Annotated in this window: 57 protein-coding genes (1 of these 57 cut by a window edge); 36 read left to right on the forward strand and 21 right to left on the reverse strand. The window is 42.0% G+C overall.

From position 1 onward, the window contains the following. Nucleotides 1-133 precede the first annotated feature (133 nt). Genes EZV76_RS03890 through EZV76_RS03905 form a run of 4 tightly spaced genes read left to right on the forward strand, consistent with a single transcriptional unit; the run spans nt 134 to nt 3,318 of the window. On the forward strand, nt 134-1,795 hold the full coding sequence (locus EZV76_RS03890; RefSeq protein WP_136565257.1) for a hypothetical protein: 1,662 nt from the start codon (nt 134-136) through the stop codon (nt 1,793-1,795). A 10-nt stretch (nt 1,796-1,805) separates the two neighbouring features. Further along, nucleotides 1,806-2,243 carry a hypothetical protein gene (locus tag EZV76_RS03895; protein WP_136565258.1) on the forward strand — a complete coding sequence of 146 codons (438 nt, stop codon included), beginning with the start codon at nt 1,806-1,808 and terminating at the stop codon, nt 2,241-2,243. Between the two features lie 53 nt (nt 2,244-2,296). Further along, the gene (locus EZV76_RS03900) at nt 2,297-2,809 is read left to right on the forward strand and encodes a hypothetical protein (RefSeq protein ID WP_136565259.1); all 513 of its coding nucleotides are present in this window, start codon (nt 2,297-2,299) and stop codon (nt 2,807-2,809) included. A gap of 20 nt (nt 2,810-2,829) precedes the next feature. Continuing rightward, complete coding sequence (locus tag EZV76_RS03905; protein ID WP_136565260.1) at nt 2,830-3,318, forward strand: hypothetical protein; 489 nt, start codon at nt 2,830-2,832, stop codon at nt 3,316-3,318. Between the two features lie 62 nt (nt 3,319-3,380). Here the strand turns inward: EZV76_RS03905 and EZV76_RS03910 are convergent, their stop codons facing one another. Both EZV76_RS03910 and EZV76_RS03915 read right to left on the reverse strand, forming a co-directional pair. Further along, complete coding sequence (locus tag EZV76_RS03910; protein ID WP_136565261.1) at nt 3,381-3,911, reverse strand: lipid-binding SYLF domain-containing protein; 531 nt, start codon at nt 3,909-3,911, stop codon at nt 3,381-3,383. A 100-nt stretch (nt 3,912-4,011) separates the two neighbouring features. Beyond that, nucleotides 4,012-4,617, reverse strand: coding sequence for a DinB family protein (locus EZV76_RS03915; RefSeq protein ID WP_136565262.1), 606 nt, complete (start codon nt 4,615-4,617; stop codon nt 4,012-4,014). 282 nt (nt 4,618-4,899) lie between these two features. Here EZV76_RS03915 and katG point away from each other — a divergent pair, with 282 nt between their 5' ends. From katG to EZV76_RS03935, 4 genes are all read left to right on the forward strand, one after another. Further along, the gene (katG, locus tag EZV76_RS03920; protein ID WP_439107445.1) at nt 4,900-7,119 is read left to right on the forward strand and encodes a catalase/peroxidase HPI; all 2,220 of its coding nucleotides are present in this window, start codon (nt 4,900-4,902) and stop codon (nt 7,117-7,119) included. Nucleotides 7,120-7,208: 89 nt separating this feature from the next. After that, nucleotides 7,209-7,691: an ankyrin repeat domain-containing protein gene (locus tag EZV76_RS03925; protein WP_136565263.1), complete on the forward strand. Its 483-nt coding sequence runs from the start codon at nt 7,209-7,211 to the stop codon at nt 7,689-7,691. A gap of 1 nt (nt 7,692) precedes the next feature. Then, complete coding sequence (locus EZV76_RS03930; protein WP_136565264.1) at nt 7,693-8,316, forward strand: NUDIX hydrolase; 624 nt, start codon at nt 7,693-7,695, stop codon at nt 8,314-8,316. 11 nt (nt 8,317-8,327) lie between these two features. Continuing rightward, entirely contained in the window at nt 8,328-9,101 is a 774-nt protein-coding gene (locus tag EZV76_RS03935; RefSeq protein WP_136565265.1) for a nitrilase family protein, read from the forward strand. Here EZV76_RS03935 and EZV76_RS03940 read toward each other — a convergent pair. After that, nucleotides 9,088-10,719 carry an Ig-like domain-containing protein gene (locus EZV76_RS03940; RefSeq protein WP_313790945.1) on the reverse strand — a complete coding sequence of 544 codons (1,632 nt, stop codon included), beginning with the start codon at nt 10,717-10,719 and terminating at the stop codon, nt 9,088-9,090. The genes EZV76_RS03935 and EZV76_RS03940 overlap by 14 nt on opposite strands. Before the next feature lie 58 nt (nt 10,720-10,777). Next, on the reverse strand, nt 10,778-11,353 hold the full coding sequence (locus tag EZV76_RS03945; protein WP_236640851.1) for a ComF family protein: 576 nt from the start codon (nt 11,351-11,353) through the stop codon (nt 10,778-10,780). Nucleotides 11,354-11,515: 162 nt separating this feature from the next. Here EZV76_RS03945 and EZV76_RS03950 point away from each other — a divergent pair, with 162 nt between their 5' ends. Both EZV76_RS03950 and EZV76_RS03955 read left to right on the forward strand, forming a co-directional pair. Continuing rightward, nucleotides 11,516-12,412, forward strand: a complete 897-nt coding sequence (locus EZV76_RS03950; RefSeq protein ID WP_136565268.1) for a DUF8428 domain-containing protein — start codon at nt 11,516-11,518, stop codon at nt 12,410-12,412. Between the two features lie 36 nt (nt 12,413-12,448). Further along, a complete protein-coding gene (locus EZV76_RS03955) occupies nt 12,449-13,993 on the forward strand; it encodes a glycine--tRNA ligase (RefSeq protein ID WP_136565269.1) in 1,545 nt (514 codons plus the stop codon). Between the two features lie 3 nt (nt 13,994-13,996). Here the strand turns inward: EZV76_RS03955 and EZV76_RS03960 are convergent, their stop codons facing one another. From EZV76_RS03960 to EZV76_RS03975, 4 genes are all read right to left on the reverse strand, one after another. After that, nucleotides 13,997-14,509 (reverse strand): DUF3124 domain-containing protein, encoded by a 513-nt coding sequence (locus tag EZV76_RS03960; protein ID WP_136565270.1) that lies wholly within the window; start codon nt 14,507-14,509, stop codon nt 13,997-13,999. A 76-nt stretch (nt 14,510-14,585) separates the two neighbouring features. After that, nucleotides 14,586-15,239 (reverse strand): hypothetical protein, encoded by a 654-nt coding sequence (locus EZV76_RS03965; RefSeq protein WP_136565271.1) that lies wholly within the window; start codon nt 15,237-15,239, stop codon nt 14,586-14,588. 34 nt (nt 15,240-15,273) lie between these two features. Continuing rightward, nucleotides 15,274-15,741: a DinB family protein gene (locus tag EZV76_RS03970; RefSeq protein WP_136565272.1), complete on the reverse strand. Its 468-nt coding sequence runs from the start codon at nt 15,739-15,741 to the stop codon at nt 15,274-15,276. Between the two features lie 23 nt (nt 15,742-15,764). Then, nucleotides 15,765-15,989 carry a helix-turn-helix domain-containing protein gene (locus tag EZV76_RS03975; RefSeq protein ID WP_116216429.1) on the reverse strand — a complete coding sequence of 75 codons (225 nt, stop codon included), beginning with the start codon at nt 15,987-15,989 and terminating at the stop codon, nt 15,765-15,767. Nucleotides 15,990-16,087: 98 nt separating this feature from the next. On the opposite strand from EZV76_RS03975, the gene EZV76_RS03980 reads away from it, so the two are divergent. Continuing rightward, nucleotides 16,088-16,288, forward strand: coding sequence for a hypothetical protein (locus EZV76_RS03980; RefSeq protein ID WP_236640852.1), 201 nt, complete (start codon nt 16,088-16,090; stop codon nt 16,286-16,288). Nucleotides 16,289-16,319: 31 nt separating this feature from the next. On the opposite strand, the gene EZV76_RS03985 is transcribed toward EZV76_RS03980, so the two are convergent. The 3 genes from EZV76_RS03985 to EZV76_RS03995 form a co-directional block, all read right to left on the reverse strand. After that, entirely contained in the window at nt 16,320-17,105 is a 786-nt protein-coding gene (locus tag EZV76_RS03985) for an FkbM family methyltransferase (RefSeq protein ID WP_161594382.1), read from the reverse strand. 116 nt (nt 17,106-17,221) lie between these two features. Next, nucleotides 17,222-18,151 (reverse strand): polysaccharide deacetylase family protein, encoded by a 930-nt coding sequence (locus EZV76_RS03990; protein WP_136565274.1) that lies wholly within the window; start codon nt 18,149-18,151, stop codon nt 17,222-17,224. 10 nt (nt 18,152-18,161) lie between these two features. Next, a complete protein-coding gene (locus tag EZV76_RS03995) occupies nt 18,162-19,211 on the reverse strand; it encodes a Gfo/Idh/MocA family protein (protein ID WP_236640853.1) in 1,050 nt (349 codons plus the stop codon). Between the two features lie 291 nt (nt 19,212-19,502). On the opposite strand from EZV76_RS03995, the gene EZV76_RS04000 reads away from it, so the two are divergent. The 3 genes from EZV76_RS04000 to EZV76_RS04010 all read left to right on the forward strand — a co-directional run bounded on the left by EZV76_RS04000 (nt 19,503) and on the right by EZV76_RS04010 (nt 22,348). Beyond that, nucleotides 19,503-20,813 (forward strand): hypothetical protein, encoded by a 1,311-nt coding sequence (locus tag EZV76_RS04000; RefSeq protein ID WP_136565276.1) that lies wholly within the window; start codon nt 19,503-19,505, stop codon nt 20,811-20,813. Nucleotides 20,814-20,821: 8 nt separating this feature from the next. Then, on the forward strand, nt 20,822-21,427 hold the full coding sequence (locus EZV76_RS04005; protein WP_136565277.1) for a hypothetical protein: 606 nt from the start codon (nt 20,822-20,824) through the stop codon (nt 21,425-21,427). A gap of 438 nt (nt 21,428-21,865) precedes the next feature. After that, complete coding sequence (locus EZV76_RS04010) at nt 21,866-22,348, forward strand: hypothetical protein (protein ID WP_136565278.1); 483 nt, start codon at nt 21,866-21,868, stop codon at nt 22,346-22,348. 120 nt (nt 22,349-22,468) lie between these two features. Here the strand turns inward: EZV76_RS04010 and EZV76_RS04015 are convergent, their stop codons facing one another. Then, nucleotides 22,469-23,023 carry a cysteine hydrolase family protein gene (locus tag EZV76_RS04015; protein WP_136565279.1) on the reverse strand — a complete coding sequence of 185 codons (555 nt, stop codon included), beginning with the start codon at nt 23,021-23,023 and terminating at the stop codon, nt 22,469-22,471. A 128-nt stretch (nt 23,024-23,151) separates the two neighbouring features. Between EZV76_RS04015 and EZV76_RS04020 the strand changes: the two genes are divergently transcribed. Beyond that, nucleotides 23,152-23,916 carry an exodeoxyribonuclease III gene (locus EZV76_RS04020; protein ID WP_136565280.1) on the forward strand — a complete coding sequence of 255 codons (765 nt, stop codon included), beginning with the start codon at nt 23,152-23,154 and terminating at the stop codon, nt 23,914-23,916. 60 nt (nt 23,917-23,976) lie between these two features. Beyond that, nucleotides 23,977-25,017, forward strand: coding sequence for an NADP(H)-dependent aldo-keto reductase (locus EZV76_RS04025; protein WP_136565281.1), 1,041 nt, complete (start codon nt 23,977-23,979; stop codon nt 25,015-25,017). A 3-nt stretch (nt 25,018-25,020) separates the two neighbouring features. On the opposite strand, the gene EZV76_RS04030 is transcribed toward EZV76_RS04025, so the two are convergent. The 6 genes from EZV76_RS04030 to panC all read right to left on the reverse strand — a co-directional run bounded on the left by EZV76_RS04030 (nt 25,021) and on the right by panC (nt 32,061). After that, nucleotides 25,021-27,108 (reverse strand): outer membrane protein assembly factor BamB family protein, encoded by a 2,088-nt coding sequence (locus EZV76_RS04030; RefSeq protein WP_236640854.1) that lies wholly within the window; start codon nt 27,106-27,108, stop codon nt 25,021-25,023. 121 nt (nt 27,109-27,229) lie between these two features. Further along, entirely contained in the window at nt 27,230-28,591 is a 1,362-nt protein-coding gene (gene radA / locus EZV76_RS04035; protein ID WP_136565283.1) for a DNA repair protein RadA, read from the reverse strand. A 118-nt stretch (nt 28,592-28,709) separates the two neighbouring features. Continuing rightward, nucleotides 28,710-29,855 carry an alpha/beta hydrolase gene (locus EZV76_RS04040; RefSeq protein ID WP_136565284.1) on the reverse strand — a complete coding sequence of 382 codons (1,146 nt, stop codon included), beginning with the start codon at nt 29,853-29,855 and terminating at the stop codon, nt 28,710-28,712. Nucleotides 29,856-29,881: 26 nt separating this feature from the next. Then, nucleotides 29,882-30,847, reverse strand: a complete 966-nt coding sequence (locus EZV76_RS04045; RefSeq protein WP_136565285.1) for a lysylphosphatidylglycerol synthase transmembrane domain-containing protein — start codon at nt 30,845-30,847, stop codon at nt 29,882-29,884. Between the two features lie 2 nt (nt 30,848-30,849). Continuing rightward, entirely contained in the window at nt 30,850-31,200 is a 351-nt protein-coding gene (panD, locus tag EZV76_RS04050; protein WP_136565286.1) for an aspartate 1-decarboxylase, read from the reverse strand. A 12-nt stretch (nt 31,201-31,212) separates the two neighbouring features. Beyond that, complete coding sequence (gene panC / locus EZV76_RS04055) at nt 31,213-32,061, reverse strand: pantoate--beta-alanine ligase (protein ID WP_136565287.1); 849 nt, start codon at nt 32,059-32,061, stop codon at nt 31,213-31,215. Between the two features lie 102 nt (nt 32,062-32,163). Between panC and EZV76_RS04060 the strand changes: the two genes are divergently transcribed. The 14 genes from EZV76_RS04060 to EZV76_RS04125 all read left to right on the forward strand — a co-directional run bounded on the left by EZV76_RS04060 (nt 32,164) and on the right by EZV76_RS04125 (nt 47,817). After that, complete coding sequence (locus tag EZV76_RS04060; protein ID WP_136565288.1) at nt 32,164-32,973, forward strand: glycogen/starch synthase; 810 nt, start codon at nt 32,164-32,166, stop codon at nt 32,971-32,973. 5 nt (nt 32,974-32,978) lie between these two features. Next, nucleotides 32,979-34,835 (forward strand): DUF4270 domain-containing protein, encoded by a 1,857-nt coding sequence (locus EZV76_RS04065; RefSeq protein ID WP_136565289.1) that lies wholly within the window; start codon nt 32,979-32,981, stop codon nt 34,833-34,835. A 129-nt stretch (nt 34,836-34,964) separates the two neighbouring features. Continuing rightward, on the forward strand, nt 34,965-36,812 hold the full coding sequence (gene glmS, locus EZV76_RS04070) for a glutamine--fructose-6-phosphate transaminase (isomerizing) (protein WP_136565290.1): 1,848 nt from the start codon (nt 34,965-34,967) through the stop codon (nt 36,810-36,812). 208 nt (nt 36,813-37,020) lie between these two features. After that, the gene (locus EZV76_RS04075) at nt 37,021-39,780 is read left to right on the forward strand and encodes a TonB-dependent receptor (protein WP_136565291.1); all 2,760 of its coding nucleotides are present in this window, start codon (nt 37,021-37,023) and stop codon (nt 39,778-39,780) included. Nucleotides 39,781-39,941: 161 nt separating this feature from the next. Beyond that, complete coding sequence (gene atpD / locus EZV76_RS04080; RefSeq protein WP_136565292.1) at nt 39,942-41,450, forward strand: F0F1 ATP synthase subunit beta; 1,509 nt, start codon at nt 39,942-39,944, stop codon at nt 41,448-41,450. Between the two features lie 76 nt (nt 41,451-41,526). Then, nucleotides 41,527-41,805 (forward strand): F0F1 ATP synthase subunit delta/epsilon, encoded by a 279-nt coding sequence (locus EZV76_RS04085; protein ID WP_136565293.1) that lies wholly within the window; start codon nt 41,527-41,529, stop codon nt 41,803-41,805. Between the two features lie 231 nt (nt 41,806-42,036). Continuing rightward, nucleotides 42,037-44,694 carry a fibronectin type III domain-containing protein gene (locus EZV76_RS04090; RefSeq protein ID WP_161594383.1) on the forward strand — a complete coding sequence of 886 codons (2,658 nt, stop codon included), beginning with the start codon at nt 42,037-42,039 and terminating at the stop codon, nt 44,692-44,694. A 233-nt stretch (nt 44,695-44,927) separates the two neighbouring features. Continuing rightward, a complete protein-coding gene (locus EZV76_RS04095) occupies nt 44,928-45,194 on the forward strand; it encodes a hypothetical protein (RefSeq protein ID WP_136565295.1) in 267 nt (88 codons plus the stop codon). 48 nt (nt 45,195-45,242) lie between these two features. Beyond that, nucleotides 45,243-45,596 carry a hypothetical protein gene (locus EZV76_RS04100; protein WP_136565296.1) on the forward strand — a complete coding sequence of 118 codons (354 nt, stop codon included), beginning with the start codon at nt 45,243-45,245 and terminating at the stop codon, nt 45,594-45,596. After that, the gene (locus EZV76_RS04105) at nt 45,596-45,979 is read left to right on the forward strand and encodes a hypothetical protein (protein WP_136565297.1); all 384 of its coding nucleotides are present in this window, start codon (nt 45,596-45,598) and stop codon (nt 45,977-45,979) included. Before EZV76_RS04100 ends, EZV76_RS04105 begins: the two co-directional genes overlap by 1 nt. A gap of 70 nt (nt 45,980-46,049) precedes the next feature. Then, a complete protein-coding gene (locus EZV76_RS04110) occupies nt 46,050-46,430 on the forward strand; it encodes a hypothetical protein (protein WP_136565298.1) in 381 nt (126 codons plus the stop codon). A gap of 48 nt (nt 46,431-46,478) precedes the next feature. After that, the gene (locus EZV76_RS04115) at nt 46,479-46,769 is read left to right on the forward strand and encodes a hypothetical protein (RefSeq protein WP_136565299.1); all 291 of its coding nucleotides are present in this window, start codon (nt 46,479-46,481) and stop codon (nt 46,767-46,769) included. A gap of 79 nt (nt 46,770-46,848) precedes the next feature. Further along, entirely contained in the window at nt 46,849-47,232 is a 384-nt protein-coding gene (locus EZV76_RS04120) for a deaminase domain-containing protein (protein ID WP_500683420.1), read from the forward strand. Nucleotides 47,233-47,463: 231 nt separating this feature from the next. Beyond that, nucleotides 47,464-47,817 (forward strand): immunity protein CdiI family protein, encoded by a 354-nt coding sequence (locus EZV76_RS04125; protein WP_136565301.1) that lies wholly within the window; start codon nt 47,464-47,466, stop codon nt 47,815-47,817. Between the two features lie 175 nt (nt 47,818-47,992). On the opposite strand, the gene EZV76_RS04130 is transcribed toward EZV76_RS04125, so the two are convergent. Then, nucleotides 47,993-48,523: a GNAT family N-acetyltransferase gene (locus EZV76_RS04130; RefSeq protein ID WP_136565302.1), complete on the reverse strand. Its 531-nt coding sequence runs from the start codon at nt 48,521-48,523 to the stop codon at nt 47,993-47,995. Beyond that, the gene (locus EZV76_RS04135; RefSeq protein ID WP_136565303.1) at nt 48,524-50,323 is read right to left on the reverse strand and encodes a M61 family metallopeptidase; all 1,800 of its coding nucleotides are present in this window, start codon (nt 50,321-50,323) and stop codon (nt 48,524-48,526) included. Between the two features lie 62 nt (nt 50,324-50,385). On the opposite strand from EZV76_RS04135, the gene EZV76_RS04140 reads away from it, so the two are divergent. From EZV76_RS04140 to bioD, 3 genes are read left to right on the forward strand one after another with little or no spacing between them, the layout of a single operon-like run. Next, the gene (locus tag EZV76_RS04140) at nt 50,386-51,537 is read left to right on the forward strand and encodes an aminotransferase class I/II-fold pyridoxal phosphate-dependent enzyme (protein ID WP_136565304.1); all 1,152 of its coding nucleotides are present in this window, start codon (nt 50,386-50,388) and stop codon (nt 51,535-51,537) included. Then, entirely contained in the window at nt 51,534-51,911 is a 378-nt protein-coding gene (locus tag EZV76_RS04145; RefSeq protein WP_136565305.1) for a putative signal transducing protein, read from the forward strand. Before EZV76_RS04140 ends, EZV76_RS04145 begins: the two co-directional genes overlap by 4 nt. After that, complete coding sequence (gene bioD / locus EZV76_RS04150; RefSeq protein ID WP_136565554.1) at nt 51,911-52,525, forward strand: dethiobiotin synthase; 615 nt, start codon at nt 51,911-51,913, stop codon at nt 52,523-52,525. The genes EZV76_RS04145 and bioD overlap by 1 nt, the downstream gene beginning before the upstream one ends. On the opposite strand, the gene EZV76_RS04155 is transcribed toward bioD, so the two are convergent. After that, the gene (locus EZV76_RS04155; RefSeq protein ID WP_201741818.1) at nt 52,517-54,001 is read right to left on the reverse strand and encodes an ArnT family glycosyltransferase; all 1,485 of its coding nucleotides are present in this window, start codon (nt 53,999-54,001) and stop codon (nt 52,517-52,519) included. The two genes, bioD and EZV76_RS04155, sit on opposite strands and share 9 nt — an antisense overlap. A gap of 62 nt (nt 54,002-54,063) precedes the next feature. On the opposite strand from EZV76_RS04155, the gene bioA reads away from it, so the two are divergent. The 3 genes from bioA to bioB all read left to right on the forward strand — a co-directional run. Further along, nucleotides 54,064-55,350 (forward strand): adenosylmethionine--8-amino-7-oxononanoate transaminase, encoded by a 1,287-nt coding sequence (gene bioA, locus EZV76_RS04160; RefSeq protein WP_262709744.1) that lies wholly within the window; start codon nt 54,064-54,066, stop codon nt 55,348-55,350. Nucleotides 55,351-55,359: 9 nt separating this feature from the next. Continuing rightward, on the forward strand, nt 55,360-56,544 hold the full coding sequence (locus EZV76_RS04165; RefSeq protein WP_201741819.1) for a beta-ketoacyl synthase N-terminal-like domain-containing protein: 1,185 nt from the start codon (nt 55,360-55,362) through the stop codon (nt 56,542-56,544). A gap of 82 nt (nt 56,545-56,626) precedes the next feature. Further along, nucleotides 56,627-57,671 carry the 5' portion of a biotin synthase BioB gene (gene bioB, locus EZV76_RS04170; RefSeq protein ID WP_136565307.1) on the forward strand. The gene runs 56 nt beyond the window's last position, so the window shows 1,045 of its 1,101 coding nt (coding positions 1-1,045); it begins with the start codon at nt 56,627-56,629; its stop codon lies beyond the right edge, outside the window.

Consider the following 57,671-nt stretch of genomic DNA (forward strand, 5'->3'; position numbering starts at 1 on the left):
CACATCAATTGAGAAGGGGTATCAACCAATCCAAATGGGTCACCCATCAATTGGGACACGATGTGCACATCCTATTATAGTACCTTATCCAAGATAGAGCCGCATGCCCCAATACCATTTAAATCTTCTTATTATGGACCAAAGAAAAATGTATTGGGCTATTGTTAAAATGGCCATTTTATTGCTTGTATTGGCTTCCTGTGAAAAGGAAGTTGTACAGACCAATGACCCCCAACCCATTGCCAAGGAGCAACCGGACACGCTTAGGATGATTAAGCTGGGCAAAAAACTGGAAAACCCCTATTCCGTAAAGAATATGAGGAAGGCTTGGCAAATCTTGGAAGAAAAATCCAAGGTTTCAAAAGAAGGAGAAATCGAGACGACACATTGGTATGTAAAGTTCAAACCTAAAACGGAAGAGGAGCTTTCAATACTTAAGGCAGATTCTACTTTGACACTCTATAATACCCCATTGGATTTTGAAATTGATGAATCTGGGGATTTTTATCATGACCCTGAAGTATCCATTGATCAACCTACATATCAATACGCTTCTGTTCGTTTTGGCTATTCCCTTCCAAAAGATATTGAATATGAACTTTTGGAAGAACTTTTTATACCTGATGAAGAGGTTGATTTAGAAGGTGGAATGAAGACAAATTTTGCTTCTAAACAGGTAATCTATCAACTTGTTGATGAATCGCTGCGATTGACAGGTAATTTGGATGATGAGGAAATTGAGAACCCATTGGCTTCAAAAAGCAGGTGGAGGCCTTCGGGAACCATAAGGGTATATGATCATGTGGTAAATGATTATGTAGGGGTTTCCGGGGTAAAGGTTCGGGCACGTAGATGGTTTACCACCTACAGAGGATTTACAAATAGAAAAGGAAAGTATACCTGTAATGGAAGGTTTAGAAGAAAAGCCAATTACAGTATCAAATGGGATAGATATGAGTTCAGTATACGGTCAGGGACTTATGGACAAGCTATGCTAAATGGACCAAAGAAGCGAGGTGATTGGAACGTAAATTTGGGAAGGTCATCAAGCAAGGTGGTAAATGATAGACAGCAGTACTATGCTTTGATCCATCAAGGTGCCATGGACTACTACTATGGGAGCAGGTTTGGCCTAACTTCCCCACCCCGCAACAGCTTTTTTAAAAGACAATTGAAGATTGCTGCCCAACTGAAGAATAATAGATCATCTTATGTTAAGGCCCGAAGGATTTGGTTTGGAAATGATATTTCCTTAATGGAATGGGGCTCTGGTTCAGACAAGGTTTATGGGACCGTTGTCCACGAGCTCGCCCATGCAGCGCATAGGGAAGTGGATAAAAATGCATATAACACTGTGGTTTGGAACGCTTGGTCAGGGCCCTGTACTTCTTTCAACGGTTGCTCAAATCCTGGGCCAACGGGCAAGAACCGGCGCCGACTGTTGGAGACATGGGCCTCGACTGTAGAGATTGCCTTCGTACTATATAGATATAGAAGCTATTTCAATAGACCAAACTATAATTATGATAGCGAAATAAACCTGCAATTTCAAAGGACCTTGGACAAACCTTATTATACCTCAGCTGGCTATGACATGATTGATAATGTCAACCAGAGAAGTATTTATGGTTCACTTTATCCTATTGACAGAGTTCAAGGATATTCCATAAAACAACTGGAAAGAGCCTTAGTGGGGGCCAAGTCCTGGAACCAATGGCGGGACAATATTAAGAACAGATACAACAATGCGACTGAAAAATACTTGGATGAACTTTTTAACAATTGGAAGGATTAAATCTAAAAAGATGAAAAATATAAGTTTACTATTGGCCCTTTTGCTTTATGCATGTGGCGAAAATTTTGGCGAGGTGGATGTCTATCACTATTCCATGGAAAACAAAAGTGGCAGATCTATGGTGATCAAAAGCTACAGATCTGATTTTCCAGAAGTAACACCCGAAATCACTAGTCTGGCTATCGATGAGAAACTGGAAAAAATGTTCAAGGACGGATTGCCACCTAGTGGGTATGATTTCAAGGTTTTTCTGGCCGGGAGTAGCTTGTATGACTCACTGATAATCATTTACGCGAATGAGAGAATGACCATCTTCAAAGCGGAATGCAACCAAAACCAAAGGAACCCTATTGATTATTGTATTCATTCGGATGATTTTGATGAGGATTTTGTATTCACCGAAGAGGATTACAACATTGCCACGGAGTGTGATGGCCCATGTGACTAATGTATGCTTGGTACAGCCATTTTAGAGGCTGTTTTTTTAATTGTTTAATAGTGATGAAAAGATTGATATCGCATTTTCCAATTATTCTGATTGGCCTTAGTTTGCTGGGTTGTGACCCTCAGGAATCATTCTATGTAGATTTCTATCAGAGAGTTTTCGAAAACACATCTAATGTTGAAGTGAGTATTGTATATCACAGCATTGGGTCAACAAACGAAAAGTCGGATACACTTATACTAAAAGCTGATACGAAAAGGGTTGCCAACTTTTCATCATCTGTTTCTTCAGATGGAGTAAGGGAAAGTAATTTGAAGCTGATCGTTGAGAGAAATGTAGACGTTTTTTATGATAACCTAAATGATTATGGAAAATTTGAATTGTTTGTTGGAAACGAAATGAAAAAAGAATGGTTGGGTCCTCCAGATTATTTGGGGATTGGCATTAATAACCCCTATAATTATGACTCTTGGAGCATTGTTAAATATGATCAACCTATAAGGGATGGTGATTATATTAAACATGGAGAAATCATATTTTCTATTTCAAATGATGATGTTGGGTTATAGATCTTTTAACTAATTAACGAATGAAAAGATTTATACCGCATTTTCCAATTATTCTGATTGGCCTTAGTTTATTAATTTGTTTTGGGTGCGTTTTGACAGAAATAGACCCACCTGAAAAACACTATTTGGAAAAATATCTAAACTCTTCTAATGAGACAATTACGATTAAAATGTTAGATGTTTCTGAAATGATAGTTGTGAAAAGCTTTTTATTGCCATCTGGTGATGAAAGAAGCGGATTATACCAAGATCTATATTTTAATGGAGGAGATAACCCAGTTAAAAATTACATTGATGATTTATCCAGAAGTAATATAAAAAGGATTGAAATATATCTTGGAGATATAATGGTTAAAGAATGGATATTAGAGCCATCAGGGAATTATGGTATGGGAGAAAATAATCCTTTTAATTATGATTCATGGGTGTTTGAAAAGATTGAGCCAACAGGGAATAATATAGTTGGTAAAATTATTTTCACAATTACTAATGACGACATTGGGAATTAATCCGTAATAATATATTAAAAGTCAGCCCCTTTAAGGGGCTTTGAGTTTTATGGCAAAAGCACTTAAAATGGCTTATAGCCAAATTTTTGTCCACCTACCGAGGCATCGGCCATAAGACCAGCTTTGGGGAGGGCAAATACGGCCACGCCATCTTTGTATTTGGCGTTGAAGGCAATTCCCGATTTTAGGGCCACCGCTGAGGTTTCTGCCGCAAATTGAAATTTCCCTTCCTTAAAACGGTCCAAATCTGTGTCCGTCTCAAAAAAGATAACCTCAATTATGGCCTGTCCACCTGCTTGTAGACCTATGTTTAACTTTTTAAGGTCAGCCATTCCGATAGGATTGCCATTTTCATAGACCACTCCATTACCGGAAGCCCCACCAATGATAAAGCCCCCTTTTCCCACATTGGGAAATATCACATAACCCGCCGAATTGTCAAAAAAGCCGTCAAGATTTGGGGCAGCTTCCAAAAGGGCGGTTTTTGCCTTCTTGGCATCGGCCATGATTTTCTGGTCCTTATTATTCTGTGCAAGTAAACTGGTGCCAATCATTAAAAAAGCGACCAGTACAATAGATTTTAAAGTCTTCATAGTGTTCATTTTGTAGTGTTTCCTCAAAGTTAAAAAACAAACCCTCTCCATTTTGGAAAGGGTTTGCCAATTAGTGTTAAGGAAAACCTATTGTTTTTCCCTATTTTGGAAACTTGGTGTGTGCCATAACTTCCTCCATTTGCAATACGTGGCGTTCGGTGTGGCCAGCGGCAAAGATGATCAATTGTACCCCATCCACAGGGCCAAACGGAAGATCCTCGCTATACCGGTTTCTAAGATCGTCCTCGGTGGTTTTTACATATTCAATATGGGCGTTCCTTTTTTCCAAAAAGGCCTGTAGGGTATTTTCAAAAGACTCAAACTGTCCACTAGGTTCAAAGGCTTCCGATGTTTTTACCTTATTGCTCCGATCACTGATATTGGCCATTATGTCCTCATCCTTAAATACCAGCGAATCCTTAAGGACTGGATTTGGGCCAGCTCCAACTGTTTTTTGGATCAATCCCCCAAAGCCATTTTCAGTAACGGCCAAGTGTTCAACACATTCGGCAATGGACCAGGAGTTTTCATCAGGTTTAAAATTTAGTTGGGAATTGGTTAGACCTTCCAAAACCTGGGTCATGTGGTTACGGGTCTCGGTAAGATGCTTCAACATCCACTCACGATCTTGCTCATTGAGCTTTGTGGTATCAGCACTAAAACTAAAAAGTATCAATGCTGCAAAAGGTAAAATCAACTTTTTCATAATCTATAGGGTTAAAGGTGTTGTCATGATGTTTTTATGGTATGTGGCTATGGAGCACAAAAGCTGCCATAGTATAAAGATAAGGTATGATAACACCCCTTAAAGGGGGTGAATATGCCAAATCAAGGGGTTATTTCTGTAAAAAGAAGCGGCAAGATCAGAATGGCTATAAATAGATAATGTTTATGTTTTAATAGTATTTTAATATCAATTATCTATATCGATGGAGGTCATTTTCGTAAATTTATAAAGGATAAAAAATAACTTAAACAACATACTATCATGAGTAAAGAAATGGCAAACGGGGCAGATTCAAGTCAGTGCCCTTTTTTGAGTGAAGTTGCCGGTGGAGGTACACAAAATGAAGATTGGTGGCCCAATCGACTTAAGTTGGAACTGTTGAGCCAGCATTCGGAAAAATCAAATCCGCTTGGAGAAGTTTTTAACTATGCCGAAGAATTCAAAAAACTGGATTATTCAGCACTGAAGAAGGATCTTTTGGATGTAATGACCGATTCACAGGATTGGTGGCCTGCCGATTTTGGCAGTTATGCCGGATTGTTCATCCGGATGGCTTGGCACAGCGCAGGAACTTATCGTGTACAAGATGGCCGTGGAGGTGGTGGAAGAGGGCAACAACGTTTTGCACCTCTAAATTCTTGGCCAGATAATGTGAGTTTGGATAAGGCTCGTCGCTTGTTGTGGCCCATCAAACAAAAATATGGTCAGAAGATATCTTGGGCAGATCTTATGATTTTGGCCGGAAACGTTGCCTTGGAATCAACGGGCTTCCGCACCTTTGGTTTTGCAGGTGGTCGTGAAGATGTTTGGGAACCAGACCAAGATGTATATTGGGGTAACGAAACCGAATGGTTGGCTACGAGTGATACGCCCAATAGCCGATACTCACATAATAAAGAAGAGCGAGATCTTGAGAATCCGTTGGCAGCAGTGCAAATGGGATTGATCTACGTAAACCCGGAAGGTCCGGATGGTAACCCTGACCCAGTAGCCGCAGCGCATGATATCCGAGATACCTTTGAGCGTATGGCGATGAACGATGAGGAAACTGTTGCATTGATTGCAGGAGGACACACCATTGGTAAAACACACGGTAATGGCGATGGCGCAAAAGTTGAAATGGATGCAGATCCAGAAGCAGCAGATTTGGCAACGCAAGGCTTTGGCTGGGAGAATAAAAATGGTTCAGGAAAAGGCCCGGATGCCTTTACTTCTGGATTGGAAGTAATTTGGACCTCTACCCCTGTACAATGGAGCAATGACTTCTTTAAGTTCTTGTTTGAATATGAATGGGAATTGACCAAATCTCCAGCGGGAGCACACCAATGGGTAGCTTCAAATGCAGAGGCCATTATTCCAGACCCTTTTGGCGGGCCTAACAGAAAGCCAACCATGTTGACAACCGATCTATCCTTGCGTTTTGATCCCGTTTACGAAAAAATATCCCGTAAATTCTACAACGATCCACAGGCCTTCGCCGAAGCGTATGCCCGAGCTTGGTTCAAATTGACACACCGTGATATGGGACCTGTTTCCAGATATCTAGGTCCAGAAGTGCCGAAAGAAGAGTTGATTTGGCAAGACCCCATTCCAGCAGTGGATTATACCTTGGTGGATGCTTCTGACATAAAAGCTTTGAAAGTTAAAGTATTGGATTCCGGGGTTTCCGTTTCTGATTTGGTGTATACAGCATGGTCATCTGCCGCTACTTTCCGTGGTGGGGATAAGCGTGGTGGTGCCAACGGTGCCCGTATCAACTTGGAGCCCATGAAAAGCTGGGAAGTAAATAAAGGCACCTATAAAACCATAAAAGTACTGGAAGGCATCAAAGATGATTTCAACAGTAATGCTGGTGGTGGGAAGAAAATTTCCTTGGCCGATATGATTGTATTGGCCGGTAGTGCCGCCGTCGAAAAAGCAGCTAAAGATGCCGGTGTTGCCACTGAGGTACCCTTTGCCCCGGGGCGAAATGATGCCCGTCAAGACCAAACTGAAGTTGATTCTGTGGACTATTTGAACACGCCTTATGATGGATTCAGAAACTATGTGGTAAAAGGAGTAAAAGTTCCTGCAGAACATTTGCTGGTGGATAAGGCCCAATTACTTACGCTCACTACACCTGAAATGACTGCCCTTGTAGGCGGTTTGCGTGTGTTGGGCGCCAACTTTGATGGCTCAAGGCATGGGGTGCTTACCGATAATATAGGTGTGTTGAGCAACGACTTCTTTGTAAACTTACTCGATATGTCCACCGAATGGAAGGCAGCCAATGAAGAGAAATCACTATATGAAGGTCTTGACCGGAAGACCGGCGATTTTAAATGGAGCGGCACTCGCGTAGACTTGGTGTTTGGCTCCAATTCCATCTTGCGAGCATTGGCTGAAGTCTATGCTTCTGAAGATGGGAAAGTCAAATTTGTAAAAGATTTTGTGGCAGCATGGACCAAAGTGATGAATTTAGATCGCTTTGACCTGGCGTAACAAAAATTAGTAAGAAAAAGAAGATTAATTTTCAAAGCTGCCATGACCTATCACGGTTGTGGCAGTTTTTTTATAAATTTCATTCACGTATGGATCAAGTGGAATCTTTTTTTAACCAGATTAGAAGTGGAAATACTGAAGCCGTTGCGCAACTTCTTATGTCCAGCCCCAAATTATTGGAAATAAAAGACCAAAGAGGCTCTACCCCATTATTGCTCGCCACCTATTATGGTCATGGGGATTTGGCAAAGTTTTTATTGGAAAAAGGCGCTCAGGTAGATGCCAAAGACGGTTCGGGCAATACAGCCTTGATGGGAGTATGTTTCAAAGGATATGTGGATATCGCCAAACAATTGATCAATGCTGGGGCCAATGTCAACCAAAAAAATGCCATGGGAGCCACCTGCCTTATTTATGCCGTTACCTTCAACAGGCAAGAGATAGCAGAGCTACTTGTGGAGCACGGCGCTGATATTACTGTGAAAGATGCCAGGGGAAATACGGCCTTGGATCATGCCAAAGAGCAAGGGATTCAATCTTTGGTTGAGCTATTTCAAAAACAAAGGGATTAAAATGAATATCAAAGAGCAGCTCAATCTGGTTAAGCGGATAAAGGCAATTTCGGAAACGGGATTGATATATGCCCAAGATCCCTATGATCAAGAGAGGTATGAAGAATTAAAGGCCATAAGCCTACAATTGATGGGTCAGTTGGGAAATGTGCCCATGAAAGCCTTGGAGGATTTTTTTATGCCCCAAGAAGATTACCCGACCCCCAAAGTGGATGTGCGCGCTTTTGTGCTAAATGAAAAGGATGAAATTTTGATGGCTAGGGAGAGTATTGATGGGAAATGGACCATTCCCGGAGGTTGGGCGGATATTGGAAGTACACCATCAGAAACGGCAATAAAGGAAGTAAAAGAGGAAACCGGGATTGAGGTTGAGGCAATAAGTCTACTGGCCGTTTATGACAAGCGGGAACACCCACACCCGCCGGCTCCCCTTTATGTGTACAAATTGATTTTTCTGTGCCAAATGACAGGAGGAGAACTCCAAGCGGGGTTTGACATGCTGGACGCTGGCTTTTTTCCTTTGGATAATCTTCCAGAACTTTCAGAAGAACGGATTTTGGAAGAGCAGATACACGCAATGTTTAAAAATGCAAAGTCCGCGGAATCCAAAGTGTATTTTGATTAAAAACAGACCTAATGCCACAACATCTTAACATTGCATTGATCCAATCCCATTTGTATTGGGAGGCACCACAAGAGAACCGAACTATGTTCGAGGAAAAAATAGATTCCATTTCCAATGAGGTGGATGTAATTGTGCTGCCTGAGATGTTTACTTCTGGATTTACCATGAATCCAGAGCATTTGGATGCTTCGGAAGGCATCAAAACAGTGGAGTGGATGCAAGGTCAGGCAAAAAAGAAGGATGCGGCAATAGTGGGCAGTATGGTATTTCAAGAAGACGACAAGTTTTTCAATCGGTTGTGGTTTGTCCAACCTGATGGAGGTCTTTCAACCTATGATAAAAGACACACTTTTACCCTTGCGGGAGAGGATAAAGTTTATGAGAAAGGCGAAAAAAAAATAATTGAATATTTCAGAGGATTTAGTTTTTATCCGTTAATATGCTATGATCTACGCTTCCCTGTTTGGTCTAGGAATGCCGAAAATTATGATGTTTTGATGTATGTGGCCAATTGGCCGAAACCTCGAATTGAAGCATGGAACACCCTGCTAAAAGCCAGAGCCATAGAGAACATGGCCTACACTATTGGGGTGAACAGGATTGGACATGATAATCTCGGGCACGAATACCCAGGACATTCTGCGGTTTATGATACGTTGGGAAACCCTATTGCATATTCAGAAAAAGAGGAAATCATTTATACTACTTTGGATAAAGCGCATATACAATCCACAAGGGAAAAGCTTAAATTTTTAGCGGACAGGGATGACTTTACTCTGAAATAATAAAATTCTGCTCCAATTCCCAATTGGCCCTAACCTCAATCACATCGGGGTAATAGCTGATACGTTCGGGTTGGAGTTTCTTAAGATAACTGCCGGTGTCCCATTTCCCGTTCCCATTGTCATCAAAAATAACACGAACCACATAATTGCCAGGCTCTAGGTTGCTGAACTCAAATATTTTGGATTCAGGAGCAATAATTTCACGTTGCAGTTCACCCTTCTCATTGGTTAATTGCAGTATCAGCGGGTATTTAACAGCGCCTCCAAGAGTCATCCTAAGGTTGCCATAATCAGCATAGCCACTGGTTGAAATGACATAGTCCAGAGAATCGTTCTGTATTCCAAAGAAATCAGAAACTGCCCCGGGAAGTAGAGAAAAACGGTATCGTTGGTTGGGTTCAATGTCAAAATCAAAATCGATTTTGTTTTCCACAGTATCCAAAACATAACTGTAGGGAGCCAACAGGGAATCGCTTACCACCAGCCCAATTTTTGAGGTATCCACGGCAACAATGGGCGTGTTTGCCAGTAAGCTGAACGTATCTTCAAAATTAAATTTCCCCCTAACACCAGAAGATAGAGTAAGGGAATCCAAGGCCAATTTTCTGGTTTTTACGGTAAAGGTGTCTATCAACTCCAGTTTGGTATTGGCAATGGTAAAAATGATGGAATCTATATCGGTTGGGGTAATCCAATAGTTTAAGGTATCCTTTTCACGATCTTTCAGTATTTTGGTTTGTACTGAATCTGGCAATTGGGTCAACGTTTCGATTTGGATATCCTCCCCATCTCCTTGATAGCCAAAAATAATGCGGTTTTTGGCCACATAACTGGGCACGGAAACGCTATAGTCAGGTTCCTCCAAGAACAAGTTAAGCAAGTAGGTGGAATCTGTTGGGATGGTTATGGTATCTTCCAAAAACCCAATTTTGTCCTGTTTTTGGTTAAATAGATGGTTTTTATTTACATCTTTTAGGGCGACGAGGGCATATTTCCCTGCCCTAAGGTTATTTAGTTGAAAAAGAGGCAGGCTATCCCCGGTACTGGCAATATAATTGGGGGGATTTCTGTAAATGGTGGAATCTGTATAGGTGCTGTCCATTTCATACAACATAACGCTGATGAACTGATCCGCTTTTTTGTTGAAAGCGTCCTTTACGGCCCCAGAGAGTGTTAAAGAATCTATATAGGTCCCGGTAGAGAACACATAGGTAAGAAAACTGTTGGGGTTTCCTTCATTATTATCTACAATGCTCTGCCCAAAATTGAAGGTGTACGTGGTATTTTCACGTAAGGTGTCCTTTATGATGACCTCAATGTATTTACGGGGACCGCCTTGCGGGGTAATTTCTGGGGCGTTTTTTAAAGGAGGGGAAACCACAAGCTGGTTTTGCACATCCTCAAGCTTTATAAGTTCATCAAAATAAAGTCGAAATTTTTCGGCCTTGAAATTAATGGTAAAATTTTCTGGTTCCATGCGTACGAGCTTTGGTGGGGCAACATCTTTGGGTCCGCCTGTAGGTGTGCCCCTTCTGGCACATTGCCATAATGCGAGGCCCATGAGGACAAAAAATAATAAACCCAACAATTTTCTTACGTATACCATGCAAAAAACCATGTGGGACAAAGAAACAACTAATTTAAAAATTGACGGTAGGCATTAATAAAATTTAACCCTAAGGGACCACTGCTATGCTTAGTACGAAAATATCATTGGGCTCTGTTTTTAGTAGTACTTTGGCACATGATTCTATGGTGGCACCTGTGGTTATCACATCATCAACGAGTAATACTTGCCCCAAGCCCAGTTTGGCCAAAGGATTTATTTCAAAAGCCTCTTTGGAGTTTTCCCAACGCAACTGTCTATCTTTCTTCGTCTGGGTTTTTGTGTTTAAGGTTTTAAGAAGTACATCATCCCTATATTCGGCATCAATGGCCTCGGCTATTTTTTGTGCAAAGAGCGCCACTTGGTTATACCCTCTTTTTTTTAGTTTCTTGGGATGGAGAGGAACTGGAATAACAACATCAATATTACCCAGGTTTTTATCCTGCTTTAAATGCGAGCTGCACCAATCACCAAAAAAACCTCCTATTTCCTCTTGATTTTTGTATTTTAAGGAGTGTAAAAGATTTTTTACAATTCCGTTTTTGGAGAAAAAAACGAAGGAAGCTGACTTTTTTATGGCAATTCGACCATAAAAAATACGGTCCACCGTGTTTTCTTCCAAGAAGTTATGATCGGTGAGTGGCATCTCATGTCGACAAACGGCACACAAAATGCTTTCTCCTCTGAATAATTGGGCATTACATCCAAAACATACCCTTGGCAATAGTATGTTGTTAATCTCGTTTATTATCTTAGCCAACCTTTTTGGTATCAAATCTTATTACGCGTTAGAGTAGTCTGTCAACCCATGAACCCCCAAGATAATAATTTCAACTACAAGATCATCTTTGCTGCGCTAGTTGCGGTCATTGTGGGTATTCTTATTGCTTTCTACTATAGTTACGCCCAATCTAGGAACCAAATGTCGTTCTTGGAGCAGGAAAAATCACTTTTGGTGAAGGACCTTACTCTGATGAAGGCCGAAGTGGACAGACTTTCGGGACTTAACGAAGTGAACGATATTGAACTTCAAACTTCAAGGTTCAGGGTGCAGCAACTCTTGGATTCTGTGGGAAGGTTGAATTTCAGCATTACCAAACTCAAGGAAACCCGAAAAGAGCTTCGCAAATTGGAAGTCAGGTTTGACAGCCTTAAACTAAAAAACAACTTTCTTAGGTATAACAACAGCCTTTTGGCCAGTAGATACGAAGAAACCCGAAAGCAGTTGGAAGATTTAAGGGGAAGGGCCAGCTCCATGGAGCAGACTGAATCGCTTCTCAGGGAAACCAACAGGGAGCTTACCAGGGAATTGCGTATTAAAAGCTATTTAAAATTGCAGGATGCCGAGGGTAGTGGGTTCCGATTGCGAGCCGGAAGACCCATAAAGACCAACAAGGCCTCCACTATTGAAAAATTAAGGGGATGTGTTACCATTTTGAGCGACCCCAACGAACGTGGCGATGTAAAAGTGGTATACCTACAGTTTTTGGATCCCAACATGGCCGTGATAGAAGACAATGCCAATACCATATCGGTCAGTGGTAACATCTACAGCAAAAAAGTGGAGATTGTTTATACGGGCAAGGAAATCAGTATTTGTGATGCCATTACCGTACCCGAAGGCTCCTTGGCCGAAGGAATTTACACCCTTAATGTTTTTGAGGACGAAAGATTGCTCGCTTCCACAGAATTTCAGTTGAAATAACACACTTCTTTTTGGGTAAAATTCTATTTTTGCCCAATGGCAAATCAGGAAGACATTTTTAAGAAGGTTATCTCCCACGCAAAGGAATACGGCTATGTATTTCAATCCAGTGAGATATATGACGGACTCAGTGCTGTTTATGATTATGGACAGAATGGAGCAGAGTTGAAGAAAAACATTCGCGAATATTGGTGGAAAGCCATGGTGCAGCTCAATGAGAATATTGTGGGCATAGATGCCGCCATATTTATGCACCCCACCACATGGAAGGCTTCCGGCCACGTGGATGCCTTTAACGACCCGTTGATCGATAACAAGGATTCCAAAAAAAGATATCGGGCCGATGTTTTGATCGAAGATCATGTCGCCAAGATAGAAGCCAAAATAGATAAGGAAGTCGCCAAGGCTGCCAAACGTTTTGGGGATAGTTTTGACAAGGAGCAGTTCTTGTCCACCAACCAACGTGTAGTGGATTATCAGGCCAAGGCCGATGAAATCCTAAAACGAATGGCAAAATCTTTGGAGAACGAGGATTTGGCCGATGTTAAGGCCCTTATTGAGGAGTTGGAGATTGTTTGTCCGCTTTCGGGTTCAAAAAACTGGACGGATGTAAAGCAGTTTAACCTCATGTTCGGCACCAAGTTGGGTGCTTCGGCAGATAGTGCCATGGACCTATACCTTCGTCCCGAGACCGCACAAGGGATTTTTGTCAACTTTTTGAACGTACAAAAAACCGGAAGGATGAAGATTCCGTTTGGGATTGCCCAAACGGGTAAAGCCTTCCGTAACGAGATCGTGGCCCGCCAGTTCATTTTCCGTATGCGGGAGTTTGAACAGATGGAAATGCAATACTTCATTAAGCCGGGAACCCAAAAGGAGTGGTACGAGGCTTGGAAAGAAAAACGAATGAAGTGGCACCTTTCCTTGGGAATGGGAGCCGATAACTACCGTTTCCATGACCATGAGAAATTGGCCCACTACGCCGATGCGGCCGCCGATATCGAATTCAAGTTCCCATTCGGGTTCAAGGAATTGGAAGGAATCCACTCCAGAACCGATTTTGACTTGGGCAACCACGAAAAATATTCAGGCAAGAAACTACAATATTTCGACCCGGAAGAGAACAAGAGCTATGTGCCCTATGTGCTGGAAACCTCCATCGGCTTGGACCGTATGTTCTTGGCCGTATTCTCCAACTCACTGCAGGAGGAAGAGCTTGAAAATGGCTCTACCAGAACCGTTTTGAAGATTCCAGCGGTATTGGCCCCCAATAAAGTAGCTGTTTTGCCATTGCTCAAACGGGATGGACTGCCCGAGGTAGCCCAAAAATTGGTCGATGACCTAAAGTGGGACTTCAATGTGGATTATGACGAAAAAGACGCCGTAGGGCGTCGTTACCGTCGTCAAGATGCTGCGGGGACACCATTCTGTGTCACTGTGGACCATCAAACTTTGGAAGACGATACTGTGACCATTCGCCATAGGGACACTATGGAACAGAAGCGGGTAAAACTTTCCGAAGTGAAAGACATTATTTCCAAGGAAGTTGATATGCGCTATTGGTTGCAGAAAATCCAGTAATCTTTATTCAACCCGGATACCTTTGGTGGTAAAGGAAAGGCCCTGTTGCCCAGATGTAGAAATCATTACGCCCTCAAAATAGGGTTCATGGGATGTGGGTTTTATGCTCCAGTGGAATAAAAAGTTGGCGCCGGTACCCCCGGATTGGTCCTTCTCGTCTATAACGATTTCCACGGTCTCCATGGGTTTTATAAAAATGGGCTTATCAAAATAAGTCCTTATGGAATTTCCATGGGTATCAAAATACTCTGCTTTTCGGATGAAAATGGAATCCTTCAAGTTGGTGTTACGCATGCTGATGGTTCCCGTAAGGTTATGGGTTCGGTGTTCCGTTTCGCTGTAAATCTGCGAGTAGACCGAAAGATAACTACTACCGTTTGCCAAAGAATCTTTTGGAGATAGCACTACAGTACGGTTGTTCCAATTTATTGGATTTACGGAGCTGACTTCCTTCTGTGCCTTTTTGTCACAGGAAAAAATCAACAGTGTTAAAAAAAATAAGGCAAGGTTCCTCATAAGGGATGTGTGTGTTGACCAAGATACATATTTACCCAGCCATTTTCGGTGTTCCCAAGAAATTGTGAAGTCCGCATTAAGGTGCACTTTCCAGAAACTGTACCATTTGGGCCACTTGCTCAGGGTTGTCGAACTCCAGATCATGCTTCTTTAAGTATGTTTTGGTCTCATCTTTTTTGGCGCTGTACAATTTTTTCAGCTGGTTCAGGTTTTTGGCCTTTTCCAGTTTCCCGTCCTTTTTTAACCAATAGGTAATGTGGGTCTTTATCTTATAGTCCGAGGGTAATTCCAAGTCATAGACCCTACCTCCCAACTCCAGCCAAGTGTAGGATTCATTGGATGAGGTCTGGGAAGTCTGTCCAAATGCCGTAGGCTTGCCAGGGTTTTGGGCAGTACATTGGTATTCCGCATAAAGTTCTACGGAAGATTTGTGCAACAATTCATAAAAGGTGCCATCCATCCTAAAAAACTTGCGGTTCTTGATGTAAACGGTGTCTATTCTTTCCAACTGGGCATCAACAATGGCTTTTTTGCCCTCACCGTCTTGAAAGACCATCTCTTCCGAAAGCGAATTGTAATTGAGCAATGCTTTGTTCTGTTCCCCATTCTTCATGAGCACGGTGCCCGGAGCAAACTCAGGAAGCACATAATGGGATAGTTTAAACGTCTTGGTCTGGGCAGACAATGCTACTGAAAAACACAAGAAGAAGGCGAATAGAGCAGGTTTCATGTTGAGCGTAATTTTTTGATTGTAAGATACTAAGTTAGGCAAAAATCAACTTCTTAAGGAAGGAAATCTGACCAAGATGGTAATAGCAATGTTCAATAACCCCTTCTAAATTTCGGAGGTAGGTACCATATTTTTCGTCAACAAAAGGCATGTCCAGTTTGTGGTCCGGTAGTTTGGAGACTTCAAGAACAAATGCTTCGGAGTTCGTCAAAAACTCATCTACCAGATTGTCCCAATCTTCTTTTGAACAAATTGGGGGCAAATCAAAGCTGTATCGGTCACGGATTTCCAACTCCCCACCACGGAACACGTTCAAGATTCCAGCCAAATAATAGTTTACATGATAGGTAAGGGCTGCAATAGTGTTCAGTGACCCCACTTTTTTTATGGCCTGCTCCCAAGTAATATCCTCCAGTTGATGTTTGTAGTTGGTGTTGGCAATCCAACGTCCGTTTAAAAGAACTTCCTGTAACCGATTTGCCAGGGATTCAGTGCGTGTCATGCTTTGCGGATTTAAAGTGCATTTTAATCAAAACCCTCACTGAAAAATTCCTCTAGGGTCATGTCAAAAGCTTGGGCAATTTTAAGAAGGCTGGTGTATTGCATATCCGTACCCGTTTCATAACGACCATATTGGGCACGATGAATGCCATTGTCGTAGGCAAAACTTTCATAGCTTGAATATCCTTTTTGAAGTCGTAAGGATTTGATACGCTTGGCAAGCTTCTTAATCTCTTTGGATTTGTCCATAAAGTAAAGAAATCAAGTGTGCTATTAATGAGTAACTGCTAATTAGTAGTTATTTTAAAATCTTTTTTATATTTGAACATAACCAAGTTGTCCCAAATATGAACCCAATACAAATGGCCCAGCTCAATGCATGGATCACCGACACCTACGGCAGCCCGGCGATCTTGGCCCACTATCTGGACCTGGCCGTGGAAATGTTGTTTTATCTGGAAAAGGATTCGTTTGAACAAATAGAGCTACAGAACGTGGTCACCGCATTAAAGGGAGTTGAACGGGTAATGCGCAAAGTTCCTGGCTAGTGTGGCAAGCCTTTGCCATGGTCGCGGGAGGTCATTTTTCCCAAATTTGAAAGTGCCCATCCCTAACCACCAGTTTAAAATTGAGCTCACTTAAGAGGTCCTCACATTCTTTGGCTTCCTGCTCTGTCAAGATTCCAGCAAACGGATGTACCTCCAAAAAAATAGTTTTAAAGCTGGATAGGCTCTCCTTAAAATCCCGAAAAAGGTTCAGTTCGCCTCCTTCAATATCCATGATCAGCGTATCAAAGTCCAACTTGTATCTTTCTTTCAATTCATCTATGGTCCATCCCCTAACGGTAACTTTTTTGGGTGTTTTCCTTACCGTGCTACCGCCAACAATCAGTTTATGGATGTAGAAGGTGTTTTCCTTGTCATGGGAAACAATGGCATTTTCCAGAGAAAAACCACCATGGTTGGTTTGCTTATTTTTCTTGATCCATTGGATAAGGTTCGGATTTGCCTCCAAAGCAACATGGGCGTTTTTGTTTAGCAATATAGAGTTGATCATGCACGAAGTATACCCTAGGCAGGAACCCAATTCCAAAACTTTGGCATGGGGGGACAAATGTTTTTTTAGGTGTTTGGTCTCTTCCACCTCATAAAGGTTCAAGGGAAACCTGCCCCGGAATTTCAAATCCGTTAAATGAAAGGGTACGTGGAGCGTTATGCCATCCTTTTTGTAGGTCTTTAAAAAGAGGGTAAAATAGATTCCGGCAAGTTGCAGTTTGATTACGTAAAGGGCCTTGGCTATTTTTTTGGGCAGCAAAACAAGCCGGCTTACAAACGGTGTTCCCATACGATGCTCTGCTGTGTTCATGAAGTCGCTTTTTTGCGTAAAATAGAGGAGGGGCATCATCTATCTCGCTTAAATATAGCAGTTAAGCACGACTTATGGCAAGGTAATACCAGTAAGTTTCAATATTCATTGCCGTGTTACTTCTCCTGCAACGCCTCAAACAATTCCTGTATCTGTGTGGTAGAGGGTTCCTGTTTCATCCAAGGGACCCGTTCTTCTTGGGAAGGCATCCAACGGTACAGCCACGAAACACCCCATTTTTTATAATATTCGTCCTTTTGGGCATACACGGTATCTTGAAGGGCCTCGCCAAGACCAACCATGGTATATCCCCTTTTCTTTAGGGCTGCCACCAGTTTGGGAAGGTAGTCCGCGTTCAACGGGTTGTCGTGGCAGAGGTAAATTTGCTGTATGGGACGTTGGTACTTCGTTTGGGCCATCCGTTCAAAAAAGTCAAAATAGGCCAGTGTGGTGGCCAGGTAGGCTTCGCCAATCTCCTTTGCCTTGGCAAAATCCTTTTGGTCCAGATAATGCTCGTATACACTGCTGAACATCCAATCCGAACTTTCCACGGTATGTGGGGTAAGCACATAGCCCTTATCTTTTAAATACTGCCTTACCTGCACATGTTGAAGGGAATCTTGCCCAATATCGTTAAAGGGAAACCGAAAGTAATCCAACGACTTGTTGTTCTTTTTGGCCAGCTCACGGGTTATGGCCTCTCCTTTTACAATTTCGTCCGCAAAGGCTTTGATGCCCATTTCGGAATACCTTGGATGGCTGAACGAGTGGTTGCCCAAGGTGATGTAGTTCCGTTGCGCCCATTGCCGCAAAAGTTCAAAGTTTTTGGTGATGGAATCTGTTCTGTATAGGAGTCCCTCGTTGATAAAAATGGCTATGGGAATTTCAAGGGAATCCAAACGGGCCATCAGTTTAGAGGAATATCCATGTTTTTGGTAAAGGCGGGTGTTGGGGACATCATCTATGGTAATGGCCACCGTTTTTTGCGCGTTACCCATCTGGATGACGGTGCAACTTACAATGAAAAGGAGATGTTTCAGTGTCATTAAAAATGGGTTAGTGCTTTAAATGAATGGTTTTTCCCTTTTTGGCACTTTGGCGGGCGGCATCCAAGATTTCCATGACCACCATGTTGTTCTCCAATGCCGTAAGATCGGAGGGCTGCAAGCTTATCTTGCCCCTCACCACAGCAGCAAGCATAGAAAAGGGGTCGTTGTAGGGCGCAGGGCGCTCCTCTAAGGTCATCTTTTCTTCTTGGTAGCCATCGTAACCCTCGGCCATACGAATGCGGAAGTCGTTTCGGTTATCGGCATAAATGGCTCCGGTAAGGCCGTAGAGTTCCATGTCTTTTCGGCCAATGGGCCAGTTCCACGAAGGCTCCAAAATGGCTTGGCAGTCATCATACGTAAGGATGATGGTGGCATCATCGTCCACCTTGGGGTTGTTCCCCGGCTGAAACTGTTGGGTCACGGCCGTAACCGTATTGGGCTTTGCTCCTTTTTTGAGCCACGTCATAAGGTTGGCTCCATAACAACCAAAATCCGTGATGGCACCTCCACCATTCAGGATGGGGTCCTGCAACCAATCCAAAAACTCTTTGTTGACGCCGATTTTTACGGGGCCGCGGTGGCCATCGCGCACGATTACTTTCCGTAGGTCGCCGATTTTTCCCTCTTCCAAAAGTTCTTTGGCCCTATGGTTGGTGGGGTACCAAGTGGTCTCGTAATTGGTAAGCAGATGTATATTGTGCTTTTGGGCCAAGGCTTTCATTTTTTGGGCATGTTCCAAGCTTACGGCCAAGGGTTTTTCCACCATCACATGGATGCCTTTGGGCGCGCAGGTCTCAACTACACTCAGATGGTCAAAAATGGTCCCAAATGCGGTCACGGCCTCTGGTTGGGTAGTCGCAATCATTTCTTCCAGGGAGTTATAGACCAAATCCATGGAAAAGCCATGTTGGTCCGCATAGCGTTGGGCGAGTTCCCGATTGGGTTCGGTAATGCCCACAAGTTCAATATCTCCCAAATCCTCACGACCCAAAATCCAATGTACATGAGTGTGGGTGAGTCCGGCAACACCAACTTTTAGGGGTTTTTCTTGGGCCAAGCAAGGCGTAGAGTTCAAAACAAGGCATAATAATACGAGAAATCCTGTACGTAACATATGGCGGTGAAAAATGGTTCGGCCCTAAAATAAGAACTAATCCGCTAGCTTTTCCAATAAAGTGGCCGTATTGATTACTTCACGCAATCTTCATCATATTAAATTGTCAAATGAGTTGACAATGGAAAAACCATATATTTTTTAAGGTTTTCCTGCAACTGATCCTGAGATCAAATCTTTATTTTGCCAATCCCCATAACTATATATCGTTTTAACCATTTTAAACACTTAACCATGAGAAAGTACTCTTTCAAAGGCATTTTGCTATCCTTTTTTCTTTTACTATTCCTATTCTCCTGCGAAACGGAAGAGGTATTGGTCTTTGAGACCGCCCAAGAGCAAAAACAACCTGAAGTTCTTAAAGGGAATACAGTGGATGTATTGAGTGCAGATGACATACCACAGGTTATTGACAGGATTACCTCAATAACAAAGGCCAACAAAACTACATTGGGAAACAAAGTAAATGAAGAAGGTTATTTTCTAGATACAAATAGAATTCTTGGAGTGACCGATTTTGTGGGCAACAAGACCTATGCCCTAAAGCTATATCTCAAGAACGGTCGTGAAAATGCATTCTACAATTTGATCGCTACGGAACGTTCCTATGGTCAGGATATACCTGTGGCCATATTGGAATATATAATGGAGCCTGATTACTTTATCGACCGTTCCCAAGGCATCAAGCGAGCTGGTGGTTACGAAAGGACCATAAATTATTATAGCTTCAGGGATTTCTCTTATATATCACTGGCATCAACAGGTGAATATCATACCCTGCCCGACCCCTGTGGAGAGTTCAGTATGGATGGTGATGGTGATGGAAGTTCAGGTACATCTTCAGGTAGTGGCGGAGGTGGAAGTGGCGGAGGTCCAGGAAGTTCATCTGGAACCGGAGGAACCTCATATACGGGAGGCACTGGCCCTATAGGGGTGAGTTCTGGAGGTAGTACGGGAGGCGGCGCAACCCCAGATGTTGAAGTTGGGGAAGGCTGTTTTTGCGATTCTTTTGAGCCGAGCGGGGGCGATGCCGAGAAATTGGGGGGACTCCTGACAGGAAAGGACGATGATTGCCCAGAAGGTGAGATTTTATTGCCGGTTAATGAAGAGGAGGAGGAAGATGTACTTCTTATTCCAAGTTGTGGAAGTTTTGATTTTTATAAGGTTGGAACAACAGGTGTGCAGGTTGCGGCAGTTAATGGTATTTGGGATATAGTTACTAAATTCGATAGATGTCCTGGAATTGGAGTGGCGGCTTCTTATCAAACATATTATTTTCACTTGCCAGGACACCTAAATTCTGCTTATGCATCAGAAATGGCCGCAAATGCTTTGGGGGGAGCATTTTATGACCTCCAAAAATGGTTTCAAAAGCAGCCGTGTTCACAAATGAGTACAGGTGTGTTAGCTATTAAAATGGATGAATTCATTAAAGAAAACTTTACGGAAATAGGAGGGCAAGCAACAAGAAATGCTCCGCTAGGTTGGAGTGGAACCGCTAGGGTATATAAGGAGGACTGGACCGGAACAGATAATTGTTACTAAATTTACAAATGAAGTTTTCAACTTTGATAATAACTTTAAGCTTTTTGATTGCTCAGGATATGGCCATTGATGAAAAAATTCTAAGTACATCATTTTCAGATTTAGTTAATGAATCTATGTATATTGAATTGGAGCAGTCAGGTTCCAAAGAATATGGTCTTGTCTTATATGATTATTGTACAGTAGATGCTATGAAAGGATATTATTCTTTTCTGGGGCTTAGTATAGATAAATTAGCCATTAAAGTTGATGATGATAAAAGGCTAAAGGAGGTTTTGTTGATTCTTAAAGTTTGGGATGCCAAAGAATTTTACAATCGAATGGAGAAAAAATATGGAATGCCAAATACAACAAGTCTTTCCAAGTTTTACTTAGAAAAGTATGGGTACAAAACACCTCCAGAGATAGGTAAAGATGAGCTACAGGGTTACTATGAAAGCCTGCCTCAACCAACAACTATAGATTTGCCAGAACTTAGAAGTATGGCTTGGTATGATTTAAATGATACCGCAAAGAATTTAGTGCCAACCGATATCTTGGTTAGAAACAAATCAAATCCATCAGACAAGTTTGAACAAAAAGAAATATGGGTTTCTATTAAGCGTTCTAAATAAAAGTTCCAGGCAATAGCCAACTCAGCCATACTGGATTTTCTTTGGTAAAAGAAAGAACGGTGTTCAAAACAAGATACAATAATACGAGAAATCCTGTACGTAACATACGGCAGTAAAAAAGGGTTCGGCCTTAGGAATAAGAACTAATCCGCTAGCTTTTCCAATAAAGTGCCCGTATTGATTACTTGGGCAAATTCATCCTAAAGAACAGCTAGGTTGTTCTGGTGAATGGTTTCAGGAAAACCCAAAAGTTAGTGTATATTCATTAGGATTAGAGTGGGATAAAAATATTAGAGATGCAATGAGAGCAATTGGAGGTGATCATAGTAAGACTGCCCCCTTTCCAATTAAAAACCTAGCACCGTATGCAGAGGATTGGGTGTGGGCTAAAACAGATTGTACTAAATGATAATTAGACTATTTTATTTTTTTTTATTGATGACCGTACAAAACAATGAAATTGACTCTTTCTTAGGGAGACATATTGAAGATATTCCATATGAGGTGAATTTATTGGATAGTATTGGATTTGGTAATGAAAAGATATATTCAATATTAAATATAAATGGTGAAAAGTTTTATTCAAAACCTCTCAAGAATGTAATTATTTACGTGGATGAAACCAATATTATAAAAAAAGTATATACTGATTTTAAAGGGTCATTCGATAGTAAATTCTACAATTCTATAGTAGATAAGTATGGTTTGCCAACCTCTATTTCTAGGAGAGTAAATGAAAAACAACTAGAGTCAGAAGAAATTGAGGGTACTATTCTGACAGAAACAACAGGGACTCTTGTTGAATGTGAGCTTAAAGACAACCCCGATTTGATTATTTGGGATAGCCTAAATATAAAACTAACATTTATTATTATTGACGAGTTGGATAAGATAGAATTGGTTATGGAAATTAATAAATAAATTCCCGCATGGATTTTCTTGGGCCAAGCAAGGCGTAGAGTTCAAAACAAGACATAATAATACGAGAAATCCTGTACGTAACATACGGCAGTAAAAAATGGTTCGGCCCTAAAATAAGAACTAATCCGCTAGCTTTTCCAATAAAGTGGCCGTATTGATTACTTGGGCAAATTCATCCTTGAGAACAGCTAGGTTGGTCTGGTGAATGGTTTCGGCGGAATACCATTTTCCATCGGCACCTGTTTTATCAAAAGCTGCAGTGGCATCGGAAATCAAGGTAACGGAAAACCCCAAATTGGCGGCCATCCGTACCGAAGTGGACACACAATGCTCCGTGGTGAGCCCTACAATCACCAAATCTGAAATGTTTTGGTTCTTGAGTCGGGATTCCAAATCGGTGCCAATAAAGGCACTGTTCACATTTTTTTGGATGATGGGTTCCCCATTAATGGGCGCTACCAGCGGATGGAGGGCATGCCCTTTTTTGGATGGGTGCAAGGGAGAATCCAGGTTTGTGGAACTATGCTGTACGTGGAAGATGGGCCAATTTTTCCTTCGGAAGGCATCCAGGATTTTTTGGGCATTCGTTTCTGCCTCGGAATTGTTGCGTTCGGTGCCGTAAAATTCAATTTCCTGGAGTCCCGTTTGTATATCGATCAAGAGCAAGGCCGTCATACCCAAAAGTTTTAGGGTGAAATTACGGATAAGAAGATTATTGGTCAATTCTTTTCATCAATGGAGATATTGATAAATTCAATTTTAAGGAGCCAAAGACATTGGCTATTTTTAAGCAAAATTTAGAGATGAAGATAGTTTCGTACAACGTGAACGGCATTAGGGCAGCCATGAACAAGGGTTTTGTGGATTGGCTAAAAGCCGTAAACCCGGATGTAGTGTGCCTACAGGAGACCAAGGCCATGGAAGAACAGGTTGATACAGCACTCTTGGAGGAAGCCGGATACCCTTTTCACTATTGGTTCAGTGCCCAAAAGAAAGGATATAGTGGAGTAGCCTTGCTTTGCAAGAAGGAGCCGGACCATGTAGAGTACGGAACGGGAATCGACTATATGGATCATGAGGGCCGCAACCTTAGGGCCGATTATGGTGATGTTTCGATCATGAGCATGTATTTGCCTTCAGGAACCAACTTGGATCGCTTGGATCACAAGTTGATGTATATGGCCGATTTTCAAAAATATGCTGACCAACTCCGAAAAGAACGCCCAAATTTGATTGTTTGTGGGGATTATAATATCTGTCATGAGGCCATCGACATCCATGATCCGGTACGAAACAAGAACGTTTCGGGATTCTTGCCCGTAGAACGCGAATGGATCGGCAATTTTATCAAGAGTGGCTTTATAGACAGTTTCCGACATTTCAACAAGGAACCTGACAATTATACCTGGTGGAGTTACCGCGCCAATGCGAGGGCCAATAACAAAGGCTGGCGTTTGGATTATGGTATGGTGAACGAATCACTGGAAGATCGCTTAAAACGTTCGGTGATTTTGGCCGATGCAAAGCATAGCGATCATTGCCCTATTTTATTGGAAATAGAAAAATAACAATGTCTTAAAGATTAAAAATTAAGGTTGATTACCTTAGTTCTCCGAAAAATTAGTTTGATGAAGTACACAAGAATTCCGCATACCGATATCAGGATCAGTAAAATCTGTTTGGGCACCATGACTTGGGGGAGGCAGAACAATGAGGACGATGCCCATGAACAAATGGATTATGCCTTGGATCAAGGGGTCAATTTTTTTGACACGGCCGAGATGTATCCTGTTCCACCCAAAAAAGAGCTTTATGCCGTAACTGAAGAACTTATTGGAAATTGGTTCAAAAAATCTGGGAATAGGGATAGAGTGGTATTGGCCACTAAAATTGCCGGAAGGGGGTATGCCGCTAAAGAGATTAGGGATACAGGCTTTAGTAAGGAGAGTTTGATTGGTGCGGTTGAGGGAAGTTTGAGACGTTTGCAAACCGATTATATTGATCTTTACCAATTGCATTGGCCGGAGCGGAACACCAATTTTTTCGGTCAGCGTGGGTTTAATGCCCATGCGATTGATGGTTGGGAGGACAATATTCATCAGGTGCTGGAAACTCTTCGGGATTTAAAAGCAGAAGGGAAAATAAGACAGGTTGGCATTTCCAACGAAACCCCTTGGGGTACCATGCGGTATTTGGAAGAAAGCAAAGTACACCAAAGCTTGCCCCGTATGCTCACCATACAGAATCCGTACAGTTTGCTGAATCGATTGTTCGAGGTGGGTCTTTCCGAGATTTCCATGCGGGAACAAATTGGGCTTTTGGCCTATTCACCCATGGCATTTGGAGTGTTGAGCGGAAAATATTTGACAGACATTCCACCCAGAAAGGCCAGGGTGACCTTATTCCCTCAATACGACAGATATAGCAGCCCTGCTGCGGTCGAGGCTACAAAAAAATATGCCGAGTTGGCCAAGGAGCACAATTTGAGCATGGCCCAGATGGCCTTGGCGTTTGTGAATTCAAGACCTTTTGTTACAAGTAACATCATAGGGGCCACAACCATGGAGCAACTCAAGGAAAATATTGAAAGTATAGAGGTAAATCTTTCGGATGAGGTGTTAAAAGGGATTGATGAAATCCATAATGCAATTCCCAATCCGTCACCCTAAAATTTATTCCAAAGCATAGGCGCGGTACTCATCTCCAGAGGCGGTTCCCATTTTGCCTCCTCCACAGGATATGACCACATATTGTTTACCTTCCACTTGATAGGTAGCCGGTGTGGCATATCCCCCTGCAGGAAGTTGGTCTTCCCATAGCTGTTTCCCAGTTTTCATGTCGAGGGCCCTAATTTTTTCATCTTTGGTGGCGGCAATAAAGAGAATGCCTCCGGCAGTGATCACAGGACCTCCGTAATTTTCCAGACCGGAAACGGGAACATTCGGATCATCTAAACTTTCTTCATGACCCAAAGGGATCTTCCAAAGATATTCCCCCGTATTTAGGTCGATGGCATTCAAAGTACCCCAAGGAGGTTTCACTACTGGGTAACCGCGTTCATCCTTAAAACGGGCAAAACTGGCCACAGAGTAGGGAATGTCAATTTCAACTTTCTCGACCCTATGGTCTTTGACCTGTTCCATACCTGCCAGGAACTGGACAATCTCAGAAATTTCGCCATTTGAAAGGTTGGGCAGGCCTGGCATGGCCCCTTTGCCTTTTTGTATGATATGCCAAATGGAATCTGGGGTAAATCGCAACTTTGCATTTTGGAGCTCTGGGATTCCTGCTAAACCCTGAAGATTGCCCCCGTGGCAACGCGCGCAATGAATTTGTGCAAGGGATTGGCCCGCATCTGCTTTTCCATCTCCCTGTTCAATAGCTTTCATTTTTATGATCCAAGCCATTTCATTGGAGTTGACATACATGATTCCACTACGGGGGTCAAGTGCGGCACCTCCCCACTCAGCGCCACCGTCTGCTCCAGGGAAAAGTATTACACCTGTAGTGTCCATGGGGATAAATTGTCCAAGGGAAGTAATGGATTTGAATTTTTCCAGCACGGTAGGAGCAGCATCACTTTTATTGCCTTTGACCAAATCATCCACAAAGGCTTTTTGGTTTGGGGCATATAAATCGGATTCGGTTAAAATTTGACGCGCGAAAGGTTTCGGTTTTATGGGCAGAGGCTGAGTTTTAAAAGCCTTTTCCCCTTTTAGTGTTGAAGCTGGGTATTCTTTTTCCTCAATGGGAAACAAAGCTTCGCCAGTTACCCGATCAAAAACAAAGACATGTCCGCTCTTGGTGACTTGGGCTACAGCGGGTATGGTTTTTCCGTTTTGTTTTATGTTCAATAAATTTGGAGGGGCGGGCAAATCCCTGTCCCAAATATCATGGTGCACCATCTGAAAGTGCCAAATCAACTCCCCTGTTCCGGCATTCAAAGCCAATAGGGTATTGGCGAACAGATTGGCCCCTTCCCGATCACCTCCATACCAGTCGAAAGCAGCTGAACCAGTTGGAATATAGACAATACCTCTGTCTTCATCCAATGCCATTCCGGCCCAACTGTTTACACCACCCACACTTTTATAAGCTTCTGCGGGCCAAGTCTCATAACCAAATTCACTGGGCTGCGGAATGGTATGAAAGGTCCATACAGTTTCCCCGGTCTGTACATTATATGCTCTTATGTGACCTGGAGAGGAGCCAGGGCCTTCCCCCACACGTGTTCCTTGGATCAATAGATTGTTAAAAATGACCCCTGGGGTGTTGGATACAACGGAAAGCTTACTTGGATCTCTGCCAAGGCCATCCCTAAGATCAATACTACCATTATTTCCAAAGGAGACAATAGGCTCTCCTCTTTTGGCATCTATAGCATACAATTTAGGTCCAGAAGAGAAAAAAATACGACCGGGATGAGTTCCATTAGACGACCAAAAACTTAGGCCACGGTTTATCCCCAATCCTGAATTGTCTTTGGTAGCTGGATTAAATTTCCATAATTCTTCTCCCGTAGCAGCATTGATGGCAAAAAGCTCTAAGGCTGCATTTACTCCATAGAGCACATTGTCCACAATAAGCGGACTGGTTTGTATTTGGGTAGTCCGGCCTTCTTCAAGGCCGCCACTTTTGTAGGACCAAGCCAAGGAAAGTTGGCTTACGTTTGTTGTGTCAATTTGATCTAGGGTTGAAAAATGGGAGCGTTCGGGGTCGCCCAAATAGTGCTGCCAAGTCGTGAAATATTCCTTATCCATGGATTGGGAACCCTCATTGGAGCAAGCCAACAATAAAATAAAAATCGGAAATAGAAGATACCGAGACATATTGACGAAGAAGCTTTCTTAAATATAGAAAGAAACCTTTAAAAAGAACAAGTTACCCAAACAATGTGGCTACCACATCCTCGATCTTGGATACTTTATGTATTTGGATTGAGGTATTTTTTAACCCTATTTTATTGCTTTTGGAAACAAAAATGGAAGAAAACCCCAATTTTTCAGCTTCAAGTATGCGCTGGTCCACTCTCTGAACAGGTCTAATTTCTCCCGCCAGCCCCACTTCTGCGGCAAAGCAAATGCCTTTTTCAACAGGGATATCGGCATTGCTTGACAAAATGGCGGCCAATACGGCCAAGTCAATAGCGGGGTCATCCACAGAAATACCTCCGGTGATATTCAGAAACACATCTTTGGCGGCCAATTTAAACCCAGCACGTTTTTCCAATACGGCCAAGAGCATGTTCAGGCGTTTGGCATTAAATCCCGTAGCGGAACGTTGAGGTGTTCCATAAACTGCCGTACTCACCAAGGCCTGGATTTCAATAAGCAAAGGGCGCATGCCTTCTACCGTGGCGGCAATGGCCGTTCCACTGAGGTCTTCCTCGTTTTTGGAAATCAACACTTCCGAAGGGTTGTTCACTTCACGTAAACCACGGCCCTGCATTTCATAAATGCCAAGCTCTGCGGTAGAACCAAAACGGTTCTTAAGAGAGCGGAGGATTCGGTATACGTAATTTCGGTCACCTTCAAATTGAAGGACCGTGTCTACCATGTGTTCCAATATTTTTGGTCCTGCAATAGTTCCATCCTTGGTAATGTGCCCCACCAAAATAACAGGAGTGTGGCTTTCCTTGGCAAATTTGATCAACTCCGCCGCACATTCACGAATTTGGGAGATACTTCCCGCGGCAGACTCAATATAGTCTGTATGTAATGTCTGGATGGAGTCAATGATGACAAGATCAGGTTCAACTTGGGCAATCTGTTGAAATATATTTTGGGTCTTGGTTTCCGTGAGGATATAGCAATTTTCGCTATTGGGTTGAATGCGATCTGCCCGCATTTTAATCTGCCGTTGACTTTCCTCCCCTGAAACATAGAGGGTTTTGTACGCTAATTTTAAGGCAATCTGGAGCAAAAGTGTGCTCTTTCCGATACCAGGTTCACCTCCCAATAAGGTTAAGGAGCCGGGAACAAGTCCGCCACCCAGTACTCGATTGAATTCTTGGTCTTGGGTATCCAATCGGAGCTCACTCTCATGGGTGATTTCAGAAACACGAAGAGGTTTGTTGGCTTTTTTATCGGAGACATTGCTGGTCTTCCAGCTTCTTTTGTCCTCCTTTTGGACCACCTCTTCCACAATGGTGTTCCATTCCTTGCAGGCAGAACATTGCCCTACCCATTTGGCATATTGGGTTCCACAGTTTTGGCAAAAAAAAGCTGTTTTGGTCTTGGCCATTCCAAATTTATGAAGGGCCTAAAGATATGGATTTTGATTGTTGGATTTATGGATACTTAGATAGTTGGATGTTTAGATTTAGCAATCCAATGATCCAACTGTATAACAATCCAATTGGCTAATATCCAAAGTCTGCCTTAAGGGCATCGATTTTTTCTAGGGCCATATCCTTGGTCAGAAAATCAATTTCTTCCATCTGGAATGCTTTTTCAAAGGTCTTGAAGGCTTTTTTGGGCTCACCGAGTTCTTCATAATACTCCCCTTCAAAATAGAAGCCCATCATGGTTTCCGGGAATTGCTTTTTGCAGAGTTCCGCCAAGGGTTTCAAGGATTCAAAATCGTCTTTTTTTCTACAGGCGGCATAAATGGCCATAATGTCGTTGAGTTCCACGGGCTTTTCAAAACCGAAGAGTTGCTCAATCATATTGTACCTGTTCTCAAGATAATTGAAGGCCGGGTCATTGGAAGTAAGGATTTCTGTCTTGTATTCGGCAGGGCTGATAGGCCTGAATATCTTAAAAACATTGTCAAATGCCTTGCCAATTCCATATGGGATAATGGAAACGTGGTCTGCATTTTCGTATTCATCAAAGAAATAATGCAGGTTTTCTTTGGTAATGGAATTAATGCTGTGATTCATTTGGAGGATACGTTGTCTATCGTCCGATGCTTCTTTTTCCACAATGACATTGTAAAAAATCACTTGATCCAAAGCCAATAGTCTTTCTGGAACGCGATTCTCCATTTCGGTGGCCAAAACGGGTGAAATGCTTATGTAGGAATTAAAAAGCGACCGATCCTTGAAGAGGTAATAGTTTCCAAAATTGGCGGTGATATCGTAACCAATGAACATTTTAAACGGAGCAATGTTGTAGGTAGTCCCAAGGTAAGGTAAGATTTCGGTGCCCAAGAACTCGTAGAACATTTTTCCTTTTTCGGTAGGGAGTCCAGAAGCTTCGTCGTAATCACAATCATCCCAACGGATATCATTCTCCCCTTGACCAATACCCACTACAATGGCTTGGGGCATACGTCCCAAACGACTTTGGAACTTGACGTTGGCCACGACCAAATCAAACAAGTACTCTGCGTCCAGAACCACCAACAAAGGGTATTTTTTGTCATCGGTATAATCTTCAGGAAAATAATAGGAAACATTCCTTCTTTCCTGTAGTTTAAAAGATTCAAAAATCTCATGTTTTACCTGTGCTCCAAGATTCAGGCAAACTAAGCCTATCAACAGAAATAATAGACGGTTTTTCATGGGTAAAATGATTAGGTGGCTGGGGTCTACCGATTCCTATTCAATAACGGTAATACAATAAAGGATATTGTACCAAAGACAACAACCATAAGGGTCTGTGCGATCCACATGATCCATCCAAACGCATCGCCGGAAACGGAGCTAATGCCAAATATGCCCAAGGCAGCACTGACAGCTATGGGATACAGGCCTATTCCGCCATTAGTGGTAGACATGGCAAAGGCACCTCCCACAAAGGCCACCAGTAGTTCACTCAGGGAGAGTGAAGCAGTTTCGGCCACTGTATGTTTTATAACCCAGAACATGCCCACATAAGCTGCCCAAATAAAAAGCGTATGTAGGATGAAAGGCCATTTTCTTTTCATTTTGAATACACTGAGGACACCATCCAAGAGTCCGTTTAAAAAGGCTTTTAGTTTTTGCGCCAAGGCCGATTTGGATTTTTTGATGATGGACGTAGCCAAAAAAAGACCTACAATACCAACAAAAAGAATACCAAACGCACCCACCAAATTGATGCCCTTTTCTTCTAAAAATGCCAGAATGATATCTGTTTGAAGCATTAATGTGACCATAATGATCAGTAGGAGCATCAAAAGATCCAGAACCCTTTCGGTAACGATAGTGCCAAACCCTTTTTCAAAGGGAACATTTTCATAGGTGGTCAGCGCCGTGGCCCTTAAAATTTCACCGGAACGTGGAATGCCCAAGTTGGCAAAATAGGAAATGAGTACAATAAAAATATTGTTGATTATTTTGGGCCGATATCCCATGGGTTCCAAGAGGTAGTTCCAGCGGATGGCCCTAGACACATGGCTAAGAATACCAAGAACTATGGAAACAGTCACCCAAAACGGACTAGCATTAGAGATGTAATGAATAATTTGCCTTCGTTCTTCTGGGGAGGTAGCATTGTAGGAATACCAAACCAAGAAAAGCCCAAAGGCTATGGGAACAAAAATCTTCAGGAATTTTTTAAGGGATTTGCCCAAAATTAGTTGAGTAGATTGGTGGCTTCATTGGGGAAGACCAATGCCGGATTGAAGGATTTAGCCTCTTCAATGTCCATCCAGGCATAAGTGATCAGTATCAGTACGTCGCCCACAGCCACTTTTCGGGCTGCGGCCCCGTTAAGGGTAAGCTCACCTGAACCCCTTGGCCCAGGAATGGCATAGGTTTCCAATCGCTCACCATTGTTGTTGTTCACGATCTGCACTTTTTCGCCCCTAATAATATTTGCGGCATCCATAAGATCTTCATCAATGGTGATACTGCCAATATAGTTAAGGTCGGCCCCGGTTACTTTTACCCTGTGAACTTTAGATTTTACAACTTCTACTTGCATGGTGCAAAGGTATCAATTCAATCTTAGATTATCTATGAGGCGGACACCGTCAGCATAAACGGCAATGAACGCCCTATATTTTTTGTTATCCTGTTTTTTTAATACAGGTGTTAGTGTGTCCTCATCTGCAATTTGGAAATACTCCAGTTCAAACAGCGCGTTCTTTTCGAACACATTTTTCACCCAATCCATGATTTCTTGTGCACTTTCCGTGCCAAATTTATTTTTGGCAGAAAGCAGGGTTTGATAAATCAACCCAGCCTGGTTTCTAGTCGCTTTTGTCAGTCGTTCATTACGGGAACTCATGGCCAAACCATGTGGTTCGCGTTCTATGGGGCATCCAATGATTTGATAGGGCAAATTTCTTTGCTCTACCATTTTCCGGATAATTTGGAGCTGCTGAAAATCTTTTTCACCAAAATATGCCTTATCTGGGGAGACTGTTCTCAAAAACATTTCCACAATGGTGCCCACGCCATTGAAGTGGCCTTCCCTGAATTCACCTTCCATGACTTTGTCCAGACCATCGAACTCATAGCTTTTGGATTCAACGTTTGCACCATAGATTTCATCTACGGATGGTACAAAAACAATGATTTTATCTGAAACACTGCCCAAAATATCCAAATCGCGCTGAAGATTCCTCGGGTATTTTTCAAGATCATCCTTTTTATCAAATTGAGTTGGGTTCACAAAAATACTGACGACCACCAAGTCATTTTCCAAAAGCGCTTTTTTTACCAAGGATATATGCCCTTGGTGAAGAGCGCCCATAGTAGGCACTAGGCCAATGTTATGGTTTTTACTTCGCTCCCCATGTAGAAAGGAAATGAGTTCTTTTTTTAGGTCGAATAGGTGCATTGTACGGTTCAAAAGCGTGCAAAAATACTATAAATACTGGTAATCAGCATAATTTTTGTACTTTTGCAGCTACGTTTTTCGGATAAACAAAAGAAAGTGTTTATGAATGGCAAAAAGATATTGTTCGTATCTTCTGAATTAGTTCCCTACCTCCCAGAGAATCCAGTTTCCTCAATGTCGTACGAAGCGCCCCGCATGGTCAATAGCAATGGCGGGCAGATACGCATTTTTATGCCCAGATATGGAAATATTAATGAGAGAAGGCATCAATTGCACGAGGTAATTCGATTGTCGGGAATGAATTTGGTGATCAATGACATGGATATGCCCTTGATCATTAAGGTGGCTTCCATACCAAGGGAACGTATCCAGGTTTATTTTATAGACAATGAGGAATACTTTAAGAGAAAAGCAACTTTTGCAGATTCTGAAGGCAACTTGTTTCCAGACAATGATGAGCGCGCTATTTTCTTTGCCAAAGGTGTGGTTGAAACAGTGAAAAAATTAAACTGGTCGCCGGACATCATCCATGTTCACGGTTGGATGGCATCCATGGTTCCGTTGTACCTTAGGGAATATTACGCGGATGAACCCCTGTTCGCAGACAGTAAAATAATAACTTCCATATATAATAAAGGATTCGAAGGTGAACTGGACAATGAAATGATCAACAAAGTTGCCTTTGATGGTATAGATAAAGATACGGTTTCCGCACTGGCCAACCCCGACTATAATAATTTGTTAAAGGTTGCCGTAGATCATTCCGATGCCATTATTTTAGCCGCGGAAGAGGTGTCAGAGGAAATAAAAAACCACATTGCCAATCTTTCCAAACCAGTATTGCCCTACGTTTCACTTCAAGAAGCAGAGGAAGCATACACAAATTTCTATAAAACAGAGGTTTTAAAATAAATTGCATGAGATTTTCCAAGATTGTAAAGGTTTCAGCTTTGGTTGGAACTTTATTTCTGCTAATAGCTTCTTGTGAGGACGAACTGGACACCATTGGAGAAGGTGTTGTGGGTGGAGAGCCCTTTACCACAGGGAAAATTACCTATGACGTTTTTGCGTTCAATAAAGGAATTATGGCGGTACAGACCAATAGATTACCCCTTTACCAGTTAGGAACCTTTAATGACCCTGTATACGGTAAAAGAAGTGCCAGTATTTTGTCGCAACTTTCTTTGCCTAGCCGACAAGGGAACCCTGTATTTGGGGACTCGTCCCAAGCAACTGAAGACAATGCAGATTCTGATAGCAGCGCATCTACCATACCAGAGAACGAAACCGTAAAAGAAGTATTTCTGTACATACCTTTTCAAGTTCCTCCTTCGGCTACAAAAGACTCAGATTCCGATGGTGTGGACAATGAATTGGATATTGACCCATACGACTCGGCTTCGGATACCGATGGAGATACTGTTACCGATATACAAGAAACCAACATTGGATCAAACCCACTTGATGCCAGTGAAGATGGTACGGCTGATGATTTTGTACCTAATATATTCAGAAGAACATTTGATTTGGACAGTATTTATGGCGATAGGGATGAAAGTTTTGAAATTACGGTATCCCGATCTAATTATTTTTTGAGAGACTTGGATCCGAACACCAATTTTGAGGAAGCTCAAGAATATTTTTCAAATCAGGATTTTTCTGGTTTTATTGGGGAGGAACTCACTATATCTGATAACAAAACCGTAATCATTGATAATCAGGAAGAGCTTACTTTTGCTGATGATGACCCAGATACGGATGACGTGAATGAAGCCGAGACCGTAGTGGAATCCCGTAGGGCTCCGGGTATACGAGTGCCTTTGCGAAACGACTTTTTCCAGCAGAACATTCTGGATAAAGAAGGCCAGTCTGAGTTGTTGAGCCAAGCCAATTTCAACGATTTTTTAAGGGGAATCCATATTTCTGGAACAGGGATGGATAAACTTATGTTTCTTTTGGACCTTACCCAAGCCAATATTACCATCACATACCAATATCAGGATTATGATACCGAAGAGGAAGAGGTAATTACTTCGGAAAAGGATTTTGTTTTAAACCTTTTGGTGAACAACAACGGTGTAGTTTTTGGTAATGCTGTTAATGTTTTTCAGGATGATGTACTTCCGCCCGACATTGCCGGAGCGCTGGACAATGATGAAAATGCATCACGTATTTATGTGAAGGGGGCAAAAACGTTGACAGAAGTTCGTCTTTTTGAAGAAGCGAAGAACGGAGGCGCGAATATCATCAATGAAATCAGGTCGAAGAATTGGATTATCAATGAAGCAAATCTGGTCTTTTATGTAGATCGAGGGACATTGGACGCTGCTCCAAGTGAAGATTCTGTCTTGGACGAACCTCCCAGACTGTATCTGTATAATGCAGAGACCAATCAGCCTATATTTGATGCCTCAACAGAACAGAATGCTGGAAATGTAGTAGATGCCAATAGTGCTCCTTTGGGATTGTTCCTTAATTATAATGGAATTATCCAGAAAGAAAACAAAAAAGGAATAAAGTATACCATCAGGATTACAGAGCACCTTAACGATATTATTGTTAGGGACTCCACAAATGCCGCTTTGGCATTAACAACCACCTCCAACATATTTTTTCCTGGAGTGCAGGAAGGAATGGGAGAAGGAGGACAAGCTATAGATGTCCCGATCAGGGCAAGTGTTAGTCCGTTGGGAACAGTTCTTTATGGTAGTGATTTGGAAGTGCCAGCCGATAAGCGGTTAAAATTGGAGATTTTCTACACAGAAGCGAATTAAAAAATAACTCCTTGTGGCTTATTTTGGGTCGTTCATCGGTTTGACGATGTCGTTTTGTCTATTTTTGCCGAATAGATTTTAATTTTAGGGGTCTAAACCCAAAATGATCATTAATCCAAAAATAAGCTTATGTGTGGAATAGTCGGGTACATTGGCCACAGAGACGCCTACCCCATATTGATAAAAGGTTTGCAAAGACTAGAGTATAGAGGCTACGACAGTGCCGGTATAGCTCTTTTCGATGGCGAGAACCTTAGTCTCTCCAAAACCAAAGGAAAGGTTGAGGACCTGAAAAATAGGGCGGAAACAACCATTTCAACAAACGGAAAGCTGGGCTTGGGCCACACAAGATGGGCCACACACGGTGTTCCGAACGATACCAATTCACACCCCCACTATTCCAATTCCGGAGATTTGGTGATTATCCATAATGGTATTATAGAGAATTACGGATCCATCAAAACAGCACTTGCTAAAAGAGGGTACACCTTTACATCGGATACAGATACCGAAGTGTTGGTGAACTTAATTGAGGAAGTTAAGAAAAAGGAAGGCGTTAAATTAGGGAAAGCTGTTCAAATAGCTCTAAACCAAGTAGTTGGAGCTTATGCGATAGCGGTATTTGACCGCACCAAACCGGATGAAATTGTAGTGGCGAAATTGGGAAGCCCCTTGGCCATAGGCATAGGGGAAAATGAATATTTCATTGCATCTGATGCTTCCCCTTTTATAGAATTTACCAACAATGCCGTTTACTTGGAAGATGAAGAAATGGCCATTGTCAGGATTGGAAAGGAAATCAAGATGCGCAAGATAAAGGACGATGCCATAGCCTATCCCAATATTCTAGAGCTGCAGTTAAACCTCGAGGAAATAGAAAAAGGAGGGTACGAGCATTTCATGCTCAAGGAAATCTACGAACAGCCTAGGGCTATAATGGACACCTACAGAGGAAGACTTTTGGCCGACCAGGGGATAATAAAGATGGCGGGAATAGACCAGAATCTGGAAAAATTCCTAAATGCCAATAGAATTATCATTGTTGCATGCGGAACTTCATGGCATGCCGGCCTTGTAGCTGAATATATCTTTGAAGACATGGCACGGATTCCTGTAGAAGTGGAATACGCTTCGGAATTCAGATATAGAAACCCCGTAATCACGGACAAAGACGTACTTATAGCAATCTCCCAATCTGGGGAAACCGCAGATACATTGGCCGCCATTAAATTGGCCAAGGAAAAAGGAGCGTTCGTATTTGGGGTTTGCAATGTTGTGGGATCCTCCATTGCCAGGGAAACCGATGCCGGTGCATATACCCATGCAGGACCCGAGATTGGGGTGGCCTCAACAAAAGCATTTACCACACAGATAACCGTCCTTACCTTATTGGCTATGAGATTGGCTCAAGAAAAGGGAACATTTTCACAATCCAAGTTTCATGAGCATCTTACAGAGTTGGAATCAATTCCAGCCAAAGTTGAGAAAACGTTGAAATCCAATCCTTTGGTGAAGGAGATTTCAGAAATTTATAAAGACTCTACAAACTGTTTGTATTTAGGTAGGGGTTATAATTTTCCGGTGGCCTTGGAAGGAGCATTGAAACTAAAAGAAATTAGTTATATCCATGCCGAAGGATATCCAGCGGCGGAAATGAAGCACGGCCCCATTGCTTTGATTGATGAACAAATGCCGGTTGTGGTGATTGCTACCAAAAAGGGGCATTACGAAAAGGTTGTGAGCAATATCCAAGAAATCAAATCGAGAAAAGGAAGGATTATTGCCATTGTTACCGAGGGAGACAAATCTGTAAAGGAATTGGCAGACCATGTCATAGAGATACCTGAGACTTCAGAAAGCCTTTCTCCATTATTGACCACCATACCATTGCAATTACTATCATACCATATCGCAGTGATGCGTGGATGTAATGTGGATCAGCCCAGGAACTTGGCAAAATCAGTTACCGTGGAGTAACTTTCCAAATTCATAAATTAATACATAATGGCGCTGATTTCAGCGCCATTTTTATTAAATGCTTAGCCAATCAGGGATTTTTTTGACAAATAAGTATTATGCATGCATAATTTTTTTCATATTTGTGTAATGCAAATGAAAAAAAATGTATATTCCACATACATAATTAACATGCAATTAAAACGTATCTAACTCTAATTCAGAACCAATGAGAAGACTTTTCAGTATTTCCCTCATGCTCTTTGGAATTGTGTCCTATGCGCAGACCACTGTACAAGGAACAGTGGTTGATGAAAAAAACGAACCCATTCCAGGAGCCAATGTGGTCTTGGTGGGAAAAGCGGAAGGAACCACTACCGATTTTGATGGAAACTTTACCTTCAATACATCAGAAGAACCCCCATTCAGACTTAGGGTCAGTAGTATTGGGTTTACAGAATTTGTGGTCAATGTAACCGCTAATAACCAGACGCTTTCCGTTGTATTGAGAGAGGCATCAACTCTTTTGGACGAAATTGTGGTCTCTGCTTCCCGTACTCCTGAACGGATTTTTGAATCCCCCGTGTCCGTGGAACGCTTCGGCCTAAAAGAAATTAAGAATACTACTGCAGAATCTTTCTATGGAGGATTGCAGAACTTAAAAGGAGTGGATATAAACACCAATAGTTTAACATTTCAATCCATTAACACCAGAGGTTTTGCCACTTTTGCCAATAATAGATTCTTGCAACTTGTAGATGGAATGGACAATACGGCCCCTGGACTCAACTTTGTTTTGGGTAACCTAGTGGGTATGTCAGAACTGGATGTGCAAAGTGTTGAGATTCTACCTGGAGCATCTTCTGCCTTGTATGGAGCGGGTGCTTTCAATGGTATTTTGTTCATGACCAGCAAAAATCCATTTGATTTTCAGGGAATTAGCGCATATGCTAAAGGTGGGGTTACCATTCAGGATGCCGCTGGAAGCAATTTTTATAAAGATTTTGGAGTAAGGGCGGCACATGCCTTTAGTGATAAGGTGGCTTTAAAGGCAAACCTTTCCATATTAAGCGGTGAGGATTGGCATGCCAACAGTGTATTGGACTTGAATAATCCTGGAGCGGACCGAACCAATCCAGCTTATGATGGACTGAATATATACGGTGATGAGGTTTCCACTACCTTGAATTTTGATGCCGCCGCTGGGTTGCCAACAGGGACCGTTGGTTCTGCAGTTATTTCAAGAACAGGTTACAATGAAACTGATTTGGCAGACTATAATGCAGAAAGTGTAAAAGCCGATTTCGCGTTGCACTATAGGCCTTTTGCGAATGATCTTGAAGTCATCGTAAACAGTAGGATTGGACGAGGAACCACGATTTATCAAGGTGCCAACCGATATGCAGTAAGTGGATTTACTATGCAGCAGCATAAGCTGGAAATAAAAAATGATAATTTCTTTCTTAGGGGATATATCGTTTCAGAAAACTCCGGTGATGCTTATGATACCCGCTTTGCGGCCATCAACATCAACAGGGCATGGAAATCGGATACACAATGGTTCACGGAATATGCCCAAACCTATATCCCTACTTACTTAGGAGGTATTCAGATGGGCGGCCTTACCCCGGAACAGTCCTCAGTTCAGGCGCATGCAGCTGCAAGACAGGCAGCCGATACGGGAAGACTCATCCCTGGAACTCCAGGCTTCCAGAGTGCCTTTAACTCGGTTACCAGCAATGGCGATCTTACTACCGGGGCCAAATTCATAGACAATACCAAATTCCGCCATATCAATGGAAACTATAATCTAGCCCATTTGATTGATGATTGGGCCGACCTTCAGATTGGAGGCTCGTTCCGTGAATACGTGTTGAATTCAAGTGGCACCATTTTTACCGATAATGATGGCCCCATATCCTATAATGAATATGGAGCTTACCTTCAATTGCAGAAGAAGTTTTTGGATGATCGTTTGAAATTTACAGGCTCTGCCCGTTATGATAAGAATGAGTTCTTTGATGGCTTTGTTTCTCCAAGAATTTCTTTGGCCTATACCGCTGGAGAAAATAGAAATCATAATGTAAGGGTATCTGTTCAGCAAGGTTTTAGAAACCCGACCACACAAGATTTGTTCATTGGGTTGAATGCAGGTAGAGCTATTTTGGTTGGTTCTGCCCCCGCCAATTTGGACAGGGACGTAAGGACCTTTAGTGTTAGTCAAAGTGGTCAGGCGCTGGTTGGACAATCGTCAGTGGATATTGTGGGACGCGCAGCTTATGAAAATGCATATTCCTTAAGCTCGGTACAGAGCGGTGCTCCAGAAGCAGTGAACACCCCTGTAATCAAACCAGAAGAGATTACAGCTTATGAAGCTGGTTATAGGGCACAAATAGGGAAGTTCACGATAGATTTAAGTGGGTACTATAACAGTTACTCCAACTTTATTGCCAATGTTACCACAGTAGTTCCTTTCTACGGCCAAGCTGGCGATGGAGGGTTATCCTTGCTGGCACTACAGAATGGCGACTTTCAAGCATATCAAACCTACACCAATTCTGAAGTCGATATAAATTCTTATGGAGGAACGGTTGGGGTTGACACCAAGATTGGAAATTTTGATTTAGGGGTCAATTATACCTATGCTGAGCTGGATTTTGATGAAGGACGATTCCCGGATTTCCGGACCAATTTCAATACACCAAAGCATAAGGTCAAGGCTTCCTTTGGTAATCCTGAACTTTTCACAAACTTTGGATTTAATGTGAACTACCGGTGGAGCGACAGCTATTTTTGGGAAGCATCTTTTGCTGATGGGGATATTCCGGCCTTTACGGTGTTGGATGCCCAGTTCAACTACTCCGTTCCAAGTATGAAATCGGTTTTCAAGGTTGGAGGATCCAACATTCTGGGAGATGAGTATTTTACAGCGGTTGGTACTGGAAGCATAGGGTCAATATATTATGTTTCATGGACCATTAACCCATAATCAAAGCTCAAAAACAATTCAAGGGCACTGATTTTTTCAGTGCCTTTTTTATTGCTAAAAAAAGAAGGTTTTTAGTTTCTGATTACAAAGGGAAAAGTATATCTTTGCAGCCGGAAAAAAAACGGTTTTTTCCTCGTAGTCAATTAAAAATAAACACAGTAATGTCTAAAGTTACAGGTAAGGTTGCCCAAATTATAGGCCCGGTCATTGATGTTGAGTTTGAATCGGGAACAGAGATTCCAAAGATTTATGATTCCCTTGAAATCGCCAAAAAGGATGGTTCCAAATTGGTATTGGAGGTACAATCCCACATTGGTGAGAATACCGTAAGGACCATTTCCATGGACTCCACCGATGGTTTGAGCAGAGGTGTTGAAGTGGTTGCCACAGGCGCACCAATTCAAATGCCGATCGGAGAGGATGTGTATGGTCGTCTGTTCAATGTGATCGGTGATGCTATCGACGGTATGGAAAACCTTCTTAAAGCTGGAGACAATGGACTTCCGATCCACAGGGAAGCTCCAAAATTTGAGGACCTTTCCACTTCAACAGAAGTACTTTTTACAGGGATTAAGGTAATCGACCTTATCGAGCCTTATGCAAAAGGTGGTAAAATTGGATTGTTCGGTGGTGCTGGTGTAGGGAAAACCGTATTGATTCAGGAATTGATCAACAACATTGCAAAAGGTCACGGTGGACTTTCCGTGTTTGCTGGTGTTGGTGAGCGTACCCGTGAAGGAAACGACTTGCTTCGTGAGATGTTGGAGTCTGGAATTATAAAATATGGTGATGCTTTCTTGCATTCTATGGAAGAAGGAGGATGGGATTTGTCCAAAGTGGACAAAAAGGCCATGAAGGAATCCAAAGCGACTTTCGTTTTCGGTCAGATGAACGAGCCTCCTGGCGCCCGTGCCCGTGTGGCCCTATCTGGATTGACCATTGCTGAATATTTCCGTGATGGTGCCGGTGACGGACAAGGAAAAGACGTACTTTTCTTCGTAGACAATATTTTCCGTTTTACTCAGGCTGGTTCTGAGGTATCTGCACTTTTGGGTCGTATGCCTTCTGCGGTAGGTTATCAACCAACATTGGCCACAGAGATGGGAGCCATGCAGGAAAGGATTACTTCAACCAAAAGAGGTTCCATTACTTCGGTACAGGCAGTTTATGTACCTGCGGATGACTTGACGGATCCTGCGCCTGCTACGACATTTGCCCACTTGGATGCAACTACGGTACTTTCCCGTAAGATTGCGGAATTGGGTATCTATCCTGCGGTGGATCCTTTGGATTCTACTTCTAGGATTTTGACTCCGGACATTTTAGGTAAAGAACATTACGCATGCGCGCAACGTGTAAAAGAGTTGTTGCAACGATATAAAGAGCTTCAGGATATCATTGCCATCTTGGGTATGGAAGAGCTTTCTGAAGAAGATAAATTAGCTGTTGGTAGAGCAAGACGTGTACAACGTTTCTTGTCTCAACCATTCCACGTAGCCGAGCAGTTTACTGGTATTCCTGGGGTTTTGGTAGATATTAAGGATACCATCAAAGGATTTAACATGATTATGGATGGTGAATTGGATCACTTGCCAGAATCTGCCTTCAACCTTAAAGGAACCATTGAGGAAGCTATTGAGGCTGGAGAGAAAATGTTGGCGGAAGCTTAAAACAAAATTGAGATTCTAGTATTGAGTAGTTAGATATATCTCAATACTCCTATCTCACATCTCAATACTAATAAATATGTATTTAGAAATAGTATCACCAGAAGCCACCTTGTTTGCCGGAGAAGTAACTGCAGTTACAGTACCTGGGGTGAATGGAGAATTTCAGATGTTGGAAAACCACGCCCCTATTGTGTCTTTGTTACAAGAAGGAAAAGTTAAGGTAAAGGGGGACATCAAAATAGATGAGGCTTTCCAAAATAAGTTTTCCAAAGGGAATGACGGGGAGACTGTACTTTCCATAACCAGTGGAACTGTTGAAATGAAGAATAACAAAGTCATTGTTCTTGCGGATTAAAAACAAGAATGAATACAATAAAAAAGCCGTCCAATTGGACGGCTTTTTTATTTCTGACTATTCTGAATCCTCTTTTTTATAGGCGAGTAAGTACCGACCCATAATAATTCATTTCCGTCAATTCAAAAGGGGCATCCGTCAATTGACTTTAAATTCTTACCATTGGTGGCATATATTGGTTTTTAAACATGGATGATTCTTCCCACAATCCATTGCAAAGAAACTACTTATATGAGTCCACTATCCTACATTGTCAAAAGATGTAAGCTTCACTTTATCTTTTGTTTCCTCCATTTCACTGCCATTACCGCTCAAATCTACCCGGTACAGGTCACCCCGCAGATCATCCCTCCCTATAGTTTTCAACTGTCCGATTACGTTACTACCACACAGGAAAAGCTCTTCGTGAACCTTTTGCTCACTGATGCGCAGGAATTTGGCAGGCAGGTACGGTTGAAATTGTTCGTGGAAGGCCCGGGCATCAATTTCCAGTCCACGGACTTTGTCTCGGGCACATTGCCCATAGTTCTGGACGGAGGGATCAACAACAGGTTGACCAATCTGGACCTACAGGCCTATTTTAACTATAACAATTTGGTGGGCATCTCCCCGCAGCAGTATGGCCAACAGTTACCCGAAGGGCAGTACCGTTTCTGTTTTGAGGTGTACGACCAGTTTTCGGGCCAGCGCATAAGCAACCGTAGTTGTGCCAACATCTATCTGGTGCTCAACGACCCGCCCCTGCTCAATGTTCCCTTCCGAGGGGACCTGGTCACGGCCCAGAACCCCCAGAACATCATTTTCAACTGGACGCCACGACACATCAACGCCGGGGCGGTACAGTACGAGTTCACCCTAAAAGAACTATGGGATACGGCTATGGACCCACAGGCCTCCTTTTTGGCCAGTCCACCGCTGTACCAGACCACCACCTTTGCCAATACCCTGCATTATGGTCCGGCACAGACACCTCTTTTGGAGGGCAAGACCTATGGCTGGCAGGTAAGGGCCTTTGTGAGTGACGGCTTTACGGAGACCTCCCTGTTCCGCAACAACGGGATGAGCGAGATCTACCACTTTACCTACAAGGCTGATTGCCCAGTGCCCCATTTTGTGCTCTCCGAGGCCGAGAATTCCCAGACCGTAAACATCACATGGCAAATGGGCGAACACCTGCGCTATCGGGTGCAGTATCGTAAAAACGGCTATGGCGAAGATGACTGGTTCGGGTTGTGGTCGCAGACCAATGGGACTACCATTCGCAATTTGGAAGCGGGTACCACCTACGAATTTCGAGTGGGAGGTGAGTGTACCCCCAACGGCGGTCTGGTCTATTCCCCGATACACGAGTTCACTACGCCCACCGATGATGAGATGGCCTACTACAACTGCGGCATCCCGCCCGAGATTGAAATTGCCAACCAAGACCCATTGTTGAACCTTGGGGTGAACGAGGTTTTCTTGGCAGGGGATTTTCCGGTGACCGTGGTTGAGGTACAGGGAAGCAACGGCAGGTTTTCGGGACAAGGTTTTATCACCGTGCCTTACTTGGCGGACACCAAAATTGCGGTTAGCTTCAAGGACATCACCGTAAACACCGATTACCAGCTCATTGAAGGGATGGTGGAGACAAGTTACGACCCCACTTGGGGAAATATTGGGGACTTAGATCAATTTATTAGTGATTTAGGAAAGTTGGTGAGTTTGTTAGGGGATGCGATTGATGAACTGCAAGAATTAATTAGAAGAAAAGAAGAAGGAAACATAACCCAAGATGAATTTGAGGAAGGATGGAGCACACAGACCAAAATACTTGAAGAAAGTGCAGCGCTCATGGATGCTAACCCAAAAATACCGGAGGCAATGCGGAAGGAAGCTAATCGTATTGTGGGGAATAAGTTTTTGGCATCTACCAATAATGAAATTCCAGAAACTCCAAGCGATTTGGACAATACAAAAAAGGATTTGGACAAACTTGAAGAAATCAACGAGATTTTAGAAAAAATTAAAAACTCCAAAAAATTGATTGTGACCATATATGAAGTTGACATTGCAACAGGTGGGCATGACAAAAAACATACGGAGGAACATTACGACCATATTTTTGAACACGAAGATGCCAGCAAGGTAAATGCTGCAACCTACATCTACAGAAAGAAGGCTGATTATGGGGATCCTTATTTTGAATTTAAGAAAGTGGGAAGGGTACGGGAAATTTTGAAAAGTGACTTACCAAGTAATTATCTGGAAGATAGCAACACCTACGTACATGAGTTTGATTTTAGGGGACAACGATACAATGCCATAAACCACAAAAACTACTACCAGTCGGGTACGGCAATTATGAAAGTACTTGCCGAGAACCCTACCGAAGCCGCCATTTGGAAGATGTTACGAGATATTGAAGCTGAAAAACAACAGCGTATCTTGGGCAACGTGGTACAGATTACGGGAGGAGTGATAGCCATTGTGGCGGCAGTGCCTAGCGGTGGTGGTTCAATATCTTATTTTACAATGTTAGAGATAAGTGCTGGCACTGCGGCCAGTGTTTCTGGGGGATTAAAGTTATACTACAATGCCGGGGGCAACTTTGAGCAAGCCGACAATATTCCGAGTGGATTGGGGGGCTCTCTCGGAAAATTGATTGGCTACTCTATGGGACATGAAGAAGAGGGCGAACAGATGGGGGAGTTTATAGAAGCAATTGTTTTTGGTTATAAATCATATGACGATACAAAAGCCTTATGGAAAAATTTTAGAGAAAGTAAAAATTGGACTTTGGGCAAAAAAGAAACTTTAAGAATGATAGATAATTTTATTGATTTGTACCAGCTTGTAAATGAAAGCCTTGATCTTCGTGAATTAAGAAAGGAAGTTGAAGAAGAATGAAAAGTTTTAAAACTAAATACAAAATAAGATCCTTCAAAAGGAGGATATCAAAAGAAATTAGATGGAATATTCTATTTGTTTCCTCATTTACTTTAATCATCTTTTTTGCTTTCTTATATCAAGACGGCATGGAAATCTTCGAAGACTTTGGTTTTATCTTACTCATTTTATTGGGAAATTTTTTACTATTTCTAATATCAGCAATGTTATTTAGCTATAAGTCGAATAGATACTTGATTCGAAAACTGTCTTTTGATGATACACATTTATTTGTTGAGTATGATGAATATATGGAAACCAAACGGTTGAAGTATCCCTTGAATGAGGTTAGGATTAAACTGGTACAATGGTATCATACAAATAGTATATACTTAAAAATCAGTAATGATGAAATTACTATGAAGCAGTATGCGGGCGTGGGCTGGTCTCCGGAAAATTTAAGGGAAGTTTTCAAGGCTCTAAAGGAAGCACAGAAGAATTTGGAGGTCGAACCAGAATAAAAATCCAACGGTCTGGGGGGCTCTCTCGGAAAATTGATTGGCTACTCTATGGGACATGAAGAAGAGGGGGAACAGATGGGGGAGTTTGTGGTGAAAAACAAGAACGACTTTATCATTTTTCTTGAAGAGGGAAATTCTAATGCAGGTCTTCAACATATAATTGAGAGACATTGGAACGACAAGGAGTTGATGAAATATTTTGTGAGCCAAAATGATATGATAGACAAACTTTTTAAAACAATTAAGGATAAATCATATTTAACCAAAAATATTGTACCAATGAATGGTAAAAATAATCTAGAATTTACTTTAGAAATAATCTTAAGTGATGGAAAGAATAAGAATTTTTTGCTTGCCACTGGTGATAACGGATACATCGTAACTTTTCATCCAATTAAATAATGAGTGAAATATTTATTTTAAAAGTTGAAGACGGCGCATCCTATAATGGTGACGTTTATGATTACTGGATAACATGTAAGTTGAAAAATAATCAAGAAATAATACTTTTTGATTACAAAAGGATTGGACTAAATGAATTTGTTAATAAATGGGTTGATGCTCAAATTCAAGCGCTGTTCGTTCAATTGAGTAAGAATAAAGATTTATTGTCCCTTGAAGGAAAAATCACGTTTAAAAACGATAAATATTATTTTTTAAACGAAGCTATCAGTATTGAGGTTTCAAATGAAGATGTAGAATCCCAAGAATTAAAACTTAATACACAATCGGTGTTTTATTTTGGAAGGCTAGATATAATCGGATTTAATCAAGTTAAGTGCTAATACTTTTTCATTGGACATATTGTTTCATTTATATCAAATTGGCAATGATGGTTTTATTTATTCCCAAATAATGATCACAAAAGTTTTAATAAAGAAAGTTGAAAAAGGTGCTGTTTACAATGATTTAGTATATGATTACTGGGTGACCTGTTGTTTGCTTGATAATTCTGAAATAGTATTATTTGATCCCAAACCTCATGACTTAACAGACCTATTGAACCAATGGGTTGAAATTAATATAAAGGCACTTTTTTTTGAGCAAAGCGCCAATGCAGATTTACGTTCTTTTCAGGGAAAAATTGTAAGAAGGGACAATGGTTATTTTTTTGTTTCTAATTATATAAATATTGAGGTAAAAAGGGAAGATGTGATAAATAATAAAACAGAATTAGAATTTGAAAATAGATTTTACTTTGGAAGATTGGATATTGTCAATGTTTTACTTAGATAGGTCAATTATCTAGACAAATACAAAGGCTTTGAGGACACCAGACAGGCCGTGGAGGACTTTTTTGATTTTATTACGGATTGGGAAGAGATAAAAGACCTTTGCGACCAAATATCCGAGAAGCTGAGGGAAACCTTGGAAGTTTATAGCTACTACTCCTTTGTAAATGAGGAACGTTATGAGCGGGCAGTGCTGGACGTGCAGCTACTCTCCGTGGCCACGGGCATAGGAGCCGTTACCAAGATCAAGAAGGTAAAGGATATTTTAATTGGCCTGCGTAATTTTACCAAAGCGCAGTGGGACGATCTTGGAAGGAGATTTGGGGATGATTTGACCGGGTAGGTTAGCTAGAGAAAATTGGAATGGATACTCCAATATCTTTGTAGCTAGTATTGACGAAATTGCGGAAGCAACAACGATTATAAAAAATTATAGAGTTACAAACAATTTAAAAGGAAAAAACTGTGGTTATCTTGAAGGTAATTTAAATGGCAATACTGTTGATAACAAAATGTGGTTGAGTGGTGAGGCTAAGCCTGATGTCGAACCACAAATATTCACAGCCATTAAAGTTGATGGTGGTGGCGGTCGTTCTTGGTTAAGAAATACAGATAGTGAATATAAAATGCTTAACAAATTGGCAAATGATTTAGGAGGAAGTCCTGGTGCGGTGATGCCAAAAGTTACTGGAGAGCTAAAAATTGTTTCAGAATTGGAATATTGCAGTTCTTGTCAAGGTGTAATACAGCAATTCAATGAAATGTTTCCAAACATAAAATTAATTTTAGTCGATGGAGCGAAATAAAGAATTAATATTTGAGGTTATATGTGATGATGAAAATATCATGATAAAAGCAATTGAATTATATAACAAAACCTATAAAACAAATTTTAAACTGTTGGAATATATTTTGGATGAAGTCAATTTTGCGAGAATTTCTGGAAATGTTCGATTGTCAGATATCTTTCAACTAGGTACTATTTATAGTAGACTATCAGCTGTATTGTAGGTGCGAATCCAATTTCATTTTAAAACATGAGAAAGTTAAAGTATAGTTTTGAATATTGTTGTTCACCAATTTGGATTGAAGAAACTGGTATTGACAAGCCAATTTTGGAAAACGTAAGTATAGATTCATTAAATGTAGATAAATTTTTAAAAAATGAAATTGAGGAACTCCAACGAATTTATCAGTCAACTTATAATGAAAGGGATGGGAGGGAATCTGGTTTTGAGGATTTGTATCAGTATTCCATATTCATTAACCGTGTCATATTTTCCGCCCAATTATTAAAAATGAATTTAGGCAATGAATACAAAATCGTTTTTGACCTAGAAAGTTGGGAAAAATTACTTCTTAGTGCAAATAAGAAATTGGGGGGAATTTGAATATTCAAAGTTGCAGGTTCAAATAAGAATTACTCTCCGTGGCCACAGGCATAGGGGCCGTTACCAAGATCAAGAAGGTAAAGGATATTTTAACTGGCCTACGTAATTTTACCAAAGACCAGTGGGACGGTCTTGGAAGGGGAGGTGTAGACACCCCAAAATTTAACACAGGTGCTTATTCCAAAATAATAAGGTGCCATTCTTTACCCCCGGAGGTATAAATTTTTAGTGTTTCAAAACCAACGGTAGCATGTGCTGTCAAAGACCGTTTGTTTTTACCATCCACTTCAGTAATGATGGTGTCAAAACCTTCGGGCAGTTTGTTTTTCATGGTCAAGTATAGGTTTCTAAAAATACCTTTGCCCCTATGGCTTTTGGAAACACAGATTTGTCCCATGACCATATAATTGGTTTTGCCGGCCACTGCTTTATTGATTTCAGCAAACATGGGTTTTAAAACTTCAATGGAATCGGCAAATTTGGGGTGCATGCAAAGCGCATAACCAATAACTTTACCGTCTTCCAAAGCAATGATATGTCCACATTCATCATTCATGGCCTGTAGGATTTCCATGGAATGTTCCACAGTGAGAAAGCCTTCGTTTTCCAACTCCTCCGTAGCTAGGCTTTTGGCCAAGTTTTTTTGTTGAAGAGAAAGAATCTGCTCCAATTCTTTTTGGGAACTTGCCTGTTTATAGTAGATCATTTAGTCGTGTTTAAGCCAACTTTTTCTTTGTTGGAGCATTGAATTTGATGGAATTTGCTCCCCATCTTCCATAAGGTTGATGGTATAATCAGGATTGGCGCTTAAAGTCAGTGAGGTCATTTTTTGCACCCCATAACGGGCATAGGTCACTTTTAGGGAATCTCCTATATTAAATTGTCTAAGATAATCTATGAAATCTTGGTCTTCAGAAAAAGAAATGCCATTGATGTTGAGAATTACATCGCCATTGTCCAAGCCAGCGAGATAGGCAGGGCTACCTATTATGGGGTTTCTCAATATTTTATATCCTGAATTATCTGGACTCATGGAAGTATAGGCTCCAAAATAAGGTTCGGTCTTGGGTTGCTGCACTTGCACACCAACAGTATTGAACAAAGAAACATAATCGGGCATGGCACTATTATGGATGAAATTATTGAAAAAATCATCCCCAAAAGTTTTGCCGGCAAATTCGTTTAGGGCATCATGAAGATTTGCGATGGTATAGGGTATTTCGGGTTTTCCATACTTGTTCCAAACCGACTTCATAAAATCATCCAAGGTAAGACCATTTTCACGTAAAGAAAGGTCCAATGCCAAACCTAGGACGCTGCCATAAGAATAATAAGAAATAAAAGTGTTTTCCCTGTTTACGGGATCAACGGAAGTGGCGGCATCAACGAAAGGAGCTTGATAACTCATTTCTACAGGATTAAAAAATTGTCGGGCAGGCGAGTTCCATACATAATTAAAGGTACCGGTAATGCCTTCCACATATTCTTTTGGTGATATGAGGCCGGCCCGGCACAAGATGAGATTGGTATAGTAGCTTGTAAAGCCTTCGGCGAACCAAAGCGCACCACTCATATCGGCCGCCTCAAAATCAAAAGGCTCCAAAGATTTGGGTCGTATCCGTTCCACGTTCCACGCATGGAAAAACTCATGGGACACCGTACCAATATTGCGCTCCATTCCTCCATTGGCCAAACTGCGTGTACTGGTTAAAATGGTAGAATTTCGATGCTCCATACCATCGCCGGATGCATTGGGGATGTAACAAGCCAAAAAGGTATAGGTTCCATAATCAAAAGAGGGAAGCCCATCAAAAACATCTTTTTCCGCTAAGACTACTTTTTTCACTTTTTCAAAATAGGTGTCGGCCTCATTTTCTGTGCCATTATGGTGCAACGCTAATTGTATGGTCTGTCCATCAACCTGAAACGATTTTAAGGTAAAATCACTGATTTCGGTAGGACTGTCCATAAAGTAGTAAAGGTTTGGCGCCGTGTAGGTGGTGCCGGAAACCAAGGGTAATTGGGTGGCCACTTTCCAGTTTAGATCTTCACGGACATTAAATGTTACCTCTATTTTACGGTCACTCAAAGATGGAGCGTACATAAAAGTCGCCGGGATGTTTAAATGGGCATGGGTTTCATCAATTTGTGCATAAGTCCCATCACCGCGGTTGGCAAACAAAGTATACTTGACCTGAACCAAACCATCGTGCCCACTTATTTGCCATTCGTATGGATTGGGACGATGTACGGCCAATTCCCTACCCTTGCTATCAAAAGCTTTAAACCCATAAACGTTCTTGGCAAATTCATGCAAAGCATACCTTCCCGGAGATGTACGGCTCATCCGAAAGGAAATCGTGTCCATCTTCAAATTGGGAAAAGTGGCCTTTACAGATGCCTCATGATGCACGGCATTCTCAAACGAAATGGAATAGGTGTTGGTCTGTGCCATCATGGACAACCAACCAAAAATTGCGGCAAAAAGGGAAAGAACAAATTTCATTTTCAAAAGGTTTAGTGAAAACGAATATACTGTTTAAAAACAGTAAGTACTACATTTGTGCTATGGGGAGATTACCGAGAAAACTACAATCCAAACTTGCCGAGCGGGTAGGTGATAATTCCTTACGGGAATTGCCATTGTGTAATGGTCTGGTCGATTTTTCCTCGAACAATTACCTTGGTCTGGCTCAAAGTCCGGAGTTGTCGCAAATGACTTCAGAAATTATGGAAAGTACACCTCGCAGAAATGGGGCAACAGGCTCCAGACTGCTGACGGGGAACCATCAACTCTATAAGGATTTGGAGGATTTTCTAGGCAAACATCATCGGTCGGAGGCGGCTTTGGTGTTCAACTCTGGGTACGATGCCAATATTGGTTTTTTCTCCTCTGTTCCCCAACGTGGCGATTTTGTTTTGTATGACGAATTGATTCATGCCAGTATCCGTGATGGTATTCAAATGGGGCATGCAAAAAGCTACAGGTTCTCGCATAATGACCTTAGTAGTTTGAGGGAGAAACTAAGCACGATTAGAACACCGTTGGGCACCGAGAATACCGTTTATGTTGTAACTGAATCGGTGTTTTCCATGGATGGAGATTCACCCAATTTAAAGGCGTTGGCCAAGTTTTGTATTGAGGAAAACTGTTTTTTGGTGGTTGATGAAGCCCATGCCACGGGAATATTTGGTGGGGGAAGAGATTTGGTTTGTCAACTAGGACTTGAGGAACTCGTTTTCGCCCGAATCATCACTTTTGGGAAGGCCATGGGATGTCATGGAGCGGCCATATTGGGTTCTATGGATCTTAAGAAATATCTGGTCAATTTTTCTCGGAGCTTTATTTATACCACTGCACTACCACCACACTCTGTGGCCACTATTTTGGCTTCATACCAATATTTAGGGAGTAAGGGGAGCGAACTTTTGAAGAGATTGTTCAAGAATATCCAATGCTTTAAAGAGCAGATACGCCTGTTGGGCTTAACGGACAGTTTTATTGAGAGCGATTCTGCCATCCAATGTGCCTTGGTGAAGGGAAATGAAAAGGTGAAAGCATTGGCGACCAAGTTACAGGAAGAAGGCTTTGATGTAAAACCCATTCTTTCCCCAACGGTAAAGGAGGGGAGTGAACGATTGCGGTTTTGCTTACATACCTACAACACAAAAGAAGAAATTTCCCGAGTTTTGCATTTGGTACAATTTATAACCCAGTGAAAAAGGAATTTTACACACTTGACTTGTTTTTTCTGGAGTCAGATGCCCAAATTGCCAAAGCAAAACTTGAATCTGAGGGGATTCCTGCTTTTATATGGGAGGAGAATCTAAATTATCACACGGCCACGAGCTACTCCCGCATTCGTTTGCAGGTGTACAAATCGCAAAAAGATGAGGCCTTGAAGATTTATGAAGAGATCAAAAGTTATGCAAGGGATAAAGAAGGAAATTTGATTGTATGTCCCAACTGTAAGGCCACCAAGTCTGAGAAATATTATTCCCGAAAAGGGCTATTTCTTAAGCTTTTTCCATTTTTTGAGTCGGCCAAGTACAGATGCATGCAGTGTAACTTTATCACAAGACCCGAAAAATGATGAAACTATTTATAACAGGAATTTCAACAGAAGTGGGAAAAACGGTGGTTTCCGCCATAGTTACCGAAGCTTTGAAAGCAGACTATTGGAAACCTGTTCAAGCGGGTGATTTGGAGTATTCGGATAGCCATAAAGTGGAGGGTTTTATATCGAATAAGAAAACCGTTATTCACCCAAACAGTTATGCCCTGCAAACGCCCATGAGCCCGCATGCGGCTGCTAATATTGATGGCATCACCATTGATGTGAGCAAAATTGAAGAGCCAAAAACCAATAACCATTTGGTAATTGAAGGAGCTGGAGGATTGTTGGTGCCATTGAACGACTCAGATACCATTTTTGATTTGATAATGCCTGACTATAAGGTTATTGTGGTCTCCAGACACTATTTGGGAAGCATTAACCATACCCTTTTGACTGTGGAAAAACTTCAAGAAAAAGGCGTGAAGATTGGGATTATCTTTAGCGGGGATGAGCACCCAACCACGGAAGAAATCATTCTAAAGAAATCTGGGATTACTTTCTTGGGAAGAATTAATGAGGAGCAAAAGTTTGACAAAGTGACTGTGAAAAAATATGCAGGCCAATTAAGACCGGCTTTGAAATCATTCTAGGCGCTGATATATAAGACCACGGTCCACGGTAGCAAGCAAAGTGTAGTTTTTTGCCAAATAGGCATCAATATAGGTGTTGTACCTAACCAACTTTTTGTCGAATATTTTTTTGCCTTTCCGAGCAACCAGCGTTTTGGGTTTTAACACTTCCATGATGTATTGTAGTTCCTCAATGCCAGTTTTTCTAGGATTTTCCATGTAAGGATACAACACGTCACGGGTAATGTTGCTTGGGTGGGTGGCAGCCGTGGTAGGGGGATCAACTCCCAAAACCCAGTACCCAATATGGTACTCAGTAAAAAAGATATTCTTGATCTCTAAGCTATTGGCTTCAATATAGGATGGAACATCAATACCCTCGCCATTAAAAAAAGAGCCTTTTTCTATCTTGTTCTTTGCAATATTTACATATTCAAGATAAGCTTCCATCGGAATAAGCAACAGTAGTACGGCGACCAACGGTTTAAATACTTTCTTATGGGGCACAAATTTACTTATGGCAATTCCAAATAGAACCAATATAAAGGGATAAACTTGTATTAGATAATGCCCATTGACTTTACCCGCTTGAACGAAGGACAGCATGACACCCGAAAAAATTATCAACAAGATTTGAATGGGCTTGCTCTTGAAGTTTACCAGTTCTTTCCTGTAGGCAAAGTAAAAGAACAGTGTTGAAGCCAATATAAAGGGCAAAGATTTGAGGGGAGAGTGGAATTGGGAATCTGAATACGCTAGGGGTGCCTCAAAAATGGATTGCCACCAAATCTGGGTCTTCCCTTCAAAATAGTATGGAAGAGCGGTAAGGGCAATGGTGCCGATCACACCCAATCCCATTAAAGTTAAATTTTTAAGGTTGGCCTTTAATCGTTTATGGGTAAATCCCTCCCACAAAAAATAAATCCCTAGCCCTAGAACTGGATAGGCCATGTTTAATTTTGACATTATGGAAAGTCCAAAAAAGAGTCCTGTCAAAAAATACCATTTTCCGTGGTCCTTGGTCAGTAAGAGATATGCCCCGACTGTAAAGAAAAAGGTACAGATATGTTCGGACATTACCCCTTGTAGGCTTCCAAACAGGCTTTGGAAGAATACGCAGAACAAAGCGACCCAAAAAGCCACTTTTTTTGATGCTATTTTGGTGGTCATTCCATAAGTGAACAAAGCAGTAAGTGCCACTAGTAAGGTTCCGAACAATCGAATTGCAATAAAGCTTTTGCCAAATATTTTGATGATGACCGCAAAGAACAAAAACGTAATAGGAGGTTTTAAATCCCATAATTTGGTATAGGGCAAATGACCATTTACCCAAGACTGGGCCATAATAATAAATGTGCTTTCATCCCGGTCTACGTAGTCCCGGAAAAAAAAAGGAAACCGAATAAAAAAGGCCACGAGGAACAAAATAAGAAGAACCGTTTTCCAATCCAGGTTTTTGTAATTGGAAGAAGAAAGGGAGATAAGTTTTTTAAGCACGGCCCCGATTAAGTTTTTTGGCTATTAATTGTCATCTTTGCAAGATAGATAAATTGAAACGTTTGAGTAAGGTAGAAGTAGTGGAAAAATTATCGCAAAGAGATAAAAAGCATCTATGGCATCCCTTGACCCAGCATAAGATGCACCCCAACATGTTGGCCATTGCCAGGGCAGAGGGCGCATTCCTTTATGATGAGGATGGGAAAGAGTATATAGACGGTATATCGTCTTGGTATACCTGTATGTATGGGCATTGCCATCCCTATATTTTGGGAAAGGTCATGGACCAGATGCAGCGTTTGGACCAAGTGGTCTTTAGTGGGTTCACCCATGAACCCGCGGTTCGATTGTCCGAAGAGCTCATCAAAATACTTCCTGGGAATCAAGAGAAAATGTTTTTTTCAGACAATGGTTCCACGGCCACGGAGATAGGTATAAAAATGGCCTTGCAATATCACTTTAACCGTGGAGAAAAGCGCAACGTACTTCTGGCTTTTGAAGAAGGCTTCCACGGGGACACCTTTGGCGCCATGTCTGTTTCGGGCTTATCGGTATACAATGGCCCGTTCGAGGAATTTTTCATTGAAGTGGAACGCATTCCCGTACCTACTTCAGAGAATATAGATGGAATAGTAGAGCAGCTCAAAAAACGGTTGAAGAACAATGATTTGGCCGGATTTATCTATGAACCTTTGGTTCAAGGGGCCGCCGCCATGAAAATGCATGATGCTGATGGATTAGAACAAATCTTGGCCTTATTGAAAGAGCACCAAGTGCTAACCATTGCCGATGAGGTGATGACAGGTTTTGGGAAAACCGGAAAGTTCTTCGCATCGGACTACCTCAGTACCAAACCCGATATCATGTGCCTGTCCAAGGCACTTACGGCAGGTTTGGTTCCCATGGGGCTCACCACATGCACCGAGGAAGTGTATGGGGCATTTTATAGCGATGATATAGCAAAAGGACTTTTCCATGGGCATACCTATACAGCAAATCCACTGGCCTGTACCGCAGCTCTATCAGCTTTGGAACTGCTTCAAACAGATCAGGTACAGGAGAATATTTCAAACATTGTTCGTTGGCACCAAGAGTTCAATGAAGAAGTAAAAAACCATCCCAAAGTGGCTGGTACACGCCAATTGGGTGTGATTTATGCCTTGGACCTCAATGTTAAGATGGAACGCTATGGCAACCTGAGGGACCGACTTTTCAAGCACTTTATGGATAGCGGAGTCTTTTTACGTCCGTTGGGGAACACCATTTATATTTTGGCGCCGTTCATTATTTCAAAGGAGCAAATGGAAAAGATATATGATGCTATCAGGTCAGCTATTGAATCGATTTAAGGATTACTTATGTTGAAAGAACCCATTTCCATTACGGCACTATCTTCCATTTCTGCACTCGGTAGCACATTGGATGAAGTATGGAATGCTTACCTAAAGGAAGACCATTATTTATCTGAAGTAGGGATAGGGGGTAAAACAATATGGGCTTCCCATATGCCCAAAAGCATTAATGAAGAAATTCAACAGTTGCGCCAATCGGATATCAAATATAAGCCGCTGGACGATACAGTTCTTTTTGCCATTTATGCCGCGCGAAAGGCCGTAAAGGATGCAGGCTGGAAGAATGAATCCAAGTTTGGTATCAATATAGGGTCATCAAGAGGTGCGACTACCCTTTTTGAAAAATACCATGAAGATTTTTTAAAAGAAGGAAATGCCGCTACCCTGAGTTCGCCCACCACGACATTGGGAAATATATCATCTTGGGTGGCCCATGACCTAAAATCCAAAGGCCCGGAGATTTCACACTCCATAACGTGCTCTACTGCTCTTCATGCGGTATTGAATGGAGTGGCCTGGATTCAAAGCGGACTTACAGATAAGTTTTTGGTGGGAGGAAGTGAGGCGCCATTGACGCCATTCACAATTGCCCAAATGCAGGCACTTAAAGTGTATTCAATAGTGTCATCTCGAGCGCAGTCGAGAGATGATTTTCCTTGCAAAGCCATGGATTTAAATAAAACCAAAAATACTATGGTTCTGGGAGAGGCAGCCGCTTTGGCTTGCTTGGAAAAAGGAGTGGACTCCAATGCCCTGGCCTTAATTGAAGGTATTGGATATGCTACGGAACCCTTGGAACACAGTGTATCCATTTCCACCGATGCCAAATGCTTTCAAGATTCCATGAAAATGGCCTTGGGTGAAAGCGAACCGCGCGATGTTGATGCGATAGTGCTTCACGCGCCCGGAACAATAAAGGGAGACCAGTCGGAGTATCTGGCCATTAAAAAGATCTTTGGAGAAAATCACCCTTACTTAACTACCAATAAATGGAAGGTTGGCCATACGTTTGGTGCTTCTGGACTGTTGAGTTTGGAAATGGCTGTTTTAATGCTTTTAAAACAACAGTGCATTCCCGGACCCTTCTTCAAGAACCAAGAACAGAACAATTCCCTAAAGAGAATTATGGTGAATGCCGTGGGCTTTGGAGGAAACGCAGTAAGCGTATTGCTGCATAGACCAGGGACCTAATAAAAGGAGTCTGCCATTATTGTAGGCTTGATGTCCTTAATAAGTTAGAATGCCTTATTTTTGAACAAGATTTCTGAGTAATATGACTGCTACTAAACACGATTGGACCAAGGAAGAAATCCTTGAAATCTACAACAAACCTTTAATGGAACTGCTTTATGAAGCAGCTACTATACATCGTGAATACCACGACCCTAATACAGTTCAAGTATCAACCTTGCTTTCCATTAAGACTGGAGGCTGCCCGGAAGATTGCGGGTATTGTCCACAGGCAGCTAGGTACCATACCAATGTAGAGGGCAACGATTTGATGTCCGTTCAACAAGTAAAGGCGCAGGCGCTTCGTGCAAAATCTTCGGGAAGCTCCCGGGTTTGCATGGGAGCTGCTTGGCGAAATGTTAAGGACGGACCAGAGTTTGACCAAGTGTTGGAAATGGTCCGTACCATAAACAAATTGGACATGGAGGTATGTTGTACCTTGGGGATGGTGACCGAAAATCAAGCCAAGCGTTTGGCCGAAGCAGGACTCTATGCCTATAACCATAACTTGGACACCTCTGAGGAATATTACAAGGAGGTAATTTCTACCCGAGGGTATGAAGATCGCCTTCAGACCATAGAAAATGTTCGCAAGACCAATGTTACCGTTTGTAGTGGCGGTATTATTGGGATGGGGGAATCCGTTGAGGACCGCGCCGGTATGTTGGTGGCGCTATCAACATTGAACCCACAGCCCGAGTCCGTACCGATCAATGCTTTGGTTGCTGTAGATGGAACCCCCATGGAAGATCAAAAACCAGTAGAAATTTGGGAGATGATTCGTATGGTGGCCACCTCCAGAATTGTAATGCCCAAGACGCAAGTGAGACTTTCAGCTGGAAGGACCGAAATGAGTAGGGAAGGACAGGCCATGTGCTTTTTTGCCGGGGCCAACTCTATTTTTGCCGGGGATAAACTATTGACCACACCCAATCCAGATGTAAATGAGGATATGGAAATGTTCAAGCAATTGGGGCTAAATCCACAGAAAGCGTTTGTAAAAGCTCCTCAGCCCAAAACAGTGGAGGCCAATGAAAGTACTCACCAATCTTTGGGTGAAAAACCCAAGTGGACCAGACCCGGACATA

Origin of the sequence: Flagellimonas alvinocaridis (assembly GCF_004916895.1) — a bacterium.
Classification (GTDB): domain Bacteria; phylum Bacteroidota; class Bacteroidia; order Flavobacteriales; family Flavobacteriaceae; genus Flagellimonas; species Flagellimonas alvinocaridis.

Excerpts from the sequence above, each read along its gene's own strand:
- EZV76_RS03890 (WP_136565257.1), top strand. The coding sequence starts at position 134 with ATGGACCAAAGAAAAATGTATTGGGCTATTGTTAAAATGGCCATTTTA.
- EZV76_RS03895 (WP_136565258.1), top strand. The coding sequence starts at position 1,806 with ATGAAAAATATAAGTTTACTATTGGCCCTTTTGCTTTATGCATGTGGC.
- EZV76_RS03900 (WP_136565259.1), top strand. The coding sequence starts at position 2,297 with ATGAAAAGATTGATATCGCATTTTCCAATTATTCTGATTGGCCTTAGT.
- EZV76_RS03905 (WP_136565260.1), top strand. The coding sequence starts at position 2,830 with ATGAAAAGATTTATACCGCATTTTCCAATTATTCTGATTGGCCTTAGT.
- EZV76_RS03910 (WP_136565261.1), bottom strand. The coding sequence starts at position 3,911 with ATGAAGACTTTAAAATCTATTGTACTGGTCGCTTTTTTAATGATTGGC.
- EZV76_RS03915 (WP_136565262.1), bottom strand. The coding sequence starts at position 4,617 with ATGAAAAAGTTGATTTTACCTTTTGCAGCATTGATACTTTTTAGTTTT.
- katG (WP_439107445.1), top strand. The coding sequence starts at position 4,900 with ATGAGTAAAGAAATGGCAAACGGGGCAGATTCAAGTCAGTGCCCTTTT.
- EZV76_RS03925 (WP_136565263.1), top strand. The coding sequence starts at position 7,209 with ATGGATCAAGTGGAATCTTTTTTTAACCAGATTAGAAGTGGAAATACT.
- EZV76_RS03930 (WP_136565264.1), top strand. The coding sequence starts at position 7,693 with ATGAATATCAAAGAGCAGCTCAATCTGGTTAAGCGGATAAAGGCAATT.
- EZV76_RS03935 (WP_136565265.1), top strand. The coding sequence starts at position 8,328 with ATGCCACAACATCTTAACATTGCATTGATCCAATCCCATTTGTATTGG.
- EZV76_RS03940 (WP_313790945.1), bottom strand. The coding sequence starts at position 10,719 with ATGGTTTTTTGCATGGTATACGTAAGAAAATTGTTGGGTTTATTATTT.
- EZV76_RS03945 (WP_236640851.1), bottom strand. The coding sequence starts at position 11,353 with ATGCCACTCACCGATCATAACTTCTTGGAAGAAAACACGGTGGACCGT.
- EZV76_RS03950 (WP_136565268.1), top strand. The coding sequence starts at position 11,516 with ATGAACCCCCAAGATAATAATTTCAACTACAAGATCATCTTTGCTGCG.
- EZV76_RS03955 (WP_136565269.1), top strand. The coding sequence starts at position 12,449 with ATGGCAAATCAGGAAGACATTTTTAAGAAGGTTATCTCCCACGCAAAG.
- EZV76_RS03960 (WP_136565270.1), bottom strand. The coding sequence starts at position 14,509 with ATGAGGAACCTTGCCTTATTTTTTTTAACACTGTTGATTTTTTCCTGT.
- EZV76_RS03965 (WP_136565271.1), bottom strand. The coding sequence starts at position 15,239 with ATGAAACCTGCTCTATTCGCCTTCTTCTTGTGTTTTTCAGTAGCATTG.
- EZV76_RS03970 (WP_136565272.1), bottom strand. The coding sequence starts at position 15,741 with ATGACACGCACTGAATCCCTGGCAAATCGGTTACAGGAAGTTCTTTTA.
- EZV76_RS03975 (WP_116216429.1), bottom strand. The coding sequence starts at position 15,989 with ATGGACAAATCCAAAGAGATTAAGAAGCTTGCCAAGCGTATCAAATCC.
- EZV76_RS03980 (WP_236640852.1), top strand. The coding sequence starts at position 16,088 with ATGAACCCAATACAAATGGCCCAGCTCAATGCATGGATCACCGACACC.
- EZV76_RS03985 (WP_161594382.1), bottom strand. The coding sequence starts at position 17,105 with ATGAACACAGCAGAGCATCGTATGGGAACACCGTTTGTAAGCCGGCTT.
- EZV76_RS03990 (WP_136565274.1), bottom strand. The coding sequence starts at position 18,151 with ATGACACTGAAACATCTCCTTTTCATTGTAAGTTGCACCGTCATCCAG.
- EZV76_RS04000 (WP_136565276.1), top strand. The coding sequence starts at position 19,503 with ATGAGAAAGTACTCTTTCAAAGGCATTTTGCTATCCTTTTTTCTTTTA.
- EZV76_RS04005 (WP_136565277.1), top strand. The coding sequence starts at position 20,822 with ATGAAGTTTTCAACTTTGATAATAACTTTAAGCTTTTTGATTGCTCAG.
- EZV76_RS04010 (WP_136565278.1), top strand. The coding sequence starts at position 21,866 with ATGACCGTACAAAACAATGAAATTGACTCTTTCTTAGGGAGACATATT.
- EZV76_RS04015 (WP_136565279.1), bottom strand. The coding sequence starts at position 23,023 with ATGACGGCCTTGCTCTTGATCGATATACAAACGGGACTCCAGGAAATT.
- EZV76_RS04020 (WP_136565280.1), top strand. The coding sequence starts at position 23,152 with ATGAAGATAGTTTCGTACAACGTGAACGGCATTAGGGCAGCCATGAAC.
- EZV76_RS04025 (WP_136565281.1), top strand. The coding sequence starts at position 23,977 with ATGAAGTACACAAGAATTCCGCATACCGATATCAGGATCAGTAAAATC.
- EZV76_RS04030 (WP_236640854.1), bottom strand. The coding sequence starts at position 27,108 with ATGGATAAGGAATATTTCACGACTTGGCAGCACTATTTGGGCGACCCC.
- radA (WP_136565283.1), bottom strand. The coding sequence starts at position 28,591 with ATGGCCAAGACCAAAACAGCTTTTTTTTGCCAAAACTGTGGAACCCAA.
- EZV76_RS04040 (WP_136565284.1), bottom strand. The coding sequence starts at position 29,855 with ATGAAAAACCGTCTATTATTTCTGTTGATAGGCTTAGTTTGCCTGAAT.
- panD (WP_136565286.1), bottom strand. The coding sequence starts at position 31,200 with ATGCAAGTAGAAGTTGTAAAATCTAAAGTTCACAGGGTAAAAGTAACC.
- panC (WP_136565287.1), bottom strand. The coding sequence starts at position 32,061 with ATGCACCTATTCGACCTAAAAAAAGAACTCATTTCCTTTCTACATGGG.
- EZV76_RS04060 (WP_136565288.1), top strand. The coding sequence starts at position 32,164 with ATGAATGGCAAAAAGATATTGTTCGTATCTTCTGAATTAGTTCCCTAC.
- EZV76_RS04065 (WP_136565289.1), top strand. The coding sequence starts at position 32,979 with ATGAGATTTTCCAAGATTGTAAAGGTTTCAGCTTTGGTTGGAACTTTA.
- glmS (WP_136565290.1), top strand. The coding sequence starts at position 34,965 with ATGTGTGGAATAGTCGGGTACATTGGCCACAGAGACGCCTACCCCATA.
- EZV76_RS04075 (WP_136565291.1), top strand. The coding sequence starts at position 37,021 with ATGAGAAGACTTTTCAGTATTTCCCTCATGCTCTTTGGAATTGTGTCC.
- atpD (WP_136565292.1), top strand. The coding sequence starts at position 39,942 with ATGTCTAAAGTTACAGGTAAGGTTGCCCAAATTATAGGCCCGGTCATT.
- EZV76_RS04085 (WP_136565293.1), top strand. The coding sequence starts at position 41,527 with ATGTATTTAGAAATAGTATCACCAGAAGCCACCTTGTTTGCCGGAGAA.
- EZV76_RS04090 (WP_161594383.1), top strand. The coding sequence starts at position 42,037 with ATGAGTCCACTATCCTACATTGTCAAAAGATGTAAGCTTCACTTTATC.
- EZV76_RS04100 (WP_136565296.1), top strand. The coding sequence starts at position 45,243 with ATGGGACATGAAGAAGAGGGGGAACAGATGGGGGAGTTTGTGGTGAAA.
- EZV76_RS04105 (WP_136565297.1), top strand. The coding sequence starts at position 45,596 with ATGAGTGAAATATTTATTTTAAAAGTTGAAGACGGCGCATCCTATAAT.
- EZV76_RS04110 (WP_136565298.1), top strand. The coding sequence starts at position 46,050 with ATGATCACAAAAGTTTTAATAAAGAAAGTTGAAAAAGGTGCTGTTTAC.
- EZV76_RS04125 (WP_136565301.1), top strand. The coding sequence starts at position 47,464 with ATGAGAAAGTTAAAGTATAGTTTTGAATATTGTTGTTCACCAATTTGG.
- EZV76_RS04130 (WP_136565302.1), bottom strand. The coding sequence starts at position 48,523 with ATGATCTACTATAAACAGGCAAGTTCCCAAAAAGAATTGGAGCAGATT.
- EZV76_RS04135 (WP_136565303.1), bottom strand. The coding sequence starts at position 50,323 with ATGAAATTTGTTCTTTCCCTTTTTGCCGCAATTTTTGGTTGGTTGTCC.
- EZV76_RS04140 (WP_136565304.1), top strand. The coding sequence starts at position 50,386 with ATGGGGAGATTACCGAGAAAACTACAATCCAAACTTGCCGAGCGGGTA.
- bioD (WP_136565554.1), top strand. The coding sequence starts at position 51,911 with ATGAAACTATTTATAACAGGAATTTCAACAGAAGTGGGAAAAACGGTG.
- EZV76_RS04165 (WP_201741819.1), top strand. The coding sequence starts at position 55,360 with ATGTTGAAAGAACCCATTTCCATTACGGCACTATCTTCCATTTCTGCA.